The sequence below is a fragment of the Pseudomonas sp. ACM7 genome (assembly GCF_004136015.1).
In the GTDB taxonomy this organism is placed as follows: domain Bacteria; phylum Pseudomonadota; class Gammaproteobacteria; order Pseudomonadales; family Pseudomonadaceae; genus Aquipseudomonas; species Aquipseudomonas frigoris.
On sequence record NZ_CP024866.1, the window covers coordinates 1 to 53,346 of the forward strand.

Annotated in this window: 46 protein-coding genes and 6 pseudogenes; 18 read left to right on the forward strand and 34 right to left on the reverse strand. The window is 55.5% G+C overall.

All coding sequences use genetic code 11. The features are described 5' to 3' along the window. Window positions 1-482 precede the first annotated feature (482 nt). Window positions 483-698 (reverse strand): annotated as a pseudogene (locus CUN63_RS31965) (YetF domain-containing protein); the annotation flags it as partial. Window positions 699-726: 28 nt separating this feature from the next. Here CUN63_RS31965 and CUN63_RS00010 point away from each other — a divergent pair. Further along, a complete protein-coding gene (locus CUN63_RS00010) occupies window positions 727-1,350 on the forward strand; it encodes a hypothetical protein (RefSeq protein WP_129436644.1) in 624 nt (207 codons plus the stop codon). Between the two features lie 162 nt (window positions 1,351-1,512). Here the strand turns inward: CUN63_RS00010 and mqo are convergent, their stop codons facing one another. After that, entirely contained in the window at window positions 1,513-3,159 is a 1,647-nt protein-coding gene (gene mqo, locus CUN63_RS00015; protein WP_129436645.1) for a malate dehydrogenase (quinone), read from the reverse strand. A 386-nt stretch (window positions 3,160-3,545) separates the two neighbouring features. On the opposite strand from mqo, the gene ilvD reads away from it, so the two are divergent. Beyond that, the gene (gene ilvD / locus CUN63_RS00020; RefSeq protein ID WP_129436646.1) at window positions 3,546-5,228 is read left to right on the forward strand and encodes a dihydroxy-acid dehydratase; all 1,683 of its coding nucleotides are present in this window, start codon (window positions 3,546-3,548) and stop codon (window positions 5,226-5,228) included. Between the two features lie 105 nt (window positions 5,229-5,333). Here the strand turns inward: ilvD and CUN63_RS32590 are convergent, their stop codons facing one another. The 6 genes and pseudogenes from CUN63_RS32590 to CUN63_RS00045 form a co-directional block, all read right to left on the reverse strand. Continuing rightward, entirely contained in the window at window positions 5,334-6,197 is an 864-nt protein-coding gene (locus tag CUN63_RS32590) for a methyl-accepting chemotaxis protein (RefSeq protein ID WP_371928240.1), read from the reverse strand. Next, window positions 6,192-6,947: pseudogene (locus tag CUN63_RS32595) on the reverse strand (MCP four helix bundle domain-containing protein); the annotation flags it as partial. The pseudogene CUN63_RS32595 and the gene CUN63_RS32590, both read right to left, overlap by 6 nt. A gap of 164 nt (window positions 6,948-7,111) precedes the next feature. Then, the gene (locus CUN63_RS00030) at window positions 7,112-8,059 is read right to left on the reverse strand and encodes a phosphatidate cytidylyltransferase (protein WP_129436648.1); all 948 of its coding nucleotides are present in this window, start codon (window positions 8,057-8,059) and stop codon (window positions 7,112-7,114) included. Next, entirely contained in the window at window positions 8,056-8,655 is a 600-nt protein-coding gene (locus CUN63_RS00035) for a 1-acyl-sn-glycerol-3-phosphate acyltransferase (RefSeq protein ID WP_129436649.1), read from the reverse strand. The genes CUN63_RS00030 and CUN63_RS00035 overlap by 4 nt, the downstream gene beginning before the upstream one ends. After that, the gene (locus CUN63_RS00040) at window positions 8,642-9,274 is read right to left on the reverse strand and encodes a CDP-alcohol phosphatidyltransferase family protein (RefSeq protein ID WP_129436650.1); all 633 of its coding nucleotides are present in this window, start codon (window positions 9,272-9,274) and stop codon (window positions 8,642-8,644) included. Before CUN63_RS00040 ends, CUN63_RS00035 begins: the two co-directional genes overlap by 14 nt. A gap of 112 nt (window positions 9,275-9,386) precedes the next feature. After that, window positions 9,387-10,089, reverse strand: a pseudogene (locus tag CUN63_RS00045) (DUF72 domain-containing protein). A gap of 239 nt (window positions 10,090-10,328) precedes the next feature. Here CUN63_RS00045 and CUN63_RS00050 point away from each other — a divergent pair. The 4 genes and pseudogenes from CUN63_RS00050 (at window position 10,329) to msrA (ending at window position 12,049) form a co-directional block, all read left to right on the forward strand. Further along, window positions 10,329-10,760 (forward strand): nuclear transport factor 2 family protein, encoded by a 432-nt coding sequence (locus CUN63_RS00050; protein ID WP_111448695.1) that lies wholly within the window; start codon window positions 10,329-10,331, stop codon window positions 10,758-10,760. Window positions 10,761-10,867: 107 nt separating this feature from the next. Further along, window positions 10,868-11,050 (forward strand): annotated as a pseudogene (locus CUN63_RS31970) (hypothetical protein); the annotation flags it as partial. An 11-nt stretch (window positions 11,051-11,061) separates the two neighbouring features. Then, window positions 11,062-11,463 carry a GFA family protein gene (locus CUN63_RS00060; protein WP_129445029.1) on the forward strand — a complete coding sequence of 134 codons (402 nt, stop codon included), beginning with the start codon at window positions 11,062-11,064 and terminating at the stop codon, window positions 11,461-11,463. 79 nt (window positions 11,464-11,542) lie between these two features. Then, complete coding sequence (gene msrA, locus CUN63_RS00065; RefSeq protein WP_129436651.1) at window positions 11,543-12,049, forward strand: peptide-methionine (S)-S-oxide reductase MsrA; 507 nt, start codon at window positions 11,543-11,545, stop codon at window positions 12,047-12,049. Between the two features lie 126 nt (window positions 12,050-12,175). Here the strand turns inward: msrA and CUN63_RS00070 are convergent, their stop codons facing one another. From CUN63_RS00070 to CUN63_RS00090, 5 genes are all read right to left on the reverse strand, one after another. Then, entirely contained in the window at window positions 12,176-13,684 is a 1,509-nt protein-coding gene (locus CUN63_RS00070) for a tripartite tricarboxylate transporter permease (RefSeq protein WP_129436652.1), read from the reverse strand. Between the two features lie 24 nt (window positions 13,685-13,708). After that, window positions 13,709-14,203 carry a tripartite tricarboxylate transporter TctB family protein gene (locus tag CUN63_RS00075; protein ID WP_129436653.1) on the reverse strand — a complete coding sequence of 165 codons (495 nt, stop codon included), beginning with the start codon at window positions 14,201-14,203 and terminating at the stop codon, window positions 13,709-13,711. Further along, window positions 14,200-15,171, reverse strand: coding sequence for a tripartite tricarboxylate transporter substrate binding protein (locus CUN63_RS00080; protein WP_129436654.1), 972 nt, complete (start codon window positions 15,169-15,171; stop codon window positions 14,200-14,202). Before CUN63_RS00080 ends, CUN63_RS00075 begins: the two co-directional genes overlap by 4 nt. Window positions 15,172-15,434: 263 nt before the next feature. Next, window positions 15,435-16,523, reverse strand: coding sequence for a polyamine ABC transporter substrate-binding protein (locus CUN63_RS00085; RefSeq protein ID WP_129436655.1), 1,089 nt, complete (start codon window positions 16,521-16,523; stop codon window positions 15,435-15,437). 51 nt (window positions 16,524-16,574) lie between these two features. After that, window positions 16,575-17,876: an FAD-binding oxidoreductase gene (locus CUN63_RS00090; protein ID WP_129436656.1), complete on the reverse strand. Its 1,302-nt coding sequence runs from the start codon at window positions 17,874-17,876 to the stop codon at window positions 16,575-16,577. A gap of 148 nt (window positions 17,877-18,024) precedes the next feature. Between CUN63_RS00090 and CUN63_RS00095 the strand changes: the two genes are divergently transcribed. Then, window positions 18,025-18,960 (forward strand): LysR substrate-binding domain-containing protein, encoded by a 936-nt coding sequence (locus CUN63_RS00095; RefSeq protein ID WP_129436657.1) that lies wholly within the window; start codon window positions 18,025-18,027, stop codon window positions 18,958-18,960. Window positions 18,961-19,045: 85 nt separating this feature from the next. Here CUN63_RS00095 and CUN63_RS00100 read toward each other — a convergent pair whose 3' ends face one another. Continuing rightward, window positions 19,046-19,267: a hypothetical protein gene (locus CUN63_RS00100; RefSeq protein WP_129436658.1), complete on the reverse strand. Its 222-nt coding sequence runs from the start codon at window positions 19,265-19,267 to the stop codon at window positions 19,046-19,048. Between the two features lie 217 nt (window positions 19,268-19,484). Here CUN63_RS00100 and CUN63_RS00105 point away from each other — a divergent pair, with 217 nt between their 5' ends. The 6 genes and pseudogenes from CUN63_RS00105 to CUN63_RS00130 all read left to right on the forward strand — a co-directional run bounded on the left by CUN63_RS00105 (window position 19,485) and on the right by CUN63_RS00130 (window position 26,132). After that, complete coding sequence (locus CUN63_RS00105; RefSeq protein WP_129436659.1) at window positions 19,485-20,255, forward strand: alpha/beta hydrolase; 771 nt, start codon at window positions 19,485-19,487, stop codon at window positions 20,253-20,255. Between the two features lie 129 nt (window positions 20,256-20,384). Then, entirely contained in the window at window positions 20,385-20,642 is a 258-nt protein-coding gene (locus CUN63_RS00110) for a DUF2790 domain-containing protein (RefSeq protein WP_129436660.1), read from the forward strand. Between the two features lie 153 nt (window positions 20,643-20,795). Further along, window positions 20,796-21,421 (forward strand): annotated as a pseudogene (locus tag CUN63_RS00115) (heavy metal response regulator transcription factor). Next, window positions 21,418-22,141 (forward strand): annotated as a pseudogene (locus tag CUN63_RS00120) (ATP-binding protein). Before CUN63_RS00115 ends, CUN63_RS00120 begins: the two co-directional pseudogenes overlap by 4 nt. A 981-nt stretch (window positions 22,142-23,122) precedes the next feature. Then, complete coding sequence (locus CUN63_RS00125; protein ID WP_129436661.1) at window positions 23,123-24,307, forward strand: acetyl-CoA C-acyltransferase family protein; 1,185 nt, start codon at window positions 23,123-23,125, stop codon at window positions 24,305-24,307. A gap of 400 nt (window positions 24,308-24,707) precedes the next feature. Further along, window positions 24,708-26,132, forward strand: coding sequence for an undecaprenyl-phosphate glucose phosphotransferase (locus CUN63_RS00130; protein ID WP_129436662.1), 1,425 nt, complete (start codon window positions 24,708-24,710; stop codon window positions 26,130-26,132). A 76-nt stretch (window positions 26,133-26,208) separates the two neighbouring features. Here CUN63_RS00130 and CUN63_RS00135 read toward each other — a convergent pair whose 3' ends face one another. The 13 genes from CUN63_RS00135 to CUN63_RS00195 form a co-directional block, all read right to left on the reverse strand. Continuing rightward, the gene (locus CUN63_RS00135; RefSeq protein WP_129436663.1) at window positions 26,209-27,330 is read right to left on the reverse strand and encodes a glycosyltransferase 61 family protein; all 1,122 of its coding nucleotides are present in this window, start codon (window positions 27,328-27,330) and stop codon (window positions 26,209-26,211) included. 82 nt (window positions 27,331-27,412) lie between these two features. Next, window positions 27,413-28,555 carry a hypothetical protein gene (locus tag CUN63_RS00140; protein WP_129436664.1) on the reverse strand — a complete coding sequence of 381 codons (1,143 nt, stop codon included), beginning with the start codon at window positions 28,553-28,555 and terminating at the stop codon, window positions 27,413-27,415. Between the two features lie 272 nt (window positions 28,556-28,827). Then, window positions 28,828-29,562, reverse strand: coding sequence for a WecB/TagA/CpsF family glycosyltransferase (locus CUN63_RS00145; protein ID WP_129436665.1), 735 nt, complete (start codon window positions 29,560-29,562; stop codon window positions 28,828-28,830). Then, the gene (locus tag CUN63_RS00150; RefSeq protein ID WP_129436666.1) at window positions 29,562-30,749 is read right to left on the reverse strand and encodes a glycosyltransferase family 2 protein; all 1,188 of its coding nucleotides are present in this window, start codon (window positions 30,747-30,749) and stop codon (window positions 29,562-29,564) included. Before CUN63_RS00150 ends, CUN63_RS00145 begins: the two co-directional genes overlap by 1 nt. Then, window positions 30,746-31,948: a glycosyltransferase gene (locus CUN63_RS00155; protein WP_129436667.1), complete on the reverse strand. Its 1,203-nt coding sequence runs from the start codon at window positions 31,946-31,948 to the stop codon at window positions 30,746-30,748. Before CUN63_RS00155 ends, CUN63_RS00150 begins: the two co-directional genes overlap by 4 nt. A gap of 75 nt (window positions 31,949-32,023) precedes the next feature. Beyond that, window positions 32,024-32,959 (reverse strand): DUF535 family protein, encoded by a 936-nt coding sequence (locus CUN63_RS00160; RefSeq protein WP_129436668.1) that lies wholly within the window; start codon window positions 32,957-32,959, stop codon window positions 32,024-32,026. A gap of 7 nt (window positions 32,960-32,966) precedes the next feature. Continuing rightward, window positions 32,967-33,944 (reverse strand): glycosyltransferase family 2 protein, encoded by a 978-nt coding sequence (locus CUN63_RS00165; protein ID WP_129445030.1) that lies wholly within the window; start codon window positions 33,942-33,944, stop codon window positions 32,967-32,969. A gap of 43 nt (window positions 33,945-33,987) precedes the next feature. Further along, window positions 33,988-34,512: a serine O-acetyltransferase gene (locus tag CUN63_RS00170; RefSeq protein ID WP_129436669.1), complete on the reverse strand. Its 525-nt coding sequence runs from the start codon at window positions 34,510-34,512 to the stop codon at window positions 33,988-33,990. Between the two features lie 8 nt (window positions 34,513-34,520). Further along, window positions 34,521-35,477, reverse strand: a complete 957-nt coding sequence (locus tag CUN63_RS00175) for a glycosyltransferase family 2 protein (protein WP_129436670.1) — start codon at window positions 35,475-35,477, stop codon at window positions 34,521-34,523. Next, window positions 35,470-36,087, reverse strand: a complete 618-nt coding sequence (locus tag CUN63_RS00180; RefSeq protein WP_129436671.1) for an acyltransferase — start codon at window positions 36,085-36,087, stop codon at window positions 35,470-35,472. The genes CUN63_RS00175 and CUN63_RS00180 overlap by 8 nt, the downstream gene beginning before the upstream one ends. A 135-nt stretch (window positions 36,088-36,222) precedes the next feature. Next, entirely contained in the window at window positions 36,223-37,689 is a 1,467-nt protein-coding gene (locus tag CUN63_RS00185; protein ID WP_129436672.1) for an FAD-dependent oxidoreductase, read from the reverse strand. Continuing rightward, a complete protein-coding gene (locus tag CUN63_RS00190) occupies window positions 37,686-37,880 on the reverse strand; it encodes a hypothetical protein (protein WP_129436673.1) in 195 nt (64 codons plus the stop codon). Before CUN63_RS00190 ends, CUN63_RS00185 begins: the two co-directional genes overlap by 4 nt. Before the next feature lie 140 nt (window positions 37,881-38,020). Then, entirely contained in the window at window positions 38,021-39,397 is a 1,377-nt protein-coding gene (locus CUN63_RS00195; RefSeq protein WP_129436674.1) for an oligosaccharide flippase family protein, read from the reverse strand. A gap of 95 nt (window positions 39,398-39,492) precedes the next feature. Between CUN63_RS00195 and CUN63_RS00200 the strand changes: the two genes are divergently transcribed. Together CUN63_RS00200 and CUN63_RS00205 are read left to right on the forward strand one after the other, a co-directional pair. After that, window positions 39,493-41,016, forward strand: a complete 1,524-nt coding sequence (locus CUN63_RS00200; protein ID WP_129436675.1) for an O-antigen ligase — start codon at window positions 39,493-39,495, stop codon at window positions 41,014-41,016. Between the two features lie 5 nt (window positions 41,017-41,021). Beyond that, a complete protein-coding gene (locus tag CUN63_RS00205) occupies window positions 41,022-43,649 on the forward strand; it encodes a glycosyl hydrolase family 5 (protein ID WP_129436676.1) in 2,628 nt (875 codons plus the stop codon). 64 nt (window positions 43,650-43,713) lie between these two features. Here CUN63_RS00205 and CUN63_RS00210 read toward each other — a convergent pair whose 3' ends face one another. Then, on the reverse strand, window positions 43,714-45,360 hold the full coding sequence (locus CUN63_RS00210; RefSeq protein ID WP_129436677.1) for a phosphoethanolamine transferase: 1,647 nt from the start codon (window positions 45,358-45,360) through the stop codon (window positions 43,714-43,716). A gap of 124 nt (window positions 45,361-45,484) precedes the next feature. Between CUN63_RS00210 and CUN63_RS31605 the strand changes: the two genes are divergently transcribed. Together CUN63_RS31605 and galE are read left to right on the forward strand one after the other, a co-directional pair. Then, on the forward strand, window positions 45,485-45,637 hold the full coding sequence (locus CUN63_RS31605) for a hypothetical protein (RefSeq protein WP_165353217.1): 153 nt from the start codon (window positions 45,485-45,487) through the stop codon (window positions 45,635-45,637). A gap of 23 nt (window positions 45,638-45,660) precedes the next feature. Then, entirely contained in the window at window positions 45,661-46,638 is a 978-nt protein-coding gene (gene galE / locus CUN63_RS00215; protein ID WP_129436678.1) for a UDP-glucose 4-epimerase GalE, read from the forward strand. Window positions 46,639-46,682: 44 nt separating this feature from the next. On the opposite strand, the gene CUN63_RS00220 is transcribed toward galE, so the two are convergent. The 6 genes from CUN63_RS00220 to CUN63_RS00245 form a co-directional block, all read right to left on the reverse strand. After that, entirely contained in the window at window positions 46,683-47,414 is a 732-nt protein-coding gene (locus CUN63_RS00220; RefSeq protein ID WP_256657768.1) for a CpsD/CapB family tyrosine-protein kinase, read from the reverse strand. Between the two features lie 68 nt (window positions 47,415-47,482). Next, window positions 47,483-49,045, reverse strand: coding sequence for a lipopolysaccharide biosynthesis protein (locus CUN63_RS00225; protein WP_129436680.1), 1,563 nt, complete (start codon window positions 49,043-49,045; stop codon window positions 47,483-47,485). Window positions 49,046-49,065: 20 nt separating this feature from the next. Continuing rightward, the gene (locus CUN63_RS00230) at window positions 49,066-50,121 is read right to left on the reverse strand and encodes a hypothetical protein (protein ID WP_371928203.1); all 1,056 of its coding nucleotides are present in this window, start codon (window positions 50,119-50,121) and stop codon (window positions 49,066-49,068) included. 86 nt (window positions 50,122-50,207) lie between these two features. Then, entirely contained in the window at window positions 50,208-50,765 is a 558-nt protein-coding gene (locus tag CUN63_RS00235; protein WP_129436681.1) for a polysaccharide biosynthesis/export family protein, read from the reverse strand. A 460-nt stretch (window positions 50,766-51,225) separates the two neighbouring features. Continuing rightward, complete coding sequence (locus CUN63_RS00240) at window positions 51,226-51,723, reverse strand: hypothetical protein (protein ID WP_129436682.1); 498 nt, start codon at window positions 51,721-51,723, stop codon at window positions 51,226-51,228. A 550-nt stretch (window positions 51,724-52,273) separates the two neighbouring features. Continuing rightward, entirely contained in the window at window positions 52,274-52,927 is a 654-nt protein-coding gene (locus CUN63_RS00245) for a peroxiredoxin (RefSeq protein ID WP_129436683.1), read from the reverse strand. 205 nt (window positions 52,928-53,132) lie between these two features. On the opposite strand from CUN63_RS00245, the gene CUN63_RS00250 reads away from it, so the two are divergent. Further along, window positions 53,133-53,346: transposase domain-containing protein (locus tag CUN63_RS00250; RefSeq protein WP_178082690.1), on the forward strand; the 214-nt coding region annotated here is incomplete at its 3' end.

Sequence of the window (53,346 nt, forward strand, 5' to 3'; positions counted from 1 at the left end):
GATCAAGCAGTGGTGATGCTAACAGTACCGCCCTGGCGGTAACCCGCCCTATGCTGAGCGTGACTTGGACCGGCGCTGCCGGCACCCCGGTCGACGGTTCGCACACCATCACGGCGGCCCCCATCAGCAGTATCGGTCTTGAGATTCCGGTACCGGTGTCGGTGATTGCCTTTAACCTGGGCAAGCCGGTCACCATCAGCTACACCGTTACGCGCAACGGCCAATCGCAACCCTCGCAACCCTTTTCGCTGAACGTGCAGAGCATTCCCAACCAGGATGGCGCCTTGCCCACGCCGGCCATCGACCGTGCGGTGGGCAACGTGCTGGACGTTAACAGCCTGGTAGGCACCGAGTATCTGCGGGTGGCTCAATGGCCCTTCCAACTGTCAGGGCAGCGAGTCTGGCTGCGCTATGACGGCATCCTGGATAACGGCGCACCGACCGAGCAGGTCGTCTGGGCCGGTGTGCCGCATGCTTCGACGTCAGGGCCGATCTCGCTGGCCCCCAGGGACTGGCTGAAAACGCTCCAGGATCGCGAACTTGATCTGATCAAGGGTCTCGATGCCCTGACTCGAGCGTGCGGCCTCCATGATGTCGGCCTCGATCAATCGCGCGAGGCGCAGGCGTTATTGCAGCACCTTGCCGTTCTCGAGGATGATCGTCGGCCCGCCATCGATCAACTGCGATATCCATTGCGAGGGTAATCTCAAGAATCGAGGATAGGGAATGAGTATTTTCAGTCGAATAAAAACTTTCGTAAGACGTGGCCAGGCAGAGCAAGTTGCCGGCTACTCCATACCAGAGTTGAAGTCGGTTTTTGCTGAGCCTCTATCACGCCTCCCTCGGTCTCTGACCGACTATCCGCAAGGGGTATCTTTGGACGATATCGGTATCTCGGCCTATTACTCTGCTTTCTTAATCGGCAATGAAGACGCTCATAACTTTTCGGCACTCGTCGAATCGAATTTCAGGTTAAAGTCTGAAAAGCCATTCAACGACCTTCCCGTAAAACGTTACTCAGATATCCGAGAAAACAACCACCTGGTCTATTTCAGATCCGACGGAGAATTTAACTCAACAACGATCCGGATGGTTACGAACAGCGTCGAATTCCTGAACATCATTCAGCTTGAGAAATTGGCCGTTCCGCCACCCTGGATAGCGTTTGAGGGGTACAACCCTTTGTGGTGGGGAGGTGATATGCAAGGCGCTCAGGGTTACTACAACGACAACTACTTCTGGCCGTTCTTTATTGATTTAAGCGGAGCAGAAAGGGAAATTTATTACGCAAGGTTCGACGCGCCGAATGAATGGATAAATAGCTTGAAATTGATATACGACGTTGAATGATCGTTTACCTTTCTGGGGCCGCTTCGCAGCCCAACGGGGGCAAGCCCCCTCGCCACAAAAACTCGTCAGCCTTAGCATTTCGTAATCTGCAAGATCGAATTGCGGACACAAAAAAGCCCACTGACCGTCACCGATCCAGTGGGCTTTTGATCAGGCCTCTAGTTACAGAGCCATATCAGTAGCAGCATTAGCTTTTGGCGCCTTAGCCGGAGCAGCCGGAGCAGCAGCCGGAGCCACCATCTGACCAATCGCCGGCGGCGGAGTGAGCTGCAACACCTTGGCGGTGTAAGCCCACTCCTCAGCCACTTTCTCAGGGCTGCCATTCAACTGAGTGCCATAGCTAGGCACGATCTGGTGCAGCTTTTCCTGCCAGGCTGGCGAAGCCACCTTGTCCTTGAACACTTTCTGCAGCACGGTCAGCATGATCGGTGCAGCAGTCGAAGCGCCCGGCGATGCGCCAAGCAGACCAGCAATGGTGCCGTCTTGCGAAGCAACAATCTCAGTACCCAACTTCAGCACGCCACCAGCGGCTTCATCACGCTTGATGATTTGCACGCGCTGGCCGGCTTGCCACAGGCGCCAATCTTCGGCTTTGGCGTTCGGGAAGTATTCTTTCAGGGCGTTGAGGCGGTCTTCGTCAGACAGCATCAGTTGGCCAGCCAGGTACTCGACCAGCGGGTATTCCTTGATGCCGACTTTGGTCATTGGCCACACGTTGTGCGTGGTAGTAGTGGTCAGCAGGTCCAGGTATGAGCCTTCTTTCAGGAACTTGGTGCTGAAGGTCGCGAATGGGCCAAACAGGATGACGCGCTTGCCGTCCAGGACACGGGTGTCCAGGTGCGGAACCGACATTGGCGGTGCGCCAACGGAGGCTTTGCCGTAGGCCTTGGCCAGGTGCTGCTCGGCGATGGTCGGGTTCTCGGTCACGAGGAACGAGCCGCCTACCGGGAAGCCTGCGTATTCCTTGGCCTCAGGAATGCCGGACTTCTGCAGCAGGTGCAGTGCACCGCCGCCCGCGCCGATGAAGACGAACTTGGCGTCTGTTTCGGTTTTGGTGCCGTCTTTCAGGTTTTTGTAGCTGACGCGCCAGCTGCCGTCTGCGTTCTTGGTGATGTCTTGCACTTCGCTAGACAGCTTCAAGTCGAACTTCGGCGTGGTTTGCAGGTGCGCGACGAATTGGCGGGTGATCTCGCCAAAGTTCATGTCGGTACCGATCGGGCTCCAGGTGGCCGCGACTTTTTGGGTCGGGTCACGCCCTTCCATCATCAGCGGAACCCACTTCTTGATCACAGCCGGGTCTTCGGAGTACTGCATACCGGCGAACAGCGGGCTCGCTTGCAGGGCTTCGTAGCGCTTTTTCAGGAACTTGATGTTGTCATCGCCCCACACAAAGCTCATGTGTGGCGTGGAGTTGATGAACGAACGCGGGTTCTTCAGCACGCCTTGCTGAACCTGCCAGGCCCAGAACTGACGGGAGATCTGGAAGGCTTCGTTGATTTCAACGGCTTTCGGGATCTGAACGTTGCCTTTATCGTCTTCCGGGGTGTAGTTCAACTCGGCCAGGGCGGAGTGACCGGTACCGGCGTTGTTCCAGCCATTGGAGCTTTCCAGGGCGACGCCGTCGAGGCGCTCGACCATTTCCATCGACATACCCGGTTCCAGCTCATTGAGCCAGACACCGAGGGTCGCGCTCATGATGCCGCCGCCGATGAGCAGCACATCGACTTTCTTTGCCTCTTCCGCTTGCGCGGACGCGATCCCCATCGACAAAGCCAGCCCCAGCAGGGCCGTGTTCATTTTTTTAAACATGTGTAGCACCTATGATAAAACGCCATCCGCCCTTCCATCCTCATGCATGAGGCCCCCTGGTTCACGGCATGCAGGCAGCATGCTGTGGGTTGCGCACTGATCAGGATTGGAGGGTGGGCACACAAGGCCGACTTATGCATCGACCTCAGTTTATATGTCCCTACTGAACTGACTTTTTATCATTATTGGCTTCAGCTACTTGAGCGACAGTGATTCTGTTGGCGCGTCTCGAGAACGCGCAAACTGAATAGGTCAAAGCAAGTTGGGGCGAAGAATATCACGACCGGGCAAACCCGCGCGTCTGTTCCCGACTTGATAGTCCGGGCACGAGCGCTGAGCCCACTATACTCATCGTGATTTTCTCGACGAGCCTGCGAGGAGCAGTCATGAGCGACAAAACCGATTTGCGCAAATATTCCTCCCAAGTGGTCGACGGCGTGGAACGCGCGCCGGGACGATCCATGCTGCGCGCAGTGGGTTTCACGGACGAGGACTTCAAGAAACCGCAGATCGGCATCGCCTCCACCTGGGCGATGGTCACGCCCTGCAACATGCACATCGACAAGCTGGCGATTGAAGCCGAAAAAGGCGCGAATGCCGCTGGCGCCAAGGGCGTCATTTTCAACACGATCACAATTTCCGACGGCATCGCCAACGGCACTGAAGGCATGAAGTATTCGCTGGTGTCGCGGGAAGTGATCGCCGATTCCATTGAAGTCGTGGCCGGCTGCGAAGGCTTTGACGGCCTGGTGACCGTGGGCGGTTGTGACAAGAACATGCCGGGCTGCCTGATCGGCATGGCGCGGCTGAATCGCCCGTCCATTTTCGTCTATGGCGGCACCATCCGGCCGGGCGCTGGCCACACCGATATCATCTCCGTGTTCGAGGCCGTGGGTCAGCACGCGCGGGGGGATATCAGCGAGATTCAGGTCAAGCAAATCGAGGAAGTGGCGATTCCAGGCCCTGGTTCCTGCGGCGGCATGTACACCGCCAACACCATGGCTTCGGCAATTGAGGCGTTGGGCATGAGCCTGCCCGGTTCCAGCTCTCAGGACGCCGTCGGCAGCGACAAGGCGTCGGACAGTTTCCGCGCCGGTCAGCAGGTCATGGAGCTGCTCAAGCAAGACATCAAACCGCGCGACATCATGACCCGCAAGGCCTTTGAAAATGCGATCCGGGTGGTGATCGCCCTCGCCGGCTCGACCAATGCCGTGCTGCATCTTCTGGCCATGGCGCATGCCGTGGATGTCGAGCTGACGCTGGATGATTTCGTCGAGCTGGGCAAGGTGTCCCCGGTGGTGGCCGACCTGCGCCCCAGCGGTCAATACATGATGAGTGAACTGGTGGCCATCGGCGGCATTCAGCCGCTGATGAAGCGCATGCTCGCCGCCGGCATGCTGCACGGCGATGCGCTGACGGTCACCGGCAAAACCCTGGCTGAAAACCTGGAAAACGTGCCCGACTATCCCGAGGGACAGGACGTGATCCTGCCCTTCGACCAACCGATAAAAAAAGACTCCCATTTGGTAGTGTTGCGCGGCAACCTTTCGCCCACCGGCGCCGTGGCCAAGATCACCGGCAAGGAAGGCTTGCGCTTTGAAGGCACAGCTCGTGTGTATCACGGCGAGGAAGGTGCGCTGGCCGGCATCCTCAACGGCGAAGTCAAGGCCGGCGATGTGATCGTGATCCGTTACGAAGGCCCAAAAGGTGGCCCCGGCATGCGCGAAATGCTCTCGCCGACTTCGGCGGTGATGGGCAAAGGGCTGGGCAAGGACGTTGCCCTCATCACCGACGGCCGCTTCTCCGGCGGTTCACACGGGTTTGTGGTGGGCCATATCACGCCCGAAGCCTTTGATGGCGGGCCGATCGCGCTGATTGAAGACGGCGACAAGATCACCATCGATGCTGAAACACGGCAGATTTCGGTCGATGTTTCCGACGCCGAACTGGCCGAGCGCAAAACCCGCTGGGTGCGCCCGGAATCCAAGTACAAACGCGGTGTGTTGGCCAAGTACGCGAAGACCGTGTCCAGCGCCTCGGAAGGCGCCGTGACGGATAAATACCTCTAGATCAAAAGATCGCAGGCTGCGCCAGCTCCTACATCGATCGCGTACGTCTCGGATGTACGCGAATCCCGTAGGAGCTGCCGAAGGCTGCGATCTTTTAGCCCCGCATCAAAGCCGAAACCGATCCACCGACTGCGACAGCTTGCCCGCCAGGGTGGACAACTCATCGGTGGTCGAGGCGGTCCGGCCGATGATCTTGCTGTTGCCTTCGGACATGCCGGCAATCATTTCGACCTGATGGGCGATTTCATTGCTGGCCAGGCTCTGCTCACCGATGGTGCGGGTGATGTCGTTGACCAGTTGCGTGGTGTTCAGCGTGGCGTCGAGGATTTCGCGGATGGCGCGCTCGACGTCGGCGGTCACGGCCATGCCTTTGTCGACCTGCGCCACACCCGCCTCCATGCTGGTCACTGCCTCGCGGGTGCTTTGCTGGATGCGTGACACCATCGTGGCAATTTCCTGGGTGGAGGCGCTGGTGCGTCCTGCCAGGCTTCGCACTTCGTCGGCCACCACGGCAAACCCACGCCCTTGCTCACCGGCACGAGCGGCTTCGATCGCGGCGTTGAGCGCCAGCAGGTTGGTTTGATCGGCGATGCCCTTGATCACCTGAATGATGCTGAAAATCCCTTCGGACTCCTTGTCCAGCGTGCGGATCACCTGGGCCGATTGCTGCGCCGAACGCGCAATACCGTCCATGTCGTTGACCACCTGATGGATCACACGACCGCCATCCTTGGCCAGTGCCTCGGCCTGATTGGCCATGTTCAATGCGCGCTCGGCATGCCGGGTGATTTCCTCGATGCTCGCGGTCATTTCGCTGGCCGCCGCCGCCATGGTGCTGGCGGCTACGCTTTGTTGCTGGCTGCTACCGGCCACTTCGTGGCAGCCACTGCTCAATTGCTCACTCATGCCGCTCACGCCGTGGGCGTTGCTGCGCACGACTTCGATCATGGCGCGCAGGTCGCGCTGCATGGTCGCGAGGCTGCGAATCAGCGCGCTCGCTTCGTCGTTGTGTGTGGGCTCGACAATCGGCTCGCTCAGGTTGCCATGGGCGATGCTGTCGGCGATGCGGCTGGCGGTTTGCAACGGCCCCATGATGCTCAGCATCACCGAGCGCCCCTGGGCCAGCAGCAATAACAGGCTGGCAATCAGGACGCCGCCGAGGGTGAAATTGGCGTTACTGATGACTTTCTGAGTGCCGACACTGGTCTGTTGGGTATTGGTTTCGATCAGTTCGCTGAGGGCGGCCATCTGATCTTCCAGCTGGCTGAATACGCTACTGAAACTGCCCAGTTGTTGTTGCGCGGCCTCCGGATTTTCCAGCGCCAGCGCGACGATGCGTTCGGCTGCGCTGATGTAGGTATCGAGGCTGGGCTTGATCTTGTTCAGGCCCGCTTTAAGGGTGTCGTTGACCGGCAGTTTGAGGTTTTCACCGAGCATTTCACGAAAATGCGCCGCATGTTCCTCGGTGGAACTGCGCACCTCGGCTTTGCTGCTGGTGCTTTTACCCAACCCGACCAGCATCGCCGACAGCACGTCGGCGCGTAACGCGTCGTGCATCATGTCGGCTTCAAGGTGATTGCGCAGCACGGCCATACTGACCTCGTTGTCATTCACCGCCTCAGCCATCTGGGTGTTTCCCAGGTAACTGACCAGACTCATGATCAACGCGGTAATCAGCCCGGTGCCAATCAGCAGAATCAAACGTAATTTTATGGACACTCTGTGGATCCTCTCTCAGCACGTTTGTCAGTGGCGTAAAGCCAACTGCGGATTGGTTTGCTGAAAAGGTTATCGACTGGCACGAGTGGTTATTGAAGCGGATATCCATACGCGCATGTCTTTACGACATGCGGTATGTTTTTTCGGTTTTGAGGGCGCCTGAATCAGGCTGCAGAGAAGAAGTATCGCGTCAGGTGAAAGAAGATTGGTGCTGCGAAGCAAATCGAGTCCATCCGGTCGAGCATGCCGCCGTGACCTTTGATCATGGTTCCCCAGTCCTTGGCACTCAAACTGCGTTTGATCGCCGACATGACCAGACCACCGAGGAAGCCCATCACCACGATGACGAACGACATCATCAGCGATTGCCAGAAGCTGAAGGGAGTCATCCAGAACATGCAGCCGCCAATCAGCGTTGCAGACAAGCCGCCACCGACCAGTCCTTCCACCGTTTTTGACGGACTCACCAGCGGCGCGACCTTGTGTTTGCCGAAGAGCTTGCCGAACACGTACTGCAACACGTCACTCAACTGAACGACGAACACCAGATAGAACAGCAGCAGCGCGTTTTGGCCCGTGAATCCTTCCAGATCCAAAAGCAAAAGCGCGGGCGCATGGCTGATGCAATAAATGCAGATCATCACGCCCCACTGGATTTTTGCCGTCCTTTCCAGGAAGCCGTCAGTGTCCTGACTCAGCACCGCAATCGCCGGTAGCAGCAGGAATGAATACACCGGAATCAGCAGCGTGAACATCGAATACCAGTGAGTACCGATCAGAATGTATTGCAGCGGGATCAGGATGAAAAACGCCGAAAACAGGGCGTTATGATCACCCCGTCTGGTCGGTGTCAGGGTGATGAACTCCCTGAGCGCGAACAGTGAGATGAATCCGAACAGGACGACCGTTGCATTGCCGCCAAGCAGGTAGGAAGCGAAGAAGATGATGACCATCCCCCACCAGGCATTCACGCGCTGATTGAGGTTTTCGATGGTCGAGACAGCGCCTTCCGTTTTGGCCCACCGGGCCAGCAATCGACCGGCCAGCGAAGCAATCGCCAGCAAGCAGGCCAATCCAAAAAAGAACCACAAAAACTTTGCTTCAAGACTCATTTCGACAGCCCCACAATGGCGTTACGCGCGCGTTCCAGAAACACCTGTTTATCCTCGCCAGCAATCCTTTCCATCGGATTGCCGATACGGATCGTGCAGATGATCGGCAGAGGGACGTGTTTGCCTTTGGGCATGGAGCGATGAAGGTTTTCCAGGTAGATTGGCACCAGGTCGACATCGGGGAAGGTCTCGGCCAGCCGGAAAAGACCTGATTTGAATTCCCCGGGCAGTGCCTCGGATGAGCGAGTGCCTTCCGGAAAGAAGATGATCGAATGCCCCGCCTGCACCACATCGAAAATGGGCTCCAGCGCGTTTTTACCGGGCGCCGGTTTACGGTCAATCAGCACGGCATTCAGGCCTTTCTGGGAGATGTACGACAGAAACCGGTTCTTTCCCCAGTAATCGGCAGCGGCGATCGGCTTCACATTCAACCTGGCCTTGGGCGGCAGGGCCGCAATGATGGCCAAGGTGTCCATGTGACTGGTGTGATTGGCGAAATAGATTCGCTGACGCGTGAGATCCGGCGGGCTCTCCCACCTGGCCGTGACGCCAATCAGCAGTCGAAGAACAGAAATCAGCGCATTACTGATCCACATGGTCGGTCCCCTTCAGCTGCCTAGCGATCGCCAGCGTTCGTGTGACGCAGGTTGCGACTGAGCCAATGGCGATGACAGCCAGCGCGATCAACAGTATGTAGTGAGTGCCATAAACGTTTGCTTCGATGGCATTCAGCAGCAGTCCTGCGGTCATCACGGCCATTCGATGCTGCTTGGCCATAGGGCCGATGAAGGTCTGCTTGAGACCGATCGAGCCGCCGAACACCCTGACATAAGCAGTAAGTGCAGCGGCCAGGGCAGCGAACCATCCGAGGTCGGATTGGCCAATGGCATACCCCAACCCTACGATCAGCAGGCTGTCGGCAATCCGGTCCGGGAATTCGTTGTAGAGACTGCCGATGTCGGACTTCTTGCCACCCTCTATCGCCACCATCCCATCGAAGAGGTTGCACAGCAGGCGCAACTGAATACCGATCGCGCAGCAGATCGATCCAATGACACCGCTATCAATATTGAGCGCCACGACGCCGGCAAACGCGAAGGCGATGCTGGCGACGGAGATCTGATTGGGGGAAATGTCTCTTTTCACCAGAATGTCGGTGATGCGTTTTGCCCAGCCCGCAGAGCGCGTCTTGATGGGCCTTCTGTTGTCATCCACTAGCCAATATCCCTATAAATGATGAGTTACTACATGTTGCATTGTAATGGCGAGTCGTGCCGACTACACCCGGCAATTGAAGACTTTGCTTCGGTTGTGGTCTTTGGTTTTTTCATGAGCGATCAGGAACCCCAGCAATACCGAACTCGTCGATGTGCGCCTGCAAAGCCAGGGCATTGCCCAGTGCAAAACCGCTGGCGGTGTTATCGAAGATGCACCAGGTGGGGAGCCCCGCCTGCGCCGCTTTTTGCATTTGCTGCGCCAACGCCTGCAATCGATCCGGCTCATAGTCACTGTGATAAATGCGTGGCGAGCCATGCAGCCGCCAGTATTGAATGCCAGGCCAGCCACCCGGTGTCCCACCACCTGGCATCGGCGACGGATCAGCCGCGACTCGCCCGACTTTCTGCTCCACCAATAAAGCGTCTGCGTTCAGCCAGGTTTCATGCCGAGGCTCGAGTACCAAAGCCCCTGCATATCGCTGCCGCAAAGCCAGGAAGAACTGTGTGGCGGTGCCCTCGTCGTAAGACAGCGACGGCGGCAACTGAACCAGAAGACAACCCAACGAATTGCCAAGCGCCGTGCACTGGGAAAGAAACTCGTCCAGCAGCTGCTCGCAACCCTGCAATCGCTGCACATGAGTGATGAGTTTGGGCACCTTCACCGAAAACCGAAAACCGAAACGGCACTGGTACCGATTGCGCCCAGCGTAAATACGTTTGTGGGCGATGCGGTCGATAAAACGAGCTGTTGATTTCTACCGCTGTCAGCTGCGACGCATACCGCTGCAAATGCGTGCCGTGGGCAGGAAACATCGGCCAGTGCTCACGAGGCAGGTTCCAGCCCGCACAACCGATGTGAAACAACGAACCCAGCGTCGTCCCGGCCAAGAGTTTTCACCTTCTTTTTTTGGAACAGCGTCCCGACCTTTAACTTCGAGACAGGCCCTCAACGCAAGTTCGTTTTTTCCTTGGTCGCATGCTAGGTTGTACGACGACCGACGAGTGACGTTTTCACTCTCGCTCCGACGACCCACAACAACAAGGAAACACCCATGAAAAAAGTGAAACTGCTGATTGGATTCTTGTGCCTCTTCAGTGGCTATGTAGCAGCCGCCCCCGCTTCCGCGGACAAGGATGTTGCGCAAGCCGTCGATCATCTGACGCAAGCCATGTTGCACAAGAACATTGCCGAACTGAAAGCGCTGACCGCCGAGAACCTGACCTACGGGCATTCCAGCGGGAAGATCCAGGACAAGAAAGCATTCATCGACGATATCGAAACCGGCAAAAGCGCGTTCAAAACGTTAGAGATGCAGAACCAGACCATCACCATATCGGGTGACGTGGCGTTGGTGCGCCATCACTTCTCGGCACAAGCGCTCAAAGGCACCGAAGTGGTTCCGACCGAAATCGAGAACTTCCAGATTTGGCAAAAACAGAAAGGCCACTGGTTGCTGGTAGGCCGACAAGCGTTCAAGTTCTGATTTTTGTGTAACCAAGGGGACACCTGTTAGCCAGGCTACGCGTGTCCTCTGCTCTCTTCTTTTGCCTGCAAGACGTACCGGGCAAGTTCTGATACCGCGCGAGGGCAAACCTGGCCTTGATCGGAGCGTTAAGCGGTGGTGAAGTCGATCACACGGAGTGCATGGTGCGCGGCGGCAATGTCTGTCGATTCAAACTGCGACCACTCGTAGAAAAGGCCAGTGAGCCTGATGTTTCACCCAACTCGCCAAACTCCACACCAGACCGCTACAGTGATGCGACCGACACCTGAGAAACATGAACATGGATGGACTCCACCAAGGAAGTTGCCTGTGCGGCGCTGTGAAATATCGAGTGGCCACCGAGCTGAAAGCGGTTACCCATTGCCATTGCAGCCAATGTCGCAAGGGCCACGGGGCAGCCTTCGCGACGTATGCGAGCGCACCCAGGTCGGCGATTACGATCATTGCGGATGTCGAGACGCTGAAAACCTATCACTCGTCCGAAGGTGTCGCCCGACAGTTCTGTGGCGATTGCGGCGCTTCGCTGTTCTGGTCTGATTCCAAAGGCGAGTTTTCGGATTGGATGTCCGTGGCGATAGGCACGCTGGATACGCCGTTCCTGAGTGAAAAACAGAAACACGTGTGCGTTGCATCGAAAGCGCCGTGGTATGAGATTGAGGATCGCTGGCCAAGAGTTGAGTGAGCTTTTTCGGCCAAAAGGCGAAACTACTTGAGGTACATTGATACCTGATCCCAAATTCACTGATGGGAGGGACCGTACTATGACGACGCGAACTGAAACTGCCATCCTGGCCGGTGGTTGCTTCTGGGGCATGCAGGATTTGCTGAGACGCTACCCCGGCGTGCTATCCACGCGGGTAGGCTACTCGGGCGGCGATGTGCCCAATGCGACTTACCGCAACCATGGCACGCACGCGGAAGCGATCGAGATCGTGTTCGATCCGGACCAGATCAGCTATCGCCAGATCCTCGAGTTTTTCTTTCAGATCCACGACCCGACGACGAAGAATCGTCAGGGCAACGATGTAGGTATGAGCTATCGCTCGGCACTCTTCTATCTCAACGATGAACAGAAGCAGGTGGCCGAGGACACCGTGGCCGACGCTGATGCATCTGGCTTGTGGCCCGACAAGGTCGTCACTGAAATCGTGCCCGTAGGCCCGTTCTGGGAAGCAGAGCCGGAACATCAGGACTACCTCGAACATTATCCCAACGGTTACACCTGCCATTTCATTCGGCCAGACTGGAAACTGTCTAAACGACGGTGATGGTGAGGCCAAAAACGGTCCCCCCGACGACTGTTGGCGAGACTGCTTCACGCCGAATACCCATCTGGTTTAACCAAAGCACCCCGTGCAGCCTGCCTTCCCGGCAGGCTGCGCTGGCCAATTCGCTCAATCGTCCTCATGCAACTTGATACCGCGGGCGTGAAGCAGGTGCGGAACCACCAGCACCAGCAGCGTCAGCGCGAGGAACGCGGCCGATATCGGTTGCGTGACAAACACCAGCCAGTCTCCCTCGCTGATGGACAAGGCGTTGCGCAGCTGCTTCTCAGCCATGGGCCCGAGCAGCATGCCGACGATCACCGGTGCGACGGGAAAATCGAAACGACGCATCAGCACCCCGCCCCAACCGATCGCCAACATCAGCAACAGATCAAAGGAAGAGTGACGCATGCCGTACACACCGATGGTGGCAAACACCAGAATGCCGGCGTTCAGGTACGGCCGCGGAATCTGCAGGAGTTTGACCCAGAGGCCCACCAGCGGGAGATTCAACACCAACAGGATCACGTTGCCGACATACAGCGAAGCCACCAGGGTCCAAACCAGCTCCCCTGAAGTCTGGAAGAGCATCGGCCCCGGCTGCAGGTTGTAGTTCTGGAACGCGGCCAACAGAATCGCCGCCGTGGCGGACGTCGGAATGCCGAGCGTCAGCAGAGGCACCAAAGAACCCGTCGCGCTCGCGTTGTTGGCCGCCTCGGGACCGGCAACCCCCTCGATCGCCCCCTCGCCCTTGCTGCCCGCAAACTCTTTCGGGTACTTGCTCAATTTACGTTCCGCCGAATAGGACAGGAACGTTGGAATTTCAGCGCCCCCTGCGGGAATCGACCCGAATGGAAAACCGATCAATGTGCCCCGTAGCCAGGCGGGGACCGAGCGTTTCCAGTCAGCGCGCGTCATCCACAACGAGGTCAAGCGGTGCCGACCGGACGCTTCTTCTTTTTGATACAGCAGGCTGTACAAGGCTTCACCTACGGCAAACAAACCGACCGCCACGAGCACGACTTCGATGCCATCAACCAACTCCGGCACCGCCAAGGTGTAGCGGGCAATGCCCGAGGTCGAGTCCAGGCCGATCAAGCCGATGGTCAGTCCAATCCCGAGTGAGACAAAACCACGCAGCATCGAAGCGCCGAGTACCGCAGACACCGTCGTAAAGGACAACACCAGAATCGCGAAATACTCGGCAGGACCAAACTTGAGCGCCAGCGTGGCAACAACAGGGGCAAACAACGTCAGCAACACCGTCGCGATGGTGCCGGCAACAAATGAGCCTATCGCGGCCGTTGCCAGGGCCGGCCCTGCCCGGCCATTGCGCGCCATGAGATTACCTTCCAGGGCCGTGACCATGGAGGACGATTCTCCGGGCGTATTGAGCAGGATCGAGGTGGTCGAGCCGCCAAACTGCGCGCCGTAATAGATACCGGCGAACATGATCAAGGCGCCCGTCGGATCGACCTTGGCGGTGATTGGCAGCAGCAGCGCCACCGTCAACGCCGGCCCAATACCCGGCAATACACCAATGGCGGTGCCGAGCAAACAGCCGATAAAGCCCCACATCAAATTGATCGGTGTCAGCGCAGCGGAAAAACCAATGGCCAGGTTCGCGAGAGTTTCCACCTTGTTTACCTCCTTCGGCCCGGGTCAGATCCAGGCATTGACAAGGGGCGGCAGGGAAACCCCTAGCCCGGCGTTGAACAGCCAGTAAATCGGCAGGGTCAAGGCAATGCCGATGGCGAGGTCACGCACCGGACGGCGACTGCCAAACCCCCGCGCCGAACAGGCAAACAGCAGCCCGGCGGCCAATACGAAGCCGATGAGGTTGATCAGCACGGCCACCCCCACAAGTCCCGCCGTCACCCAGGCTGCGCCGGATTTGCCGCCGGGCAGCGCTTGGGCAGCTTCGTCGCTGTGGTCTGCCAGCTCGCGAAAACCACCGGTGACGGCCTGATAACACAGCAACAGACCGACGACGCCCAGGAACACCGCGACGGCGTACGGATAGACATGGGCCCCCAGGATGACGAACCCCATCTCGGGCGGAAACCGGAATGCGCCCACCGCCAACACGGCGCTGATGGCAATCACTCCGGCGCCGATCGCCAGTTGCACCGGCACGATTGCGCGAGACTGAGTCATTTCGAAACCAGCCCGACCTCGACCAGCATCGCACGCAGCCGCACATGCTCTTCGTCGACGAATTTGCCGAACTCATCGCCGGTCAGGACGTTGGGTGACCATTTGTTGGTGTCTATATTTTCTTTCCAGACTTTGCTGTTGGTGGCGGCCACGACGGCGTCGATCACTTCTTTGCGCTGCTCAGGCGTGAGGTTCGCGGCACCGTAAACACCCCGCCAATTGCCGATGGTCACGTCGTAGCCTTTCTCTTTTAGGGTCGGTGCATCGATACCTTCAATGCGTTCTGGCGCGCCGATGGCGAGTACACGGAACTGGCCGTTTCTGATGTATTGGCCAAGCTCGGCATAACCACCGGTGATCACCTTGATCTGCCCGCCCAATGCCTGAGCAACGACTTCACCCCCACCCGCGAAGGCGACGTAATTCACCTTGTTGACCGGAACACCCATTTTCGCGGCCAACTCGGCAATGCCGATGTGATCGATCGACCCCTTGGAGCCACCGCCCCAGGAAATACTGGTCGGCTTGTCTTTGAAGACTTTCAGCAAGTCCTCCAGGGTTTTGAATTCAGACTCCTTGCGGACGGCGATCACGTTGTATTCGGTAAACAGCCGGGCAATCGGCGTTACGTCCTTCAAGGTGATTTGCGGTTTGTTCTGTTCAATGGCAGTGACCATGATCGCGCCGACAACCAGCAGCGCGTTCGGATCGCCCTTGGTGCTGTTGGCGAACTGCGCCAGCCCCAACGTCCCCCCTGCTCCGCCCTTGTTCTCGAAGGTGGTGGATTTGGCCGTGTTGGCCTCGATCAAGGCTTTGCCCAGAACCCTGGCGGTCTGGTCATAGCCGCCACCCACAGAACCCGGGGCCATGAACTTGACGGTGTCCAGCGCAAAGGCCGGTGTCGCGAGCGCGGCAGCGGTCATTCCTACTGCCATGTAGCGGCTGAATCGACTAAACAAAGCGAACATGCGTTTTCTCCCGAGACTTTTTGTTTTTATGGGCACCCATTGAACGTCGATCAGGGAGCAAACCCTGATCAATGAATATCCATCTCGGGATAAGCGTAGGCCATGGTTAGGGCGATGACATGCAACGAAGAATCTCTTGGAGTAAGCCTAATGCCAATCAGTTAAGCAGTTTCAGCTGCGACGCACTTCCTTGTAGATTGCATTGCGGGTTAACTGACTGACGTTAGGTCTGCACTCCTGAGTGCGGGATCGTGCCGATGTTGTTATGTATTGGTTTTCAACTTGGTCCACAGACGAGTAGTCAACCGTGCGATGGCAGCGGGGAGTTCCTCGACGGTAAACAACTTGTCCAACACACGTGTCGGAGGGTAAATCGCCAGATCCTGCTTCACGGCCGGAACAACATACTGATCCGCCGCAAGGTTGGGGTTGGCGTAATGGATGCTGTTGCTGATGTTGGCAATGACTTGAGGTGTCAGCAGGTAGTTCATATAGGCGTAGCCATTCTTCTCGTGCGGCGCGCTCTTTGGCATGACCACCATGTCGAACCACAAGGTGGAACCTTCGTCAGGGATCGAATAGGCGATGTCGATGCCGTTGTTGGCTTCCTTGGCGCTGGCGGCCGCCTGCACGATGTCGCCATTGAAACCGATCACCGCGCAAACATTGCCGTTCGCCAGGTCGCTGATGTATTTGGAGGCGTGGAAATACTGGACGTAAGGTCTGATTTTGAGCAGCGCCTGCTCGGCTTTCTTGTAATCCGCCGGCTCGTGGCTGTAGGGCGACAGCCCCAGGTAATTCAGGGTGATCGGCAGGATCTGCGTAGGGTTATCGATAATCGCCACGCCGCACTGGCTCAACTTTTTGATGTTGTTTTCATCAAAAAACAGGTTCCAGGAATGAGTGACATCGGTGTTGCCGAAGATCGCCTTGATCTTCTCGACGTTGTAGCCAATACCCGCCGTGCCCCACATGTACGGATAACCGTACTGGTTGCCCGGATCATTGACCTCGAGTTTTTTCATCAGCGCCGGGTCAAGGTTTTTCCAGTTGGGCAGCTGGCTTTTATCGAGTTTCTGAACCGCCCCGGCTTTGATCAATCGGGACAGAAAATGGTTCGAAGGGCTCACCACGTCATAGCCGGTGTTGCCGGTCATCAGCTTGGATTCCAGCACTTCGTTGCTGTCGTGAATGTCGTACGTAGCCTTGATCCCCGTTTCCTTGGTGAACGTAGTCAAGGTGTCGTCGGCAATGTAGCCGTTCCAGTTTGAAATATTGACGACTTCGTCAGCGTAAGTGGCTGCCGACAATGTCGACAGCACGACCATCAGGGAAATGTTATTGACGCGCATGTTCAATCACCGTGTGTTTGATGAGTTTTTATTGTTTGATCGCCGGGTGTTCTAGATTTCTGTTTTGGCCCTGACCGCCTCCACGCGCATTCGAAGCATGGCACCGATATCGAGCAAGGGCCGCGGTGGCAGCCAGCCCGGCTGGGCTCTGCGCATCACTGATTCGAGGATGGGCGAGCTGTCACCCGATGCCAGTTCGGCGAGCAAGCGTCCCCAAAGGGTGCCGCGTGCGACGCCCGAACCATTGCAGCCGGCCACCGCAAACACACCTTCGTCGACCTTGGCAAAATACGGTTGCCCGGTGCGTGAAGCGCTCAAGTGTCCGGTCCAGGTGTATTGAATGTCCTGCTCGTTCAAGAACGGGAAGCGTCGTTGCAAGCCGAGCACATGGTGTTTGCGACGGTGCAGCAGCTCACTGTCGGATAAATCCCGAGAACGGTATTCCGCCGTGTTGCGGATCATCACGCGGCGGTCCGGGGTCAGTCGCACCGTAGCGCCCAGGGGTCGGGTGGACAGCACGCCCCAAGGCTCAACCGCGCCGATGGACTTGAACTCGGCGTCGCTGAGCGGCCGTGTCAGGCTGGCGCTGAGTTCCATCGGGAACGTCCCGCTGTCTTCTATCCCGGAGCGCGGGATGAACGCGTTCAGGCACACCAGGACTTGCCTGGCCTCGATGCTTCCATCGGTGCCATTGGCGCGAATACGCCCTTTACCCAAACGCTCCAGGCCGGTGATATCGGTGTTTTCAAACAGGGTCACCGTGTCCGGCAGCGTATCCAGCAGGCCCTTCACGTATTTCGCGGGTTGCAGCAGTGCGTTGCCATTGCCGCACCAGATCGCGGCCCGGTAATGCGCGGTGCCCAGTTGTTTGCTCAGCGTTTCACCTTCCAGAAAGTGCGCAGAGGCACCGACAGCGCTTAGCGTTGCCAGTTTGGCCGCGACATCGGTCAACTTGCCGGGATCGTTGACGGCGAAGAAGTAGCCCGATTCCCTGAATTCACATTCGATGCCCAGACGAGCGATGCGTCGGCGCACTTCGTCACTGGCGGCACGGGAAATCGAGGTATCGACTTCAAAACCGGCAAAACCCGGGTTGCCGATCAGCTCATCCTTGGCCGGATGTTCGTGACCCACCACGAAGCCCGAATTGCGCGCCGAGGCACCCTGTGCAGCCCGTTGTCTGTCGACAATCACGATCCGCGCCTGAGGGTGCATTTCAGCGAGTGTGTGAGCGGCGCACAGCCCGGTGATACCGGCACCGACAATCAGCCAGTCGGCTTTTTGCGTGCCTTTGAGAACATCGCGAGCGGGAGAGCTCCCCGCCTGCGCAATCCAGCCACATACATTGGTCATGCATCACCTCATTACCTGTCGTTCTGCAAGCACCGCACATGACGTCATCGCATGAGTATTTCCGGCGGGCGCTGGCTAGAGCTAGAATCTATAAGGCCTGTAGTGATACAACCAACGTTAAAAAATCATCGAGCCATTCAAAAAACGCATGGATAAAATTCACCACGTTCCTTCTCTCCAGGCCTTGCAGGCGCTGGTCGAGGTCGCAGGCTCGGGCAGCTTCACGCAAGCGGCGCAAAAGCTGTGCCTGACCCAAAGCGCAGTGAGCCGAAAAATCCAGCAGTTGGAGAGCCACTTCGACTTGCCGATGTTCGTACGGAATAGCCGCAGTGTTCGACTGACGCCGGAAGGCGAACAGGTGCTTGCGACCGCCCGAAGTATCCTGGCGCAACTGAAAACCCTTGAAGATCGGCTGACACCGCAAAAACGACCCTTCCGCATACGCATGCATGTGTCGCTGGCGGTTCGATGGTTGCTGCCTAAGTTGAGCGAGTTCTATCGAAGTCATCCGCAGATTTCGCTGTCGATCGAAACCGTGGCCACGGAAGTGGTGGAGCCGGCCATCGACAGCGACGCCTACATCCTCTATCTGCCCGGGCCGTCCCGCGACCCTGACTGCCTGACCTTGTTCGAGGAGGCACTGGTGCCGGTGTGCGCCCCAAGCCTGGGTAGCACGACCCAGCCGTTGGAATCGGTGGCAGATCTCGTGCGTTTCCCGTTGCTGCATCGCTCGGCGGACAAGCATGACTGGTTCCGGTGGCTGCAAGCCAATGGCGGCCAGTCACTCGAGGACTACCGCCACATCCCCTTCAACCTCGACGAGTTGGCGCTCGATGCGGCGGCGCGAGGGCTGGGGGTCGCCATGACTGACCTGACCCTGGCAGGCGAATCAATCGAACGAGGCGTGCTCGTCGTTCCATTCGGCCACCCCTTGAAGACCCGCGGCATTTACGCCTTGAACCTGCAACCTTCCGCCGCCGCTCATCCAGCCTGCTCGCTGATCATGCAGTGGTTTGCCCAACAGGCCGAACAGCCATCGTCGGATCGCCGCCCGGAGACAAGCTCGCTCCCACATTGGATCTAGCCACAACGAAGATCCCTGTGGGAGCGAGCTTGCTCGCGATGGCGCCCGCTTAGACACCAAAAATCGCAAAAACAAAACTGGATGCCTATGTTCCGCGCCCCAACCCTTGTGTCGCATTGGCAAAAGCAGCGCTCGCCTCTTGAACCAGCTTGCGCCACTCAACGCTGTTGATGAGTCCGGTGCGCTCCATCTCATCGGCAGCCTTGAGCAGTTCGTCGTACTGTTCTTCACAATCCATCCGGATCTGGGGCTCTTTCAGGAGCTGATACCAGGCCGCCAGGGCATCGCTCTTTTGATCATCACTCATGCTCAAACTCCCAAAGACAGTCTTCATTTGGAAGTTTTCTCATGGGTGGCGTTCCTCGCTCCCGACATACGGCAGTCAGGCATAAAGCCAGTCGCGCCGTGCATTACAAACTTGTCATTGAGTTGTCAGCGTAGCCAGCACCCTCGCTTCATACAGTGGCGTCGTCAGTCACCCACCGCGGGTGACACACCTCACACTGATGACAAGGGTCGACACCATGAAAGCAATGAGCAAACTCTGCCTGATCGCCGCCAGCCTGTTGATGCTGGGCACCGGTTCCGCCATGGCCAGCAACATCGCGCCGGTCAAGGCCAACAACGTCGTGCTGGTGCACGGTTCCTGGGCCGATGGTTCGAGCTGGTCGGATGTGATCACCCGGTTGCAGGCCGCCGGCTTGCACGTCACTGCGGTGCAAAACCCGTTGACCTCGGTCGCCGACGACGTTGCCGCCACGCAACGCGTGCTCGATCAGCAAGACGGTCCGACCGTGCTGGTCGGCCACTCCTACGCCGGCACCGTGGTCAGTGAGGCCGGGGTCAATCCGAAAGTCAGTTCGCTGGTTTACGTTGCAGCCCGAGCACCGGACGCAGGCGAGGACTTCGTCGCGCTGTCGGCCAAGTACCCGACCATGCCCGTGCGCGCCGGCACCGAGGAACACGATGGTTTCATCAGCTTGAAGCAAGACGCCTTCCTCAAGTACTTCGCCAGTGACGTGCCCCACGACAAGGCGATGGAACTGTTTGCCGTCCAGCAACCGATCGCCAAAACCCTGTTCACCGACCGCACCACCGCTGCCGTCTGGCACACAAAACCGTCCTGGTACGCGGTCTCCAGCCTCGATCAAACCATCAACGCGGACCTGGAACGCATCCTTGCCAAGCGCATGAACGCGACCACCATCGAGCTGCCGTCGAGCCATCTGTTTTTGGTCTCCCACTCCAAAGAAATCGCTGACCTGATCCTCGAAGCCGCTGGTCGCCAACCGTAACTTCGGCGCCGTTTCAATACAAAATTGTCATTCAACTGTGGGTCGGCTGTGCGGATCGCCTGGTTAACCTGAATCCACTGCCAGGCAACCCGTCGGTAGCCAATCCGCCTCTGAATAGAAGGAATCATCATGAAAATGTTAATCCTCGGTTTTGCTGCTCTCCTCGCCACCGGTTCGGCGTTTGCCGACACCCAGACCACCGAACCTGTCGTCCACGACAAGACCGGTTTCTTCGTCAACCTGGATATCGCCAAAGACCTGTCCAGCAACATCATCTCGGAAGAATGCGGCATCGTCCCCGCGCAGCTGATTTACCTCGACCATCAGGGTCGCAAGCACGTGTTGGATTACCAGATCCAGGGCATGGGTTGCATTGGTGATAACTGATCAGACGCCTGTACTCACAGAGGATCGGGCTACACTGGCGCTACTGGCTGACCTCTGTAGCCCGCCGCCGCGACATGTATGTTGCCGACACCGAACCAGGCAGATCCCATGAACATCCTCGTAGTCGAAGACTAACCCAAAGCAGGCAATTACCTGCTCAACGGCCTGCAGGAACTCGGCTACTCCGTCAGCCTGGCCCGCGATGGGGTCGATGGCTTGCACCTGGCCCTGGAGCACGATTTCGACGTCATTGTGCTGGACGTCATGATGCCGAAAATGGATGGCTGGGAAGTCCTGCGCCGCTTGCGCAAGGAAACCGACACCCCGGTGCTGTTTCTCACGGCCCGCGATGACATCGCCGACCGCATCAAGGGCCTGGAACTGGGCGCCGACGATTACCTGATCAAACCGTTTTCCTTCGCCGAACTGGTGGCGCGCCTGCGCACCCTGACCCGGCCCGGTCCCACCCGGGAAGAGGAACAGTGCAAGTCGCCGACCTGCAAATCGACGTGCTCAAACGCCGCATCACCCGTGCCGGCGTGCGAATCACACTGACCAACAAGGAGTTCGCCCTGCTGCACCTGTTCGCCACGCACCAGGGCCAGGTTCTGTCTCGCTCGATGATCGCTTCGCGAGTCTGGGACATGAATTTCGACAGCGACACCAACGTCGTGGATGTCGCGGTGCTGCGCCTGCGGTTGAAAATCGACGACCCGTTCCAACTCAAATTGATTCACAGTGTGCGCGGTATCGGCTATCGCTTCGATACGCAACCATGACCTCCCGCCTTCGCCACTCATTAACGCTGCGCCTGGCACTGGTGTTTGCCTTGCTCGCCTTTGTCTCGCTGACTCTGCTGGGTGTGGCGTTATACCGGGATCTGGAGCGCGAGCTGATCCGTCGCGACGACGCCGCGCTGGTGAATCGCATTGATCAACAGCGCACCTTCCTCAACGACAGCAACACGCTGGACCTGATCAAGACCAAACCGGCGCTGTTCCAGAACATGCTCGGCAACCGCGAGGCGCTGCTGACCATCGGCGCCCCCGGACAAAAACCCTTGCTGGTGGTCAACCCCGGAAACCTCGCCGTGCCGTCGCTGGCACCGGTGGCCATGGACCATCCGTTGGCGCTGGCCGACGTGCAGCATTACCCGAGTGTGGGCGGCGTGCCCTTCGCGGCGCTGGCGGCGACCATCGACTCCGGCGACCTGGGCAGCCTGCAAGTGGCGCCACACCCGCCGCTGACGGCATCCGCCTGCAAGTGCGCAACCACGGCGCAACCACGGCCCGACCATCCCCGCCGAACACTTGTCCAGACTGTTCGAGCGCTTCTACCGCGTCGACGAATCCCGCGAACGCTCGGCGCACTCCAACGGCCTGGGCCTGTCGATCGTGGCGACGATCATGCAGCTGCACAATGGGGCTTACAGCGTTAGCAGCAGCGAGGGCATCACGTGCTTTGAGCTGTTCTTTCCGGCGCGGCAATTGGATGAGTAAGGTCGAATCAGGGTGGGAACGATCAAGCCCGGACGTGTACCTAATGCAGTTCACTTAAGAAAAGTTTGGGATGGGATGGGGTACATATCCATTTCTGCGGTAGCGGCTGCTGGCGGTTTCGCTTTTACAGCGAGTCACTTGGAAATACGGAATGCCGCCCAACCCCAAGTAACCAAGGGCTCTTGCCCCGCCATTCGGTGCCGCGCCCAGGCTCGGCATGCCCTCACTCCGGCATTGCTCCGGGGGCCCGCCGCCATCGGCCATCCATGCCGAGGTGCCCCCTGCGCAACGCCTGCGTTCGGCCTCTGGAAAAGGGGCGGCAGATCTGAAGCCAAAGCAAAGCAACAGCAACAGCAAGAGCAACAGCAACAGCAACAGCAACAGCAACAGCAAGATCAAAAGATCGCAGCCTCGCTTCGCTCGACAGCTCCTACAGGGAAATGCGTTCACTTGAAGTCAGGCCGGCCGGTAGGCCGCCTCGCTTTGGCGTTTGCGGTGCACGCCCCCTCGAGAGGCCGAGTGGAGGTTCTGCGCAGTGGGCAACCCGGCATGGATGCCGGTTAGCCGCCCCCGGCCATGGATGGCCGATGGCGGCGGGCCCACGGAGCAGGACCGGAGCGCGGGCATGCCGAGCCTAAGCGAGGCACCGAACGAAAGGGGCAAGAGCCCTTGGTTACTTGGGGCTTTTCCAAGTGACCCGCCGTAAGGGCGGAACCCTAGGCCGCCGTGACCGCAGAAACGGATATGTACCCCAACCTTAAGTGAACAGCATTACGGACGTGTACCGGGCTTTTTTATTTTCTTTTCTACGCTTTTGACCGGATCAGACGGATCAAAAAGCGACTTCAACTGAAATGGCCAAAAACGCCACCCCCCTTGAGCAGTTTTGGCATAGGCCAAAATCATCGCTGTGTCTAGACTCATCCCCATATAACAGTGCGAAAGCACACTTGAGTCCAGGACTGTTCCAGGGGAACCCGCATGAACCCATCCGACATTTTTGTTATCAGCGCCGTCCGCTCGGCCATCGGCAGCTTTGGCGGTTCGCTCAAAGATGTGCCACCCATTCAATTGGCCACTGACGTTTGCCGTGCCGCCATTGAACGTTCGGGGCTGGCACCTGAACACTTCGGTCACGTGGTGATGGGGCATGTGATCCCGACGGAAGCACGTGACGCCTACATCTCTCGTGCCGTGGCGATGAATGCCGGCCTGCCGAAAGAGACGCCCGCCTTCAACGTCAACCGCCTCTGCGGTTCTGGTTTGCAGGCCATTGTCAGTGCAGCACAAAGTTTGATGTTGGGAGACGCAGGCGCTGCGCTGGCGGGTGGCGTCGAATCCATGAGCCGCGGTGCCTACCTGTTGCCGCAGGCGCGCTGGGGCGCACGCATGGGAGATATGCAAGCCATCGACTACGTGCTCGGCGCTCTGCAAGACCCGTTTGGCGGTTTCCACATGGGCATTACTGCGGAAAACATCGCCGAGCGCTATGGCATCACTCGTCAGGCTCAGGATGAGTTGGCGCTGCTCAGCCAGCAACGGGCGGCCCGGGCGATTGCCGAAGGCCGATTCACTGACCAGATCGTGCCGATCGAAGTGGCGTCCCGCAAAGGCACCGTGACGTTTGCGACGGACGAGCATGTCCGCGCCGAGGTCAACGCCGAGCAATTGGGCAAGATGAAACCGGCCTTCAAAAAAGACGGCAGCGTCACCGCCGGCAACGCGTCCGGTCTCAATGACGGTGCCGGAGCACTGATCATGGCCACGGGTCAGATGGTTCTCGACCAAGGCCTCAAGCCCATCGCCCGACTGGTCGGTTATGCCCATGCCGGTGTGGAGCCAGAGCTGATGGGGTTGGGACCGATTCCCGCCACCCGCCTGGTCCTCAAACGCGCCGGCCTGACCGTTGCCGACCTGGATGTCATCGAGTCCAACGAAGCATTCGCGGCCCAGGCGTGTGCCGTGGCGCAGGAACTGGGCTTCGACCCGGAGAAGGTCAACCCGAACGGTTCGGGAATTTCTCTGGGCCACCCGGTGGGCGCGACCGGTGCGATTATCGCCACCAAGGCGATTCACGAACTGCACCGTGTTCAGGGTCGTTATGCCCTGGCAACCATGTGCATCGGCGGCGGCCAAGGCATCGCCGTGTTGTTCGAACGCGTCTGATCAGCCCAAACGAAGACGGCGCCCATTGTGGGCGCCGTCTCGTTTTACCGCGATGGAATCAGTGCGCAATGCACACAGATTTCAGCTCGGTGTAAGCCTCGATCACTGCGCGACCACACTCGCGCCCCAGACTCGATTACTGACCAGGCACCACCTTGCTGCAGACACCGCGGACGGCCCCGCTGCAGGCCGGTCGGTATCTCGATGGGCTTCATTTTTTCAGGCCCGGAGGTTCTACTAAACTACTCAGAACTACGCAGATTCAGTGAATGATTTCACAGTACTGCTAAAGTGAAGGTGGGTGGCTAATCGCGGTGACGCCAACGCTCTCAAGCGAGGGCAGCATGAACTGAATCGCGTCATCATCGAGCGCGAGGGGCAGCAGACATGAGGTCTAAATATGATATTTGAGCCCAACAGTACCCGTTCCGTTCTCCAGCGAAGAAGCAGTACCAGTATCGTTATTCAGGCTGGTCTCGATTGTGTTGCGGTGACCGGTGTTGCGTGGTTTTTGATCAATTATCATATCGGCTTCATAACGCAGTCCTATGTCATCCTGCTCCTGTTGCTGCTGGGGGCGTTGGCCGTCGTATACGACCACTATGCCATTTACCGCAGCAACGTTGGTTTTACCGTCAAAGCCTTCAAGCTTTTGAAAGCGTGGACTGCCACGTTTGGCTTTCTCGTTGCCATGGCCTTTCTTACCAAGCAAAGCGAACAGTACTCGCGTTTATTGGTCGGGCAGTTATTTGTTGTTGGATATTTTGCTCAGTTGCTTTTGCACCTCGCGACACGCGAGATGCAGAAGAAGTTTTTGGCCCACCCAACTCAATTGGAAAACTCGCTCATCATTGGCTCGGGCGAACTGGCCAGCTATCTTCACAAGAAAATCAGCAATAATCCCTGGCTCGGTGAGCGCATAGTCGGCTGTGTGTTGATTGGCGCGGACGATGATCAGGGAAAGGAAAGTCTGGAAGGCGCGCAACGTCTGTCGATACTGGGCGATATATCCGACCTTGATGAGTTAGTAGTTAAACATGCCATTCGTACCGTCTATTTCGTGACCCCTCTGGGTGGCTCAGAGGTCATCCAGGATGTTTATTTAAGGCTGTTCGATAAACACATCTCTGTTAACTGGGTGCCTGACATTTTCTCGCTGCGCCTGATCAACCACAGTGTTCGCGAAATTGCCGGCATTCCCGTGCTGACCTTGTCTGAAACTCCACTGATGGGGATGCGTCTGTTTCTGAAGAACCTTGAGGACAAAGTCCTGGCCTTTCTCATTTTGGTTCTTGCAGCACCAGTCCTGGTAGCCGTCGCCATTGCCATCAAGCTCGATAGCCCTGGCCCCATATTCTTTCGTCAGCAGCGCATGGGATGGAGTGGAGAAGCTTTCCGGATCTGGAAGTTCAGAAGCATGGTCGTCCACCAGCCGGAAGACGGCGTCGTCAAGCAAGCGCAAAAGAATGACCCGCGCATGACCAGGGTTGGCGCCTTTATTCGGCGGACCAGCCTCGATGAACTACCGCAGTTGTTCAACGTTTTGATGGGGGAAATGTCTCTGGTGGGGCCTCGCCCGCACGCTATTCAACACGATGTACAGTACTCGCCCGATGTCTCTGGCTACTTTGCGCGTCACAACATTAAGCCGGGCATCACAGGCCTGGCTCAGGTACGTGGCTATCGTGGTGAAACGAGGGATATAGAGCAGATGATCCGACGCGTTGACTCGGACATCGAGTACATCAACAACTGGTCGCTTTGGCTCGATTTCGTCATCCTTGTACGAACTGTGTTTGCCTTCTCCGGCAAGCATGCCTACTAAGCTGACATTACCCGGAATACCGGGGTGGCTTCCTGCCCCGGCATGAATTCAGATATCCAGAAACCTGAAGAAGCTGTTATGCCGGAAATAGATCCAGCGTACGCTCAACCTCATCGGGATCGATCCTAAAGCCATTGCCCTCTTGCGTACCGACCACAAAGCCAAAGTTTTGGTGATCACGATCCGTTAGATATTTGAAAAAACAGAGGAAGCGATTAGGGGGCTGCAAAACCAGCAGCGAACCACCCGGCTGGAGTACATTAACGCCGTGTATTAGATGACTCCCTTCAATCCCTACCACTGTTCTTGCACCGGCACAGGCCGCCACGATAGTCGGAACGTCGGATTTTGCAGGATCGATAATCCGAAATCCCCTGCGGTCACGCAGACGCTCGGCAAGTTCCAATTCATTGCGTAACAATCGCAATTCTCCCGTGCCACCTCGCAGAACGAACACGCCTGGGTGATCGCAAACTTTTACGTGCGAGAGTAACTTTTCACCCATCGCCCGAAAACGCAGGTGCTTATGTCGATTTTGACTTAGGTCGTCAAAGATAACGAGCTCACGAAAAAATGCATCGCGTAAACGAACCGGCGTCATACCAAGCCAGTCCTCATAGCCGGGGACGTGAAGTATGCAGGTCGTAACGGTGGACACAAGGTTGGCAGACACTGCCGTGGTCACCGGAACGCCTTCCTCGCAGGCTATTGGATAGGTTATACAATCATCCATTAACCACGAGCCAAACCATTTATTCCCTCCCGCCGTACAAAACATCGCACCGCGATCAATTTCGTTTTCTACGCGAATCTTTGGTAACCATCCAGATCTAGGCGACAACGAAGACTTGGCATTACCTTTGTAAAGAGTGCCATCAATTAACCAGACATCTTTAAGCAGGTAGCCTCGTGTTGACCCATGTTCAACACTGCCCACTCCTTCCATTGTGCGACGGGGATGCTCGTAAGGATAAAAAAGCTCCCCTGCCCATCCCGTCACACGTTCGAGTTGATTGGGAAGGAAAAACGCGGGCGGAGCAATTGAGATTTCGCCTGGAGCAATTTCCCACGTTTTCACGGCTAGGCTTTGCAGCGTTAACGACGGCTTCCGTATAAGTCGCGTTTTAAGAATGTGTTTATACGCAGCAAGGCTCCACTTTGATTGGCCGCCACTCGTCAATGCGTTAAATTTCGACATATGCCCCCCCATCGTAATGTGGTTATACCGAAAAAGCGTTTATGGCCAAACACGTAAACCGTACTTCTTTAAAGCAACCTATTCAGGCGGATACAATAGTTTCCAGAATAGGGGGTAATGCCAGATGAGCGTAGCGGCCGCGCAAGGTGTCGAGAAGCGCCTCTTGCGGCTTTCTAGAACAATGAAGATATATTTTGAACAGTCCACCAAAACCCATTTCACGATATCGACCCGCGACCTCCTCATCACTTGGTCCGTCCGGCAACCCAAGATGAAGTGTCAGCTTTTTGCCTTCGACAGCAAATAGAGGCGTCTCCCAAAGAAATTGCGCCGCGCCCACCTTAGGCAGTCGAACAAATAAATAGCCGTAGTTACCCAGCGTATCGACATCACCACCACGCCGTCTTTTCCATTCGAGAAGTCCATCGTCCGGGCGTGCCAGGCAAGTTCCGATATCATAATAGTCAAAACCATTTTCTATCGCCCATTCAAGCGCCATGAACGTGGTAATCGAGTTAATTTCACGTAATTTCTTAGCATCTGAAAATACAACATCGGGGTAGCCGAAACGGACGGTGCTCCAGTAGCGTTTTCCTGCCCGGGTAATCACGCACCCAAGATGGCATGCAACAATTTCATCCTCCAGCAGTACTAGATCGAGCCGCCCGGCGCTTTTTGCCACCCGTTGAACTTCACGGGATTCAATTTGAGAGGCCGCTGCTCCATGCCTTGCGCTGGCATAAGGCTTCAGCATTTCCCGATCTGCGATTTCAATTTCGTCATCGTTCAAGGCCTGTTTCATACGATAGCGCAACCGGTTCTTGCGCAGATTTCGACGCAACTCGGTATTGTACCTTGCCGTAATATCTTCAATTGACCGGCTCAGCGGAACGACAGCACTTAAATATTGAGGCACATATAATGCACCCAAGGTCGGCATTTCACTGACCCACACTGTCCGCTCTGAATTATCCAACTTCAATTGGCTATTAACCGCTTGAGATTCAGCGCCCAGTAGAACCTTTACAAATTCCCGCTGTGTTTTCCTGCCCACATAGAGAATGTCATAGGTGCTGTCTTCGCGCAGTTTGAATCTGGCAATTTCCCAGCGCCAAAAACATGCCCTCCCCCCTATATCTTGCAGCCAGGCGAGCGCTTTCCTTAGCTCAAATCGCCTTGAAGGAGAGATTAACTTACGTATTAATTCGGCTATGTATTTTTTCATTTGGTTATTAGCACACTTCAAGGAATGGCCATTTGAGTTTACAAATCAATAACCTAACTACTCGAAATGAGCGCTCGACAGCCGAGCACTTTTTTCAAAATATGCGGCGTCTGACAACATTTTGTTGACGCCAATCTTAATGATGAAAACGACCCCGAACATACCCGTCAAGTCGATAATTCCAACCTGAGTAAAGGTGCTACGTCGGGGTTTTGCAAGATATTTCAGCCGTGTTTTTTATGGCGCCGGCCAGGCGTCAAATTCTTGTAATGTCAGGAATCCCTGTAGATCAACGTGCGTAACAAGAACATCGGATTACCCACCACATAGCGACTGAATAATCGCTTTGGCTCACCTATTAGCCTGAACAGCCACTCACAACCGATACGACGCACCCATTGCGGAGCACGAGTCACCTTGCCGCCGAGAAAATCTAGAATCGCCCCTCCGCACACGACCAGACAGGGCACGCCACTATCGGCTAACCTGGCAGCAACGGCTTCTTGCTTGGGCATGCCCATACCCAACACAACCAGTTCCGGCTGAAACTGCCGGGCAAGGTTTATGTAAGCATCCACCGGCGCGAAACCATGGTGAGCAGAGACTACATTGACCCCAAATAGCGCTTCGCTACGCTGTACTGCATTGGCTAGAAAGGGCTCTTCAGTACCCCAGAAAGCCACGCGCCGGCCCTTGAACACGGCCAGTAATTTGGGAATGAAATCGGTGCCATTCATATTCAACCCCGGCGCTAAGCCGAGTCGACGAAACAGGATGGCCATGCCGGAGCCATCCCTCAATAACACGTCCGCAGCCAGCAGCGCGTTAAAGTAGTCGGTATTGGACGCCACCAGATTCATGGCATGGGCATTCGCGAACCCGAGCACTGTCGTCACGTCAGGTCTGGATAACGCATCAATCAATGCTTGCTCGTCATCAACATCGCTGATCACCCTGAGTTTCTGGGTAATCGTTTGCCAGCTGTGCTGCCAGGATAAAGCACGCATTAGTTGTCATCTCGCTTCGAACGCACCCATTCAACCTGGCGCTTAAGCAAAAATCCGAGATACAGAGGGATTTTCTTCACCGCGTAGAACGGCGCGTACAACAAGGCTGAAAAAGAAATAATCCCGCGACCAAATTGGCTCCATGCCAGCAAGATAGTCACACCCAATATTGCCACCCCGGAAGAAGCTATCAAGGCTGGCGCCAAAGCTCCCGACAGCATAAATACCAACCATGCCACACCAAATACCGCCCCCAAGGCCAACGTCAATAAGGCCAACGGAGGGACCAGCAAATCCAGCGTCATCGCCAGCAGACTCCAGTTACGCTGGCCAATCGACTCCACCAGCAACTTTGGCGTATCCCCAAGGATTACCCCTAGATGACCATGTTCCCAGCGCGTACGCTGGGTAGTTAAGCCTTCATCGCTGCGCGGAAAGTAACTGGTCACCAGAGCATCGGGGCAGAACAAAGGCGACTTGCCGCTTCGGCATAAATCCAGGCCCATCTTCAAATCTTCAACGATGTGGCCACTGGCTAAATCGATCAACATCAGATCCCGCCAGACGAAAGCCATTCCCGTGCCCATTAGCTGACAGGGCAAACCGAGCCGGGTCCAACCCTGCGGCCGTACCCGATTCTTCACACACCAGGCAAACTCGGCAAGCCGCACTTTTAGCCCGGAACCTGCTGGAGCAAGCATTAAATTAAGTGCTTGCGCTGGCCGCCCTGAGTCGATGCAACAGATTGCCAAACGCTCAATAGAACCCTCGGCCACCTGGCAATCCGCATCGATAACAATCATGACGTCCGGCGCATCACTCGCCAAATGACGCACCCCGCAGTCCAGCGCATAACCCTTGCCACGCTGCTGAACATTGCTGCGTTCCACCACCTCGGCGCCCGCCGTGCGGGCCAGCGCGGCCGTGTCGTCAGAACAGTTATCCGCCACCACCAATAGACGATCACCCAAAAGCAACTGCGGCCGAATGCTATTTAACGTCGCGACGATGATCGAGGATTCATTGTGTGCCGGTATCAACACAGCCACCCGCGGTCGCGATCCTTGCGCCGACGAGCGCGACCGTGCAGGTAGGCAGGCCATCAACACCTGCACAAACAGCACTAACACCGGCAGGAGGATGAGTATCAGCAGTAAGCTGAACAGCCAACTAAGTAATGTGATCATGCTTGCGCCCTAAACAAATTAGCCAACTTGGCCGCTTCGATATCGATGTCGTGTCGCTCCAGCACCCTCTGATAAGCCGCCTCGCCCATCCGCTGCAACACCTCGACAGGTTGCGCGAGACAGTCCGCCAGCGCCGCCGCCAACTCATCCACAGCACCAGCGGGAAACAACCAACCGTTCACACCCTGTTGCACTAACTCGGGAATGCCCGCCACATAGCTCGTCAGTACGGGGCGGCGCAACGCCATGGCTTCCATGATGACCACCGGCAACCCCTCGGCGAAGCTCGGCAACACCAAGGCCCGCGCCGCAAGAATCTCCGCCCGCACCTGATCGCTGCTGATCCAGCCGGTAATTCGCACCCGCGCCTGCAAGCCATGCCGTGCAATCAGGGTTTCGATTTCCGCGCGCATTTCTCCATCGCCGGCCAGTACTATTTCGAACTCCACGTCTTGAGCTGCCAGGATGCGGGCGGCTTCAAGCAGCAAAAGCTGACCCTTCTGCTCACACAAACGACCTACACAAACCAACCGCGGCGTGGATGGCACGGCAACGGCCGGTACGTCGTGAAACGCCCGCTCCAGGCCACAATGCACCACCTTTACCCTTGCCCAGTGTGCATGAGCCACCCAGCGAAACAGCTGGCTGCGCCCATAGGAACTGATAGCAGCGACAAAGGCCGCGCGCCGAACTTTCTCGCCCAAATGAATAAACTGCGGTTTGTCGAACTCTTCCGGCCCGTGCACGGTAAAACTGTACGCCGGCCCACCGAGTACATTGGCCAGCATCACCACCTCGGTTGAGTTGGTGCCAAAATGCGCATGCACATGCTCGGCACCGAACGCCTGCAACCACATCAGCACGCGACACGCCTCGGACAAATAAACCAAATGATAGGGCCAGGGGCGATCGGCACGCCGGCCCATGCGTAACGCCAGCCACAGCGCCGAAAAAAAACGTCGCGGCTGGGCGCGCAGCACCTGCAGCACAGGCACTAACAGCTCTTTGACTCCGCCCTGCAGCACATACTGGGTTTTATCGCGTTCGGACACGTCCTCGGCATCCACCAATTCGGCATCCCAGCCACGCAGAGCAATGCGCTGCACCACAAACCCCTGACGTTCCAACGCCAAAATTTCGCGACGAATGAAGCTATGGCTGACTTTGGGGTATTGATTGATGAAATAAGCGATGCGCATAGGAACCAGACTTAGTTGTCGTTGCGGTGGATTATTACTGCAAGTAATCCCACAGTAGTACAGGTATCAGGAACGTCAACTAGCCACACGGCTGCTGCTATAACTGCCTATCAACACGCCATCTATCTTTTTAAAGGTGTCATCCAGCAGTTCATAGCGCCTGCGGTACATGGCACGTTTTTTTGAAGCAATACAGTCGAGCGGTTTCCTGGACAGAATCATGGGAATCTCAAAAAAATCTTCGCGCTCTGATGGAGTCGCTCCATGCTCTAACCAGATCACATCATAATTTGCCGCCAGTTCTAGAGCTTTGTGAGCGCCAAAATACGGATGACGATGGTGGCGATACCCATCCCCTACCGCATAAATTTTTTCAACGCCGATATTGATGGCAATGTATTTAATAACTTCGATCAGAAAGCTTCTTGGCCGAAGGCCTTCAAAGTCTTTTGTCAGGTCCCTGTAGATACTCAACGACAGTTCACTCTCGACGCCTTTATGTATCCCTTGAACGGCACCGATAAAAATACATAACTCAGTGTCCGTGCGACACAAGGTGAAGGCTATCGACGCAATGCGCAGGTCACCCTGAAACAAGTTCAGCACCAGCTCCCCTTCACGCATAAACCATATCGGACGATCCAGCACCAGGGAACAGCCAGCCGCAAACTCCGACAAATCACTCAGCAGCAAACTGTCACTTCGCCCCAACAGCAATAGCTGCGGACAGCTTTTGGTAACCACTTCGTAATGCGAGGCCAATACGCTAAGTTTATTCTTGGGGTTCCAGCTTCTACTGATGTATGGCCAATGAACAACGCCCACACAATCCCCGCCTAACTTCTCAACACCGGACTCACCCAGAGCGCTCGACATACGCCCGCAAAACAACTTTAGCTCGGACCAGTTTTTTGCAACTAAAACCAGCATTTTAAACTTATTATTCAATGCCCTTAAAGAATATCCTGCGTGTAAAAAAAACACGCTCTTTAATATCACCCAATTATTCATATAAGTCTCACTTGTATTCGATCAACGCCGTCTTGCCGGCGCCGAATCTGTTCAGTAGAAACTTGACTTGCCCGAGCATCTCGGGAAATTTCCCCAGCACGAGAAAGAAAGCCCGCAGCCAGTTTTCGCGCGTGGACCTATCGCCCCCACGGGCGAGGCGCACGACCTGCAATGGATAGACCAGCAGCACAAGCAGTCCAAACCATCCCAACACCAAACTCGCGATAACAGTCGCCAGCGGGACACCCAATCCCCAGAACCAGACACGGCGCGACTCACGCAACCAATGTTGCTCCGGTGCGGCCCCATGTAAAAATGCGCCCTCGGCAAAGGCATAACCACCGCGCAGGGTACGCCGCCACCATTGGCCGAACCGGGTCATGGTTGCATCGTGCAAGGTCATTTCCTCGCCCAGACGCCAGATCTTCCAACCATTCCCACGCAGACGCACGCACAATTCAGGCTCTTCCCCGGCAATAAGGCCCGGTCGAAACCCGGACGCTTCGGCGAAGGCGTCAGCCCGCATTAGCGCATCGCCACCACATGCCTTGGCCTCACCTACCGGCGTATCCCATTCGAAATCACACAGTAAGTTGTAAACCGAGTGCTGCGGAAAACGTTCACGGCGCCGTCCGCAGACCACCGCGACGTCAGGATGTGTATCAAGAAAGGCCTGCGCCCGGGGCAGCCAACCCCCGACAACCTCACAGTCACCGTCGACGAACTGCACATAACGCATCACCGGCATTAAGCATTGTATGCAGGCAAATCCTTCATTGCGCGCACGCGCAGCCGTAAAGGGAATCGTCATGTCCAACTCGACCACCTCGACCCCAAGCCTGAGTGCCATCTGCACTGAACCGTCTGTTGATCCAGAGTCGACATAAACAACCTTCTCCGCCGAACCGACGAGGGAAGTCAGACAACGCTCAAGCCGTAGGCCTTCGTTGCGACCGATAACAACGACACCCATCCCCATAGCCATGGCGTTCACTCAGCGACGCAATTGAAGTAATCCATCGGGTGGTTCATGAGAATTCCCTCGATTCTGCGTACTTCCTTTTCTTGATAGTCGCAGGCACGCCCACTGCCACCGAGTCGTCCGGTACATCGGTCAGCACCACAGCATTGGCACCAATCACGACATTGTTACCAATGCGGATATTGCCCAGCACCTTGGCCCCTGCACCGATATCAACATTGTTACCCATCACCGGAGCAATCGGCTCACTCACATTCTTGAGGCCCACGACGACGCCATTGCGAATACGGCAATCATCGCCGAACTGCGCAAAGCCACTGATCACGATTCCGCCGAAATGATCGATGACGAAGTTGCGCCCGACCACAACCTCACACGGCAGCTCGATACCCGTGACGATCTGCACCAGTTTGAAGAGGACTTTGTATATAAAGGAGAACAACTTACGTAACAGTGCCGGTCGCACACCGTAACGCCAGCGCCCAAAGCGATAAACCACCATCACCCAAAACCCCTGAGCCCCCCAATCTCCGGCGTATGCACGCAAGTCCGCACGTATGTTTTCGAACATAACTGGCTCTACCGTGTTGGTTGGCTAGCGAATTTGGTATCACGCAGCAACGCCCAGGTCACACGAGTATGCTGCCAACACGCCCCTAAAGCGGCCCGACCGCGGCCTTTCAATATCGCCTTGAGCGCCAAAATCAGATCACCCAGACTCACCAGCAGCATATGTGAGGCCAAACCAGGCAGACCGTGGTGCTTGCGGAAGTACAAAAGCTCACTTTCGATTTGTAACGTGGGTAACTGGCGACTAACCGCATTGAGTTTGTCAACAGACTTGGCACTTTCACCACCGATATGCACCACCGTGGTATGCGGGTAATAAACCACCTTCCAGCCCGCCTGTTTAACGCGTTTGCAGTGATCTATCTCCTCGAAGTAAAGGAAGTAGCGCGGGTCGAACAAGCCAACCTGGTCGATGACTTCACGGCGGATCAGGTAATAGCACCCGGGCACCCAGTCGCACTCACGCACCGAAGCATGATCCCAGGCCATGTCGTCGACTCTCTTAACCACAGGGAAAAAGCGTTCAAGCCCTGTACGCGAGAGGAAGACATTCAACGGCGTTGGAAAATAGCGACAGGAGGGCTGTAAATCGCCCTCTCGTCCAACCAACCGAACGCCGAGGACACCGCAATCAGGATGAGTCTCCATGTACTCGAGGGTCTTGCTCAGGGTATCCGCAGCAACAAAGGCGTCGGTATTGAGAAGCAACGCATACTTGCCCTGCAGGTGTTCAACCAATTGATTATTGGCACGCCCAAAGCCAACATTGTTTTCATTGGCCAGTTGCAATGCCTCTGGACAAATAGTTGCCATACACTCCAGCGAATTATCGGCAGAGGCATTATCCACCACTAAATAGCGCGTGCGATCCACACTATTGGACTGGCGTAACGCATTAAACATCGGTTGCAACAGCTCCGCTGTATTGTAATTAACTACCAACACGTCAAGGGGAGCACTAACCATTGGGTTGCTCGCCAAAAAAATGTTGCGCTCTCATTGCTATAAGCTTCGGTTCAAGTGCCGGGTCGTATACACCACTGCGCTGCCTGATAAGGTCAATCCACGGATAAGTGGCGCTACGCTCTTCGACTTTCGCCAACACCTCTTCCATTGTACAAATAACCTTGGCTGGATTACCCGCAACCACTACTCCAGGCGGAACATCTTTTACGACTACAGCACCGGCTGCAACAATCGAATCAGGACCAATAGTCACACGCGGCATGATGATAGAACCATAGCCGATAAAACAATTATCACGTATATCGATAGCGCCGACAGAGTCAAGTTTTTTACCATAGCGCACCTCGAGCAAGCCGACTATTCCATCGTGACCGAATAGCGTGCAACAAGATAAACCTACATTATTTCCGAGTCGTACTAGTGAAGGGTCAGTTATATTGGCAGCAGGATTGATCCATACGCCTTTACCGATGGAGTGCAGCCCCCCCCACCGAACCATATGTTTAGCCCATTCATACCCGTCCGGTTTACAGAATTTTTTATAGAGCGAGGTCCCATGCCCCGTTGTTTTTGCAATATGAGCAATAATACGTTTTAGTAGACCAATCATCCTGTCAGCCTCAATAATTCAGCGATAGACATCTGTGCCAGAGTTAGATACACCCTGATTCTTCATTACCACTACCCTAAGAGTAGACGCTTCCCTAAAATCCAACACTCAAATAATCCACACATGCTCCCCCCTTCATGAATATCTGCCCACCCCGGGCCCCATCTGATGGTGGAGATAATCTGCCAGCCTTAGAGCGAGTTGCAAAAGAGGCATCGTGGGGTTACAGGCACCCCCTGTAGCGAAAACACTGCTGCCCGCAACGTAAAGATTCTCAACACCAAACACTTTGCAGTTCTCGTCGACCACACCAAACTCAGGCGAAGTCGCCATCCGCGTGGTCCCCATATGATGAGCATGGGGATTGAGCTTCAGTGGCAAATCGACGTCATACACAAATTCTTCCAACTTGACGAAGCCCAGCCCTGTGTCGGCAAAACACTTTGCCACTTCGAGCCCTATAGACTTGACGGTTTCCCTGTCTGCAGGAGTTAGCTCCCAATGAATCTTGACCTTCCTCATCCCTAACGCATCTCGCTCGTCGAGCAATGAGATGCGGCTATCAGGGTTGGGAAACTGCTCGATCAGCGTGCCGAGCACCCCATCTCCAGGGCAATCGAACTTGGCAATAAATTCAACCTTGCGCTCCGCACCCACTTCGCAAACGAGGTTCTCGAAAAAGCTCTTGATGGAAGCCATTCGCCCATAGGATTTCACTTCAGCTACAAGCGTGGCCGTCACATTCCCTTTACCTGACTTGTGCTGCATCACGAATGCATCGGTCGTGAAGTACTGCCGAGCATCTGTACCCTGCCCGTCTTTCAGGATGAAGTTTCCCATTTCGACGTTCAGGTGCTCCATGAAGCATCTACCGACGAAACCATCCTTGCTTACGATACCGCCAGCTGCCAGGGACTCGCTGTTGAGCAGGTGCCTGGCATTCTCGATCGCGCCTGTCGCCAGAATGAATTGTTTTGCCGTGACTCGCTCTCGATGCAACTCGTAGTCCGAGACGACTATCGTTGCTATGCGGCCGGTCTCGCTGTCGAATTCAAGATCGACGCAATTGCAATGGATGAAGACATCCAGCCCCTCGGTCTCATTAAGTTCCCTGGCATATTTTTGTGCAAATCGCGTCGGCGGGCTTAGTAGAAAACGATCAGCGTCAAAGTCGGTGCCGTCCAAAGTCGCATTGATAGCCTTGAATCCGGAGTGCGGCGGAAGATCGACAATATCCATGGCCGCCGACAGATTGCGCTCGATCTCGGAAAACGCGATGGGCCAACCGGGCACGGGCACCGGAGGGCCTACGGTAAAGTCCGACTTTTCGAATGGACGGCATCGCCCGGCCCAGTGATTGGAGGTCCCGCCAAGAAAGCGCAGGCGTGTTTCATGAGCGTAGACCTCGAGGCCTGACGATGAGACCGTGTAGAGGCTCTGCGAAGCCGGCGAATACTCGTGCCCGCCGCCCTCGACAAGCACCACACGCCGACCATTACCGGCTAATCGCAAGGCCAGCGTAATGCCGGCCGGCCCACCGCCTATGATGCAGACGTCATAGTGGTCGCGGAGTTCTTTCTGCGATTGGTAGTCTTTGATCATGCTTGTGTTTGCCGAAAATGCCGGGCAGGCAGCACCCATCCGTTGATGACAACAAACTCGGATTTAGCAGCAGAAGGCCGGGCAACGGCTTTGGAAAATCCGAATATGAGCCCTCCAATACTCAATAAAGCAGAAGCCTGGAGGAAGCCTCTGCGCCCCATCACAGAGGTATTCAAATCAGTTTCTCTCATGATTCAAAGCTCCACGACATCAAGATTACGTTGGAAATTTCAACCACACATCAAGGCCATATTTTTTTGGCGACCGCCATCAATACCTCAATGGCGACGCTGTGCCACAGCTTTGGAAACATCAAGAGAAACAGATCAGATCAAAGCCATTTAAAAAGATCCGTCAATAGTTCCCCACACAAAGCCCCCACCGCCAGCATTGGCAGCACTACCAGCTCACGCTTGAGACTGAACAGCCCCAGACGACAATTGACGTAAAAAACCAGGATAAGCGTAGGAAACGTGTACAGGGCAGCGCCCCAAATCGCATATTTGACCCCACCAATCGCCAGCAGCAGAGGCAGCAGCACCCACAACGAGACCACGCGAATAATGTTATCGATAGCCTGGTACTTGGTGAGTCCCAAGGCAATCCAGACCTGATTCGCCAGCAGGTAGCGCATGGTGAAAAAAGAGAGTGAAAGAATGGCCATCATGTTGCCGGCCTCAGCGTAACGCTCATCGTACAAGATGCTGATGAGCAGGGGACTGCCGGTCAGGAACAGTCCACAGAGGAACAGGCATGCAAGATCGAGCATCAATTTCAAGCGGTAGTACAAAGCGTGGAGCCGTACGGTGTCATTAGTTCTTGAGGCCTCACTGAAGGCCGGCAAGGCCACGGCCCCGACTATCTTTTGCAACGCAAGCTGAACAGCTCCCAAAATCAGCACGGCAATGGAGTAAACGCCCAGTTCAGCGGGCGTCATGCTGCCGCCGAACCAGACACGATCACCGTACATGGCCAATACGCCCACTGCCGACGACAACAGTATCCAACGGCCGAAGCCGACTAATTCATCGAGCGCAGAACGCTCCCACTGCAGACGGTTAGAAGGGCCCTCAAACCAGAAATGCCCCAACAGCGTGTTGACCATCGATTGGATCAGACCTGCAATCACCAGCGACCAGATGGACCTGGTGAAGTAACCGATGCCCAGCATGACCACCAGCCCCACGACCTGAGACCCAAACTCGGTGAGCACCACTTTCTTTTGCTGGAAAGCGCGCACTGCCAGGTCGATTTTGGTCGACTGAAAGCCAACGATGATTGCCGAGAAACCGGTCACGGCCAACACCAGCGGCAACTCGGGTGCGGCGTAGGTGGAATTGGGCGACCACAGATTAATGGTCTGTGCATACCAGGCGAGGGCCGCAAGGAGAAGTGTCGAAGCAAAAAGGATAAAGCCGCGCACGATCTGCACGGTCCAGATGGTATTGAGAAACACCGGATCGTCGCCACGCGGGCTCTGGATGATGTTCTGGCGCAAGCCGACATCGGAAAGCATGTGCAGAACCAGAGAAACGGTGATGGCGATCATCATGATGCCGAACATCTCCGGCATCAGCAGACGGGCCATTATCAGGTTGCCGCCCAAGCGAAAGGCTTGAGACGTAACCAGCGCCCCCAGATTCCATGCCCCGGCAGAAATCGCTCGCTTACGAAGGCCCAACGTTGGCGACAAATCAACTAACGACATAACATCATCCCCGGACTCAATGGCTCAAAAGGAACTATAGTCGCGTCTGGCCATTCCACTAGTCGTCGCTCATCAATCAATAAGTCCAATCATCCATGCCTGAGCACTTCCGCGCGTTAATCGTCATTCTGGTCCTTGCTGGCATCGTTTTTGCCATGGCACGTCGACCAGCAGCAGACCTGATTCCCGACCGTAATTTCACTCGGCGGCGCAATCTGTGGTTCGTATTGACGCTACTGGCATTTGTTTCGCACAGTTTCTGGGTGTACGCGGGCATTGCCACGATCATTCTGACCTTCGCACGAAAAAACGAACGCAATCCCGTGGCGTTGTTTTTCCTGCTGCTGTTTCTCATCCCGCCGTCCCCGGCGGAGATTCCCGGCTTCGGCCTGATCAACTATTTTGTTGTCCTTAACCATATTCGTCTGCTGGCACTGTGTGTGTTGCTTCCGGCTTTTTTGGCTCTGCGCAAGCGCGCCGACACGGTCCCTTTCGGGCGCACCTGGCCTGACAAACTGTTAGCCGCCTACCTCCTGCTGACGAGTCTGCTTTTGCTGCGCGAAACCACCGTCACCGACACCTTGCGCCAAATGCTCTACCTGTTCCTCGAAGTTTTTTTGCCTTACTACGTTGCCAGCCGGGCGCTGAAGAACCTCAGCGACTTCAAGGACGCTCTGTTCGGTTTTGTACTCGCCGCCATGGTGCTGTCGCTTATAGGTCTCTTCGAATATTCCAAGCGCTGGCAGCTGTACAGCGCGGTTGTCAACGCCATGGGCATGCAATGGGATCCCGGCTACTTGAGCCGTGGTGGCTCATTACGCGCCAGCGCCACTACCGGCCAGGCCATTGCGCTGGGCTTCGTCATCAGCGTGGCCATCGGCTTTTACCTGTACATGCAGGAGGAGGTACGTAGCAAATTGCAGCGCAGCCTCGGCGCACTGTTGCTCGCCGGTGGTCTGTTCGCACCGCTGTCGCGTGGCCCCTGGATCGGTGCAGCCGTCATCATCGTCGTGTTCATCGGCACCGGCCGTAAAGCGATCAAACGCCTGATGCTGCTGGCCGCCGCCGGGGGGCTCGCCCTTCCCTTGCTGGCTGTCGTGCCGGGCGGGCAAAAAGTGCTTGATCTGCTACCGTTTATCGGCACGGTGGAAGTGGAAAATATCACCTACCGGCAGCGCTTGATTGATAACGCCGTGATCGTTATCCAGCGCAACCCTTGGCTGGGTTCTTTCAATTTCCGCAGCACACCGGAAATGCAGTCCATGATTCAGGGCCAGGGGATCATCGATATCGTGAACACCTATATCGGCATAGCGCTGTCGTTCGGTTTGATTGGTTTGACGCTTTTCGTGGTTTTTTTCGTCAGTGTTCTGCAGGGCATCCGCAAGGGGATGCGTTCATTCCCCAACGAAGACAATGAGGCACGCCGACTCGGACGTGCACTTCTGGCGACACTGGCCGGGATCCTGATCACCATCGTTACCGTTAGCAGTATCACGGTAATCCCCGTGGTGTATTGGTCGGTGGCTGGACTGGGCGTCGCCTACGCTCAGATGGCACGCAGGCTCAAGCACACCTCGACGGCCGTCACGGCGAGCGCCCACCTCCAACTCAGGTAGAACCCATGACCCAGTTGTTTCGTCGCCCCCGGATACTGCTTCTGCCACTGCTGTTTTTTGCTATTTGGCCGTTTCGTACCTGGGCGTCGGACTGGGTCGTCAGTGTGGATGAGCGCAATGGGCTGCCAATGCTGGCGCGTGGTGGCAGTCCGGTAATTGCTACGACATTCTCGTTCTTTGGGCGCAACTGGGACTGGACGTATTTGCAGACCGAATTCAAGGTACATACCCCTTATCGATACTCCCTTGCAGGCAAAAACAAAGCGCTGGATTTCGACTTGACTGCGCAGATTCAGAAGCAAGACGAGCAAAAGCTGACCTGGACCTTTGCCCTGGATGCACACAGCGGGATGTCGGGCGTTTCAGGTGGCGGCATCGTCTTCGAATTCGACCCCGCTCTTTTCGCTGGAGAAATGGGCGAGCCCACTTTGCTACCCGACAACCGCGGCTGGACCTGGGGCAATGCACAAGGACGACGCATCGAAATGCGCTTCGAGCCCGCACTGGCGGGTGTGTACTTTGAACCGGGCAGTAAATCCGAGGTGCGTGCTTTTTTCTACAAGAACACGATCAAACCTGGCCGCCAGGACTTCACAGCCACCTTGAGCGTTTCTGGCGATGTGGCGGTCGGCCCGACCACAACCGAGCGCTTCGGATTGTCGGACCCAAAGAGCTGGCCGACTGACAAGCTCGACTGGAAAACCTCGCCGGTCGACCTGTCCTTTCTCAACGCTCAGGAAAAACCTGCAGGCAAGCGCGGCTTCATCAAAGCGTCCGGCGAGCAATTGCTATTTGCCGACAACACAGCGGCGCGTTTCTGGGGCACCAACCTTTCGGCCTACACGCTGTTCCTCACATCAGACGATGCAATCAAGCTGCAGGCCAAACGCCTGTCGGCACTGGGCTTCAATCTTGTACGACTGCACCACCATGACTCGCCATGGGTCTTCCCGAACATCTTTGGCGACGGCAGGGTCACGCGCAGCACCACCCAGCAATTGAGCCCGGAATCGCTGAAAAAAATCGACTGGTGGATCAAGTGCCTGAAAGACGAAGGCATTTATGTGTGGCTCGATCTGCACGTCCAGCGAGTCTTTACTGAAAACGACAACATTTATGGCTTCGATGAATTGCCAAAAGAAGAACAGAATTTTACCTATCTCAAGGGCTATTCCTATGTGAATCTCACCATTCAGAAAGCCATGAAGCGCTTTGCCGAAGCCTACATGACCCATGTAAACAGCTATACCGGTCTCGCCTACAAAGACGACCCGGCGATTGCCGCCGTACTGATCACCAACGAAAACGACGTCACCAACCACTTTGGCAACGCCCTGTTGCCAGACAAGAATGTGCCGAAGCACAACCGCGTCTACATGGCGGAGGCCGAGGCTTTTGCCAAACAGCACAATCTGTCTGCAAACCAGACCTGGCGCTCCTGGGAGCCAGGCCCCTCCAAGCTGTTCCTTAACGATCTGGAGCGACGTTTCAACGTCGATATGATTCAACACCTGCGTGGAATAGGCGTGAAGGTCCCCATCGCCACGACCAGTAGCTGGGGCCGCAATGGTCTGAACTCCCTGCCGGCCCTTACTGCCGGCGACGTAATAGATGTCCATAGTTACGGGGGCTCGGGGCAGATAGAGAAAAACCCGCTCTACAGCGACGGCATAGTGAATTGGATTGCCGCCGGCCAGGTCATCGGCAAACCCTTGACCGTCACCGAGTGGAACAATGAGCCCTTCCCGACACCAGACCGCCATTCGCTGCCACTCTATATCGCCGGCACCGCCCGCCACCAAGGCTGGGATGCACTGATGCAATATGCCTACAGCCAGGAGCCATTGGGGGGCCAAGGGATGAGTGCCAACAACTGGCACGCCTATAACGACCCTGCAATGCTGGCTACCCTGCCCGCCGCCGCCTTGCTTTATCGCCGTGCAGACGTTCGCGAAGCAACAACGACCTACGTCTTCGCGCCGACGCCAGGCACCCTGTTCAACCAAATGATCACACCGGCCAACTCTGCTCTACTGCGCACAGCCATGGAGAAAGGCAAGCTGGAAATCGCGATGCCACAAACGCCGGAGTTGCCTTGGTTGCAACAGAGCGTTATCCCAAGCAATGCACAGGAATTTCATGACCCTGACCAGTCGCTGCTGGACGCCAATGCCATCGAGTCCACGACCGACACGGGAGAGCTAAAGCGCAACTGGAAACAAGGCGTCTACACCATTAATACACCGCGTACCCAGGCCGCTACGGGCTGGATCGGCGGCGAATCGATCAGCCTGGGCAACATTAAGGTTCAAGTGAAGACTGCCAACGCCAGTGTGGTGGTGCAAAGTCTGGACGACGCGCCTTTGGGCCGATCGCAGGATTTACTGATTTCGTTAGGCACCCGCGCCATTCCCCAAGACGACGACAAAATACCTTTTTACGTTGAGCCCCTCGAGGGCACGCTAACCATCCAGGCGCCGCAAGGCTTGACACTGTTCACCCACGGCATTCTGGGGCAAATGAAGAAGCTGCCCGCGACCTACCTTGATGGCCGCTACACAATCAAGTTCGACGGCTTGCAGGCGTCGAACTGGTTGTTTTTGAAAAAAGACGTCACGCAAGCACAACCTTAGGCGATGCGCAGCCGACCTCAACTTGATGGAACAACGCCTTGCGGCGTTGTTCCGCGAGGGCTATTTAAAGGGCGTCAAAATCAAACGATGGAACATAGCCTGCGCCGAGCAGATGTGGACATTTCGACGATACAAAATCATCACTTAATAAATCATCCGAACTTCTGTACTTACTCGTGAAAACCCCTGTGATATTTAAAAGAGTATGTGGCAAGGAGGATATGCTGATTTTCTGACTTTCTCTTTCCTTCAACTTTAAAAGCTTGAGCGATTGTTGGCTTGAAACATTATCGGATGCCCAGATAAATGCCGAAACCGGAAGATCATATTTATTGCCAATTCCATGACCCAAGAGCCCTCGACTGTCATCCATCATGTTTTCACCATGATCCGACGAATAAAACAAGACAGATGGTTTTTTGCTTGACTTCAATCGATCAATAATTGTGCTCAATAGCCAGTCCGTATACAAAATACTATTGTCATATTCCGCGGTAATTTTGTCTTTGAAGCTGTCTGTTGATGGCTTGAATTTATCGAAGTTTTCCGGGTATCGGCGTGAATACTCGAAATGACTGCCCTTGACATGAATGAATATGGCTTTCTTTTCTGTACCGCTTTTATTCAGTATTTTTTCATATTCTGAAATCAATGCTCCATCATAGCTTCTCTCAAAATACTGACGGTATTGTGCCTCTGCGGCTATTTGTGGAATTATTCCGCCAAAACTATCAACCTCCTGCACAGACAACCAATAGGTCATGTACCCGGCTGTGCGATAGATACTCACCAATGATTTTGTTGACGCAATGGCGTCCCAATCCGATATAGGCTCAAGGCTCAGCATTGAAGGAACCGCAAACGAGGTATAGGGAGCTGTCGTGCAGATCTGATTAAATTTGAAAAGCCCCGCCTGCTTACCGAGATTCGGGGTTGTTTCCTTGTTATAGCCGTAGAGGGACCAGTTCTGCGGCCGTGATGACTCACCGATTACAAAAACGATGGTTTCTATATTGGATTGATTCGACAGGCTGGTTATTTTTACATCGGATTCCCGACGGCGCTTGATAAGCACCTCCGTCCCCAAATACAAATTTGCAGTCAGGGCAATCTGCGACAAATAACCTACTGGCGTGCTTTGATCTTTTGCAAGGAGATCCATGACTGCAGATTTCCCGAAAGAATTAAGTTTGACGGTTTTATAAAAATACGCCCCATAGCCCACTAACAAGGCGCTAACAACCAAAACAAAAATACCCTTGTTTTTATATAATTCGCGCTTATGCAGGCCGATTAATCCAGCCCCATAGCAAAATATGAAAATCACCAGAACGATACTGATTGGCTGCCAATAGGTCGGCAGAAATTCGCTTGCCTCCTGATAGTTTGTCATGCCAATAAATATATAGGCAGCTGTTAATCTCGAGTTGAAATTCAACACCAAAAAGAGATCAATAGCTGCTATCAAATAGAATGGCAGCAGAATGATGTGCACCTTGAACTGATTGGATGAAATAAATCTAATTGCCAAAAGCCACAACACCGACATGCCAAGGGTGTAAACGACCAATAAATCAATTTTAGAGTATTGATTGTTTGTTAGCGCTCTAACAATCAACGGTGATAGCAGAAATGACCACAACACTAAATTTGGCCATTCTGCTTTGAATATGTTTAATGAGTAATCGATAATTTTGGCAGGATTTTTCATTTGATTATTATTCTCGCAGGATGCCCATATGCTTCCTCAGAGGGTAGCTCCAATTGGCGCTCTCGCGGTATCTTGTTCAAAATAATCTCTCCTTTGGCGCTCCAAACGTAGCGAGTCGCAAGGCTTGGCACAGTTCACCCTTGGCATTCTGGAGCAAATTAAGAAGCTGCCCGCGACCTGCCTTGATGGCCGTTATACAATCAAGTTCGACTTGCAGGGTTCGAGCTGGTTGTTTTTGAAAAAAGGTGTCACCCAGGGCAAGCTTGCACAGCGATAGTGCCCAGGAAATCGGAGATCAGGATGAAATTTTTGGTGGTGGGTGGCGCGGGTTATATCGGCTCGCACATGGTGAAGCAGCTACTGAGTGCGGGTCACGATCTTGTGGTGGCAGACAATTTCTCAACGGGTTATCGCAGCGCGTTGAGGGGCGGGACATTGGTCGAACTGGACATAGCCGACGAACAGGCGCTGGACGCCCTGTTTGCGGGACACCACTTCGATGCCGTGTTCCACTTCGCCTCCTTTATACAGGTGGGCGAATCCGTCGCTAAACCTGCCAAGTACTATCAAAACAACTTCGCCGCCACCCTGGCGCTGCTCCAGGCGATGGTTCGCGCCGGGGTTAAAAACTTCATTTTTTCCTCAACCGCCGCCGTCTACGGTGACCCGGTGTATGTACCCATCGACGAGGAGCATCCCAAGGTCGCGATCAACCCTTATGGTCGCAGCAAGTGGATGGTGGAGCAGATGCTTGAGGATTTCGACCGCGCATACGGGCTGAAATCGGTCTGCCTGCGCTACTTCAACGCCGCCGGAGCAGACCCTGAAGGACAGTTAGGTGAACGCCATGAACCGGAAACCCACCTGCTGCCCCTGATCCTGCAAGCAGCCTCCGGACGGCGCGCAACCATCACCGTCTATGGCCGTGATTACGACACGCCTGACGGCACTTGCATTCGCGACTACGTCCACGTTGTCGACCTCGTTGCCGCTCACGCACTTGCCGTGGATTATCTGTTGGCAGGGGGTGCAAGCACGGCGTTCAACCTCGGTAACGGTCAAGGTTTCTCAGTACAGCAAGTGATAGATACCGCGCGCTACGTGACCGGCCAGGATATCTCTGTCAGCGAAGCGCCACGTCGCGCGGGCGATCCACCACGCCTTGTGGCCGATCCCCGCAGGGCCAACACATTACTTGGCTGGCAACCGCAATTTGGCTCACTTGAACAGATAGTGGCGCACGCCTGGAGCTGGGAGCAGAAGTACCCTTGGCACTGACCGTCGGCGCTAGCCAATAGCGCCGATCTCCTGCGGGTGATGCTCTAGTAGTAAGAGCGGTTTTCGCGCTCGGCTTTGTTCAACACCGTGCCAATCAGGTTGGCTGTCCCAAGATGATGCAGGCTTTCCTCGATCTCTTTCTTGCTGTTCAATCCATTAGCGACAACGAGCAGGACGCAGTCGAACCTGGGCAAGACGTTAATCACATCATCCGAACTCAACAACGGCGGCAAGTCGAAAATTACGATGCGTGAGTTGTAGCGCTCGCGCAGATCAGCAATCAAATGGCTCACTGCAGGCGATGACAACACCTCGGTGGAAAGAGGAATCGGCTCACGCGTCGGCAGGACCACAAAGCGCGGCAAGGTCGGATTGACCAGTACTTCTTGCAGTTCAGCTTCATCCGCCAACAATTCATTAAGCGATTTATCCATCGGCAGACCCAGATACTCACCCACCTTCGGACGACGCAAGTCGAAGTCCACCAGTAACGCCGTCTTGGTCGTGTGATGCGCGATACTCATTGCCAGGTTTATAGCCAACACCGTTTTGCCTGCCTCTGGAGTCGGCGAGGTGATGGCGAGCGTGCGCCAGCCATTTTCTTCCATGATTTTCAGCACTTGTGTACGCAGTAGATCGAATGCCCCGCCCATACTCGAATTTTTGTTGTAAGCCACAATGCGGTTGCGCTCAAGGTGATCTGGTCGCAAAGGTACAACCTTGGTTTGCACATAACTGAGTGCATTCAGACCTGTGGACTGCGCGGTCGGTGTCATGGCTTTTGACGAGGTCTGTTGCTCGGCTTTTTCGGTATCGAGATTGATTATTTCCATGGTTATATTCCTTATGCAAACCGGCCCAGAGCTTTAAACATCAGAAGATCCAGAGGCATGTAGAGGAAGTGCAGGAGCACCAGAAAGATCGCGATTATCGCGACTCCACAGACGATCAATAGCATTCGCCATTTCCTGCGGCGTGCCAGTTCAGCCTTGGTGTGAATGTAGGGAATGGAAACCAATACGCGTCTACCCAGCACGCTGGCCAAGGCCTGAGCACCGCGCACACGCTGACTCATCATCTCGAGAAGCATCACCAGCGCACCAGCACCCACCGGGGCAAGCAAGAAACCCATGGCAACCACTTTTTTACGGTTTGGCCGTACCGGCTTTTCGGGCATCAGTGGTGACTCCAGAAGAACAAAACGCTCGGCTTTGTTTTCCTGCTCCAGGCTTTCGGAAATTTTCGCACCCATTTCCTTCGTGCGAATCTCCTCATATTTTTTACGAGCGTTATCATGGTCACGCATCACCGTGACCAAGCCGCGCTCGACTTGCGGCGTCTCAAGAATTTGCGCCTCGTATTCGGCTATTTTTCCGAGTATTTGCTGCTTTTGATCGGCCAGCGACTTGATACGTGCTTCTGCTGCGGAGATCCGCGTCTGGGCCTTGGCAACGTCCAGATTGACCGAAGCCGCTGCACCACCAGCACCTTTGCCAGCCTCAAGTGCAGCAATTTTGCGTTTGACGGCACGCACGTCGGGGTGGGCTTGCGTATACAGCGACTGCAACCTGGTGTACTCCGCTTTGAGGCTAGCCAGATCCTGTGGTTTATCAACTGCCGCACCGGGTACTCCAGGCTTGGTCGCCAGCCCGGCATTCGCGGCGGAAAGCTCCAGCTCATTGAAGCGCAACTCCTCACGGGCAGTTTTGTAGTCACGGTCGACCTCTTTAAGCTCGGTTTCTGCGCGCGTCAACATATTCATGCGCAGCTCTTGATGCTCGGGCAGCGCGTTGCTGTGTGCCTGCTTGAAGTCCGCCAACCGGTTCTCAAGGGCTTCCAGTTCCACCCTGAGTTTGTCCGCCTCCTGCGTGAGGAACTCTGTCGTTTCACTGGCGCGCTCGGTGCGCTGCTTGATGTTTTCATCCAGAAACAGCGTCACCAGCTCATTGGCAACTTTGTTCGCAATCTCTGGCTGCCGGTGCTCAAAGGAAAGACGGAAAGCAATCGTCACCTCTCCGCGCCCCTTAACGGCAGCACTGACCAGGGAGACCACAATCGCATTGCGCATTTCTTCGATCTTCTCGCTAACGCTCAGTTGCCGACTTTGCGAAGCAAAAAGATTGTATTTGTCGATGATCCCTTCCAGATGCTCACGGGTCATCACGCGCTGGCGAATGACTTCGATGCGCTCATCGGCAAAGGTATTGTTGTTGGCCGCCACCAAGTCTGGCGAAATCTGTTGAGACTCCACCAGAATCGTACCGGATGACTCATAGGTCGGCGGGAGAGAGATCGCTACCGCTATGCACACGCCCAGTATGACCACGAAACTCACGATCAACAGCAGGGCGTGGTGCTTGATGATAGCTAGGTAGTCGTTGAACGACATTTCGTATTCAGAGGCCATATTTCTCACACAGCTGAATGTCAGAGACCGGGATAACTATAAGTCAGCATCAGCCCGACGACGTTTGCAGTGGCATCCGGCAAGCCATCTTGCTGGCGTTGTTTGTATGTGTAGGATAGGCGTGCAATCCAAAAAGGCGAGAGTTCTTGGCTAAACCAGGCACTGTAATTTTTCAAGGTATTAGGCGTCCGTCCTTTGGAGTCTTGCCAGGAGGCATCGAAACCGGTGCGCCGGGTCTCGTCGACGGCATAGCTCCATGTACCCCTCAGGGCATCAACCTCGACGAAACCACCGTCGCCGCTGGCGAGAGTGCTACGACTGGCGTCGATGCTGGTATCAATACGCTCACCGGCATATTGCAACATTAAACCGCCCTGGCCTTTGGGGCCGCTACCGGTGCCGGAGACTTGGTTGAGACCCGCGTAGGCCGTCCCCTTTAGCCGCTCGGAGAATTGGACATTCAAGCCGACCGCGGGGGTGTAGCTGTTTGAGGAAGCCACCGCAGACCCCTTCTCCGGCTCATAGCGCCTCACGCCAAGACGGGTGAACAGCTCGACCTGCTCACTCCATGCATAGTTCCAGCTGAAGCGGGTCGCCAGCTCGTCATAGTCGGTCAGTGAACCAACATCGTAAGTGACATGAGTGTAGTCGGTCTCGTTAACCAGGGTACTTCGCTCGCTGAGAGCAGTGCTCCAGTTGCCGCCCACCAAATACATCTTTTGCGTGCCATCAGAGGCAACTACGCCGGTTTCCTGAACCACCGTGGAAAGCGTCGAGTTTTCTTCATATCTCGCCGTGAGTCCAAAAGCACCCGTTTCGGTCGCGCGCTGCCACCCTAACTTTAATCTGGGATCTTCACGGTCCGAAACGATCGACGTATCCGACGAACGCACGATATTTAACCCGAGACCGAACTGGAACTCATCCCGTCCGGAAGTACCCACGAGGCTGTAATCGGGGGCGATGATGGTACGGGTCACCCCCTTCTCACCACTCGTAAGCAGCAGTGGGTTGCTGTCGTACTCGACCGTCGAAGGCACTGCTATTGCTGATTGCCAAGTAGCAGCATAGGCCATGTCCGAACACGACAAAGACAGGATTGCCGTCGCAACCCCGGTAGTTCGAAATCCAAGCAAAGTAATCCCTAGTGCCTCGCGCAAGGCTAAGGCACGACCAGCGTATCGCCGGCTTTAAGTAGAAAATTGGTGGTCATGTCTTTCCCTGACATCAACTCGCTGTAGTCGACGCGCAGGATCTCTTGTCTAGCCCCATTGAGCCGCACGACCTTAATGTCGCCTTTATCGGCGAATTTGTCGAGCCCGCCCGCCATGCTTATTACCTGCAGCACTGACGTTTGACCTGACATATGCACGGTGCCGGGTTTCAGCACTTTGCCCTGAACGTAGACGAGATTACCTTCGGTGCCGGTGACGACAACGCTCACCTGCGGATCAGGTATGAAAGCCTCAAGCTTGGCAGCGATTTGCTTCGCGACAGCGGTAGCATCAAGCCCCGCAACATTGACCTGCCCTGCCAGCGGGAAGGTAATGCTGCCATCGGGGAGTACGCGTACATCCTGTTTGAGCTTGTCTTCGCCCCACACGGAAACAGAAAGGTTATCTCCCGGACTCAGCCGGTAAGTCGGGTCGTTTTCGACGGCATTGGAAATGCTGGGCCAAACGGCCAGCGCGCACAGCACAGGTATCAATGAACGGAACATCGGGATCCCTCCGTCTAAGTAGCCATGCAAGGAGTTTAGAACAAAAAAACCTAGTCAAATCACTCTAGCCTATTTCAAGCCAAAGAAACTACTACACAGCAATCACCTTGAGCTTCTGGGCGGTCAATTCCGCCAATGCAACACACCCGAAACCGGAACGTTAGTGCAAAACAGCAAAATAGTGTTATTTAACAACAGGTTGGAGCAAGCAAACCACCCTCGACGTATTCCGCGCCAATATTAACTACACCATGCCCGCTTGAGCCGGCTCACCTGCGACACTGTCAACCTGGCTATGACTACGTTTGCCAGCGCAACTAATTGATATCAACAATTACAAACCAAGTATCATTGCAAGACAGACATCATCCGCAAAAACAATACATAAAGCTGTGTGTCTACACAGCCACCAGAGTGACTGTCTAAATAACCCTTATTGCCAAATAACGTTAACTACCACCTATATCTTCCGTCGGTTGGCGACCACAATAAAACCAAATAGCGCGGAAGAAAATAACCATGCTGCCGCAGAAAGCGGTACTGCATTGGGTTGGTTGATGCCAGATACCTCAACCAGACTTTTATCCTGGAGAGATGAATCAATCTTGAATTGCTTATTGTCAGCCGCCGCCATTAATCTGTCACGCGAAGAAGAATTGACGGATACATCCACGCCCGAGTCAGCGTGATGTATGACACTGTTAACTTTCGCAGAATGGGCATCATCAACGTAAATATCAGTGATCAATGAAGGCAAGCCAAGGCTCTTTCCAAAAGTAAGCAGCGCGCCACCCGTGTGCTCTTTGAGAGCCGTACAAAGTTGAGGCCCTAACTCCTCGCAAGCGCTGCCTATGCGACTAATTTCATAGGCCAAACTGGTCGCCTGAGCACTAGCAATGGCTGCACCATTCAGGATCACAGAAAACAACACAAATTTAATGACAAGTGTTGAGCGCATAACACCGCCTCCTTGCGTAGGGGGTTATTCTTTTGTCGGTTGAAGGAATCTGTATCGGCTAAATTGAGCCTATAAGCACATCGCCATTACGTCAACAGCTCGTCACAATAATAAATTGAAATTTCCCTTCATGGAGGGTGGCGTCAAAATAACGCCACAAACACCACGTCAGCTCTGTGAATTCTATCCATGTGAAATAGCTTCACGCATGGGCGTCAGCCCGCATCAGGATGCTGGCCCACGACCCGGCGCAGCGCCTTACACCGGGCAACGAGGCACCTAGGCAATGGCATGGGCTCGACCGCCGACGACGCCTGTAAAGGCGGGGTTTATCGGCAACTTTCTGAAAATACCCGGCGACCAAGAGTTTTTGACGCATGAAGGCGCATGCAGGTAAAGCCTCCCCGTGCATTCCCAGCCTTGGAACACTGTAGAAGTCTCGGCGCTGTGACAGGGAACCATGCTCAACCTCCCTGGCACCCGCGCCGAGCAGATCAATGCAATGCGCGTAAAAGGCATCGCGATTGAAGACAGGATGAATGACTGACCTTTACTTCGGTTGCGCCACCGTATGCAAATAAGGTTTCACCGTCTTGAAGCCATCCGGGTACTTCTTCCTTGCGTCGTCGTCGGATACCGACGTAGGGATGATCACGTCCTCACCCGGACGCCAGTTCACCGGTGTGGCAACCGTGTGCTTGGCGTTTAACTGAATAGCATCGAGCAGCCGTAACACTTCATCGAAGTTGCGCCCGGCACTCATCGGGTAGACCAGCATCGCCTTGATCTTTTTATCCGGGCCGACAATGAACACTGAACGCACCGTGGCGTTGTCCACGGCAGTACGAGCGCCGCCACTGGCGTTCGGGTGAATCATGTCGTAGAGCTTGGCCACGACCAGATTCTCGTCGCCGATCATGGGGTAGTTGACCGCATGGCCCTGGGTTTCTTCGATGTCTTTGGCCCAGGTCTGATGGTTACCGACCGGGTCGACGCTGAGGCCGACAATCTTGGTGTTGCGTTTGTCGAACTCCGGCTTGAGCCCGGCCATATAACCGAGCTCAGTGGTGCAGACCGGGGTGAAGTCCTTCGGATGTGAGAACAGGATGGCCCACTTGTCGCCAATCCATTCGTGGAAATGGAGCGTGCCTTCGGTGGTTTCGGCGGTGAAATCCGGTGCTTCGTCGCCAATACGAATGGTCATGTGCGTTCTCCTCGCTGTGAAGGGTAGGGAAACTATCGGAACGATCCAGTATAGGAGACCTTGAAGACTTCGCTCTGCACCCCGCCGAAGGGCTGGCGCCAGCGATAAATGCCCGGACCTATCGCAATGCTGTTCACTTAAGGATTGTTGACTAATCCTCAGGCAGCAGGAAAATCCGGAATCTGATAAGGATTCCGGATTTTTTATGTCTGTTGCTCAGGATTTAAGCGCGGTTTTGGATTTTGCTGAGCAACCGCTCTCTCGCCTTGAGGTGTTCACCGATCATATTCCTCATGATTGGATTACCGCGGCGGCCGCTCTGGCGGATAAAGCCACGATCCGACGTCGGCGCTTGCCTTCGGACGTAGTCCTTTGGCTGGTAGTCGGGATGGCACTTTTCAGAGGTGAGCCAATAGTCG

Bases quoted from the DNA above. Each gene is read 5' to 3' on its own strand.
- CUN63_RS00010 (WP_129436644.1), top strand. From the start codon at position 727: ATGAGTATTTTCAGTCGAATAAAAACTTTCGTAAGACGTGGCCAGGCA.
- mqo (WP_129436645.1), bottom strand. From the start codon at position 3,159: ATGTTTAAAAAAATGAACACGGCCCTGCTGGGGCTGGCTTTGTCGATG.
- ilvD (WP_129436646.1), top strand. From the start codon at position 3,546: ATGAGCGACAAAACCGATTTGCGCAAATATTCCTCCCAAGTGGTCGAC.
- CUN63_RS32590 (WP_371928240.1), bottom strand. From the start codon at position 6,197: ATGCAGCGCGACCTGCGCGCCATGATCGAAGTCGTGCGCAGCAACGCC.
- CUN63_RS00030 (WP_129436648.1), bottom strand. From the start codon at position 8,059: ATGAGTCTTGAAGCAAAGTTTTTGTGGTTCTTTTTTGGATTGGCCTGC.
- CUN63_RS00035 (WP_129436649.1), bottom strand. From the start codon at position 8,655: ATGTGGATCAGTAATGCGCTGATTTCTGTTCTTCGACTGCTGATTGGC.
- CUN63_RS00050 (WP_111448695.1), top strand. From the start codon at position 10,329: ATGAAAAAAGTGAAACTGCTGATTGGATTCTTGTGCCTCTTCAGTGGC.
- CUN63_RS00060 (WP_129445029.1), top strand. From the start codon at position 11,062: ATGGATGGACTCCACCAAGGAAGTTGCCTGTGCGGCGCTGTGAAATAT.
- msrA (WP_129436651.1), top strand. From the start codon at position 11,543: ATGACGACGCGAACTGAAACTGCCATCCTGGCCGGTGGTTGCTTCTGG.
- CUN63_RS00075 (WP_129436653.1), bottom strand. From the start codon at position 14,203: ATGACTCAGTCTCGCGCAATCGTGCCGGTGCAACTGGCGATCGGCGCC.
- CUN63_RS00080 (WP_129436654.1), bottom strand. From the start codon at position 15,171: ATGTTCGCTTTGTTTAGTCGATTCAGCCGCTACATGGCAGTAGGAATG.
- CUN63_RS00085 (WP_129436655.1), bottom strand. From the start codon at position 16,523: ATGCGCGTCAATAACATTTCCCTGATGGTCGTGCTGTCGACATTGTCG.
- CUN63_RS00090 (WP_129436656.1), bottom strand. From the start codon at position 17,876: ATGACCAATGTATGTGGCTGGATTGCGCAGGCGGGGAGCTCTCCCGCT.
- CUN63_RS00095 (WP_129436657.1), top strand. From the start codon at position 18,025: ATGGATAAAATTCACCACGTTCCTTCTCTCCAGGCCTTGCAGGCGCTG.
- CUN63_RS00100 (WP_129436658.1), bottom strand. From the start codon at position 19,267: ATGAGTGATGATCAAAAGAGCGATGCCCTGGCGGCCTGGTATCAGCTC.
- CUN63_RS00105 (WP_129436659.1), top strand. From the start codon at position 19,485: ATGAAAGCAATGAGCAAACTCTGCCTGATCGCCGCCAGCCTGTTGATG.
- CUN63_RS00110 (WP_129436660.1), top strand. From the start codon at position 20,385: ATGAAAATGTTAATCCTCGGTTTTGCTGCTCTCCTCGCCACCGGTTCG.
- CUN63_RS00125 (WP_129436661.1), top strand. From the start codon at position 23,123: ATGAACCCATCCGACATTTTTGTTATCAGCGCCGTCCGCTCGGCCATC.
- CUN63_RS00130 (WP_129436662.1), top strand. From the start codon at position 24,708: ATGATATTTGAGCCCAACAGTACCCGTTCCGTTCTCCAGCGAAGAAGC.
- CUN63_RS00135 (WP_129436663.1), bottom strand. From the start codon at position 27,330: ATGTCGAAATTTAACGCATTGACGAGTGGCGGCCAATCAAAGTGGAGC.
- CUN63_RS00140 (WP_129436664.1), bottom strand. From the start codon at position 28,555: ATGAAAAAATACATAGCCGAATTAATACGTAAGTTAATCTCTCCTTCA.
- CUN63_RS00145 (WP_129436665.1), bottom strand. From the start codon at position 29,562: ATGCGTGCTTTATCCTGGCAGCACAGCTGGCAAACGATTACCCAGAAA.
- CUN63_RS00150 (WP_129436666.1), bottom strand. From the start codon at position 30,749: ATGATCACATTACTTAGTTGGCTGTTCAGCTTACTGCTGATACTCATC.
- CUN63_RS00155 (WP_129436667.1), bottom strand. From the start codon at position 31,948: ATGCGCATCGCTTATTTCATCAATCAATACCCCAAAGTCAGCCATAGC.
- CUN63_RS00160 (WP_129436668.1), bottom strand. From the start codon at position 32,959: ATGAATAATTGGGTGATATTAAAGAGCGTGTTTTTTTTACACGCAGGA.
- CUN63_RS00165 (WP_129445030.1), bottom strand. From the start codon at position 33,944: ATGGCTATGGGGATGGGTGTCGTTGTTATCGGTCGCAACGAAGGCCTA.
- CUN63_RS00170 (WP_129436669.1), bottom strand. From the start codon at position 34,512: ATGTTCGAAAACATACGTGCGGACTTGCGTGCATACGCCGGAGATTGG.
- CUN63_RS00175 (WP_129436670.1), bottom strand. From the start codon at position 35,477: ATGGTTAGTGCTCCCCTTGACGTGTTGGTAGTTAATTACAATACAGCG.
- CUN63_RS00180 (WP_129436671.1), bottom strand. From the start codon at position 36,087: ATGATTGGTCTACTAAAACGTATTATTGCTCATATTGCAAAAACAACG.
- CUN63_RS00185 (WP_129436672.1), bottom strand. From the start codon at position 37,689: ATGATCAAAGACTACCAATCGCAGAAAGAACTCCGCGACCACTATGAC.
- CUN63_RS00190 (WP_129436673.1), bottom strand. From the start codon at position 37,880: ATGAGAGAAACTGATTTGAATACCTCTGTGATGGGGCGCAGAGGCTTC.
- CUN63_RS00195 (WP_129436674.1), bottom strand. From the start codon at position 39,397: ATGTCGTTAGTTGATTTGTCGCCAACGTTGGGCCTTCGTAAGCGAGCG.
- CUN63_RS00200 (WP_129436675.1), top strand. From the start codon at position 39,493: ATGCCTGAGCACTTCCGCGCGTTAATCGTCATTCTGGTCCTTGCTGGC.
- CUN63_RS00205 (WP_129436676.1), top strand. From the start codon at position 41,022: ATGACCCAGTTGTTTCGTCGCCCCCGGATACTGCTTCTGCCACTGCTG.
- CUN63_RS00210 (WP_129436677.1), bottom strand. From the start codon at position 45,360: ATGAAAAATCCTGCCAAAATTATCGATTACTCATTAAACATATTCAAA.
- galE (WP_129436678.1), top strand. From the start codon at position 45,661: ATGAAATTTTTGGTGGTGGGTGGCGCGGGTTATATCGGCTCGCACATG.
- CUN63_RS00220 (WP_256657768.1), bottom strand. From the start codon at position 47,414: ATGACACCGACCGCGCAGTCCACAGGTCTGAATGCACTCAGTTATGTG.
- CUN63_RS00225 (WP_129436680.1), bottom strand. From the start codon at position 49,045: ATGGCCTCTGAATACGAAATGTCGTTCAACGACTACCTAGCTATCATC.
- CUN63_RS00230 (WP_371928203.1), bottom strand. From the start codon at position 50,121: ATGGCCTATGCTGCTACTTGGCAATCAGCAATAGCAGTGCCTTCGACG.
- CUN63_RS00235 (WP_129436681.1), bottom strand. From the start codon at position 50,765: ATGTTCCGTTCATTGATACCTGTGCTGTGCGCGCTGGCCGTTTGGCCC.
- CUN63_RS00240 (WP_129436682.1), bottom strand. From the start codon at position 51,723: ATGCGCTCAACACTTGTCATTAAATTTGTGTTGTTTTCTGTGATCCTG.
- CUN63_RS00245 (WP_129436683.1), bottom strand. From the start codon at position 52,927: ATGACCATTCGTATTGGCGACGAAGCACCGGATTTCACCGCCGAAACC.